Below are 44,744 nucleotides of genomic sequence, written 5' to 3' on the forward strand. Positions count from 1 at the left end.
CTCGCGCCGCGCTCGGCGTTGCCCCCCGGACGGCGCGCCCTGGCGGTGTCCTCATCGAGTCGTCGGCATGTGCCGACTCCTGAAGGCTGCCCCTCATGCCGAGAGTGGCAGTCTTCGTCTTCCACTCATGCCCCCTTCTGGCGCCTGTCTTTAGCTTGAGCCCGACGCTCAGGGGCAGAAGACGGCGGTGACTGCTGAGTAGAAGGCCGGGCGGGCATCCGGGATCGCCGGGTGGGCTGGGTCGTGCTTCTCGGAAATCTCCAGATCGAAGACATCGGCCACCAGGACCAGCTGGTGTGACGTGTCCGTGCTGGTCATCGACAGACTGTTGTAACCAGGGCCACCGCCGTCGGTCTCCCATACCTGGACATCCCCGGTATCGCAGGGAACCGTGACCTGCTGGACGCCCAGCGCGTAGTTCTTCCCGGGCGCAGTCGTCAGGAGCTCGCGCTGCTGAGCCGGCGGCAGCAGCCGGCCGCCGAACAGTGCCGTGTCGAAGCGGGCCAGATCAGCGACGGTGGAGACCATCGCGCCTGCGGTCCACTCGCCGGACGGATTGAACTCGGTGACATCGCGGTAGCTCAAGTCATAGCCACGCAGGAACGGCCTCGGCAGAGTCGGATCGTCGAGCGGGAACGACGTCTCGGTCAGCCCGAGCGGTTCGATGATGCGCCGGCGGATCTCCTGATCCGCCCGATGGTGCGTCACCCTCTCGATGATCATTCCGGCGAGCAGGTAATTGGTGTTGGAATAGTCCCAGCCCTGCCCGGGTGGGAACACAGGCGGATGCGCCATCGCGGCGGCGATCACCTCCTGCGGCGTCTCACCGCCCCGATCGGTGCCGATCTCGGGATCGTAGATGCCGCTGGTGTTGTTCAGCAGCTGCCGGACGGTGATCAGCCTTCCGTTGTTGCCGTTGCCCCGGACCATGCCGGGTAACCACTTCTCCACGCTGTCGTCGAGGCTGAGACGGCGCTCGGCGACGAGCTGCAGCAGCACGGTCGACACGAAGGACTTGGTGTTGCTGTAGATCCGCCAGTGGTCCTGCGGCCGGGCGATCCCTGCGGCCAGCTGCCATCGCTGCCTGTCCTGCCGGACGAGCGCGATCACCCCGGGATTGCCGGCGGCGACCGCATCGTCAAGGGCCTGGCGCACTGCCGCCCGCGGTGGCGGCTCGCTTGCATACGCGGTGCTGCCACCAGCCATCGACACGGTCAGTGCTGCGACGGCACAGACCGTCCTCTTCACTCTGCTGCTCGACATGTCTCTGTCGTCCTTCGGTCGGTGAATCTGTCCGTGCCGACTCTGCCGGGGCCGACGCGCGGATTCGACCAGGTGAACCCCCGTCTTTGACCCCGGGGACAACCCGGTGGTGAGACGGGGGACTACCGGCTGCCGCGCCGGCCGACGATCATCCATCCTGGATGCATGCCCGCCCACGCACGCGCACTCCGCCAATTGCTCTACGCCCTGGTCGGTGTCCCCCTCGGACTGGCCGGCCTGGCCTACACGGCGTATGTCGTCGCCGGTGGCGCTCTGCTGTCGCTCACCGTCGTCGGCCTGCCGTTGCTCAGCGCCGGTCTCCGCGGCGCCCGGCTCTTCGGCCAGTTGCATCGAGCGCTTGCCAGACGTCTCCTCGGCGTGACGACCACGGCACCACCTCCACCCGCACGTGCCGGTTCCGGTCTCACCGGCTGGGTCCGAGCGGGGCTGACGGACCGGGCCGCCTGGCGCGCGGTGGCCTATCTGGTTCTGAAGGCGCCGATCTCCGTGCTGTCCCTGGCGGTTGTCGTTGCCGGCTACGGATATGGCCTGGCTGCGTTGACCTATCCCGTCTGGTGGCGGCTGATCCCACGGCAGGCCGATGCCGTCGGCGTGCTCCGGGCCGGTTTGCCGTTGCCCGGTGACGTCTACCTGGACTCCTGGCCACGAGCGCTTCTGACAGCCGCGATCGGTGCCCTCCTGCTGCTGCTCGCACCGTTCGCCCTGCGAGCCGTGCTGACACTGGATCGCATGCTCGTCACCGACCTGCTCGACGCGCGCCGGCTGGATGAGCGGGTCCGCGAGCTCGAGGCCAGCCGGAATTTCGCAGTGCAGGAATCTGCCGCTGCCCTGCGGCGCATCGAGCGCGACTTGCACGACGGCGCTCAGGCCCGGCTGGTGGCTCTGGCGATGAACCTGGGCGCGGCCAAGGAGCACCTGGAGCAGAGTGACGCGGACCCGCAGGCACGTGAGCTGGTGGTCAGTGCGCACCGCGACGCCAAAGCAGCCCTGGTGGAGCTGCGTGACCTGGTTCGCGGCATCCACCCGCCGATTCTCGACAGCGGTCTGGACGCCGCATTGGCGACCCTGGCCGCTCGTAGTCCGGTGGCGGTCGATCTGACCGTCGCGATTGCCCGGCGACCGTCGCCGGCTGTCGAGACCATCGCCTACTTCTGCATCGCGGAGCTGCTGACCAACGTTGCCAAACACAGCGGAGCACCGCGCGCCGCGATCGGCGTCGAACAGGACGACGGACGGTTGCGGTTGCGAGTGACCGATCACGGCCGTGGCGGCGCCGAGGCACGGGGCGGCCTTGCCGGTCTCGCCGACCGGGTCCGTACCGTCGACGGGCGACTCGTCATCAGCAGTCCGGTCGGGGGTCCTACCGTGGTGACGGTGGAACTGCCGTGCGAGTCGTGATGCCCAACAGCCGTCGGTCCGGAGCCGCCGAGCGTGTCCCGGTTGCCGGAGTTCCGGCGACGCCGTTCGTCCACACCGTGGAGCTGCTGTGCGCGTCGTGATCGCCGAGGACGCGGCAGTGCTTCGCGACGGCCTGACCCACATCCTGACCAGCCGTGGACACTCCGTGCCCGCCGCGGTGCCCGACGCGACGCATTTGCTGGCCGCTGTCGCCGAGCACCGGCCCGAGGTGGTGATCGCCGACGTTCGTATGCCTCCGACCCGCACGGACGAGGGTCTGCGCGCGGCAATCGCCATCCGCCGTGACTTTCCGGAGATCGGAGTGCTCGTCTTCTCGCAGTACATCGAGACGCGGTATGCCGCCGACCTGCTGGCCGGCGGTGCGCAGAAGGTCGGGTATCTGCTGAAGGACCGGGTCGCCGACGTCAGCGACTTCATCGGCGCGCTGACTCGAGTGGCCGGGGGTGAGACCGTCCTCGACCCGGAAGTGGTCACTCAGATGTTCGCTGCCAGCCGCCAATCCGGGCACTTGGCCGGTCTGACACCTCGGGAACGTGAGGTGCTGGCGCTGATGGCCGAAGGCCGGTCGAACATCGCCATCGGTGAACAGTTGGTGCTCGCCTACAGTTCGGTCGAGAAGCACATCACCAGCATCTTCACCAAGCTGGGCTTGCCGTCTTCGTCCAACGATCATCGTCGGGTGCTCGCGGTCCTGCACTATCTGCAGCAATAGCGCAGGCCTGCCATCCCGTAAGGGCCGCATTGCTGCCGCAGCCCGCGTCGGCTCGGGCTCGCCGGGTGCGGAGCCGCGCCGGGCCGGGCGCCGGGCTGCGTAGCGCTGCGCTTGTGCCGGGCGTCGGGCTGGGGCGCGTCATGGCGGGTTGGGGGGCGCGCTGTGCCGGGTTGCGCTTGTGCCGGGCGTCGGGCTGGGGCGGGTCACGGCGGGTCGGGGGCGCGTCATGGCGGGTTGGGGGCGCGCTGTGCCGGGTTGCGCTTGTGCCGGGCGTCGGGCTGGGGCGGGTCACGGCGGGTCGGGGGCGCGCTGTGACGCGCGCCGGGCTGCGTCGCGTCACGGCGGGTCGCGGCGCGCTGTGCGGGGCTGCGCCGTGCCGGGCGTCGGGCTGGGGCGCGTCACAGCGGGTTGGGCGCTCTGTAGCCGGGCTGCGCTGGGCTGTATTGCGCTGCGCTGTGGCGTTTCAGGGCGACGGAGTGAGAAGTCAGGCATCTGGAATGTCTCGGTTCCGATAGTTACCGTCCGGTAACCAGAGCCGAGCCAACTCCACCGGAGGCCGGACATGCCCATTCGCCTGCGCTTTTTCGCTGCACTGGCGGCCGTGACGACTGCTGCGGCGGTCGGCGCTTCCGCACCGGCGCAAGCCGCCGTCACCATTCCTGCGTTCTACACGCCGCCTGCGACGCTGCCGGCGGCCGACGGAGCGCTGATCCGCAGCGAGCCGCTCCCGCTCGCCTTGTCGCTGCCCGGCATCACCGGCACGCTGCCGGGCACCGCCACCCGAATCATGTACAAGTCGACCGACTCCAACGGCGGACCGGTCGCGGTCACCGGCGCATACGTCGAACCGGCCGCCCCCTGGTCCGGCGGCGGCGCACGGCCGCTGGTCGTGCTGGCACCAGGCACGATGGGCCAGGGCGACCAGTGTTCGACCTCCCTGGCCCTGCAGCGCGGCCTGATCATCGGGACCGAGAACGATCAGCTGACGCTGTCGATCGGCTACGAGGTGCTGGCCATGTACCGGCTGCTCGCGAAGGGCATCGCCGTCGTCCAGACCGACTACGTGGGGCTCGGCACCACGGATCGCCTGCACACGTACGTGAATCGGGTCGACGAGGGCCATGCGGTGCTGGACGCCGCCCGGGCCGCCCGCGCCCTGACCGGCACGTCGATCACCGCGAGGTCATTGGTCGGCCTGTACGGCTACAGCCAGGGCGGCGGAGCGGTCGCGTCGGCGGCGGAGTTGCAGTCGACCTACGCCCCGGATGTCAAGGTCACCGCCACTTACTCGGGTGCACCTCCGGCGAACCTGGCTGCGGTGACGGCCGGCATCGACGGCAGCGAACTGGCGGGCGCACTCGGCTGGTCCATCAACGGGTTCGCCCAGTCGGAGCCCGGGCTGCAGTCGGTCCTCGATCGCTATCTCAGTGACAGCGGACGTGCCGTACTGAAGAAATTGTCCTTCATGTGTGTCGGCGACGCGATCTTGAACTATGCCGGTAAGAAGAGCGCGTCGTGGACGACGACCGGGCAGTCGGTCACCGACATCATCAAGGCCGAGCCGGAGCTGAAGTCGTTCATCGATGACCAGCTCATCGGGACCCGCAAGCCGGCCGGCATCGTCCGTGTCGCGACCGGTACCGGCGACAACCTGGTTCCGCACGGTCAGGCTCGCACGATGGCGGCGAACTGGTGTTCGCTGGGTGGCCGGGTCGTCTACGCGCCGGTGGTGCTGGTTCCGACGATCAGTCCGCTGATCAACCACTTCGGTCCGTTGTTGACCGATCAGGGCACCGCGGTCGACTGGCTCGACCGGCGTCTGGCCGGCGTCCCGGCCGTCTCCACCTGCGCGCTGCTGTCGCTGCAGCCGTGACCGGCACGCGTGGCGGGCCGCGGCAACGTCCCGCCACGCGTCCGCGCGCCGACCACCCGACGCTGTGGCCCGCCCGCACTTGAAAAGTAGAGCGGCCGTGCCCGGAGAAGCCCGGGGGAGGCCGGGCAAGTCGCGGCCGTGCCCGGAGAAGCCCGGGGGAGGCCGGGCAAGTCGCGGCCGTGCCCAGAGAAGCTGGGGAGACCGGGCAAGTCGCGGCCGAGCCCAAGGAAAGCCCGAGCAAGACCCAGGCGCGAGGCGCGGCCGCGACCGGAAACGATCAGCGACGCAGCGGCACGACCGTCGTCGTCACGATCTTCGTCTTGACGGCGTGCTCAGCCGGCACCGAACTCACGATCACCGCGCCTGAGGCGATCGCCGCGTCGTCCCCGATGACCACGTCCGGCTCGATGTAGATTCCGGTGCCGAACCGGATCCGGGACCCGATGGTCACCTTGCCCGAGGTGACGACCGACGGCCCGCTCGCGTTGTCCGAGCCGATCACACTGTGGTGGTCGAACGAGTTGTACGCCGAGAAGAAGTTGTTGTCCCCGACCTGGACCCCGGTCGCGATGTGGCAGAACGCGCACACGATGTTCCCCTGCCCGAGTGTCACATCGGTGGCGATCTTCGCTGTCGGGTCGATCGCGTTCGCCAGCGGCACGCCGGCGTCCGTGCACAGCGCCCGGAATCGAGCGCGGACGGCCGGCGACCGCCCGATCGCGATGATCGCCGCGTCGTAGGAGCCGTCCGCGAACAGCGAGCCCACGAGCGAGGAGCCGCCGACCACCGGCACCCCGTGCACCGACGCCCCCCATCGGGAGGAGTCGTCGTCCACGATCGCCACGGCCTGCTGCGTCTTGCTCCCGGCCAGGATGTCCAGCACCTGGGTGGCACCGAGCGCCGCCCCGATGATCAGGATCCGCTGCCGTCCGGGCGCCCCGGCCAGCGGCGAGGGGAGATTCTCCACCGGAGTGACAGCCACCGCAGCCTCGACGTCCTTGACCGTGATCAACCGGTCGAGGCCGAGAGTGGCCAGGTCGACGCCCAGTTCAGCGGCGCGCTCCCGGGCCTTGACCGTAGCCCGCGGGCCGTCCGGGGCAGGTGCGGCAGCGGCGGCCGAGGCCTGCTCGACCACGAAGGCGTCCCGGGCGGCGGGCGAGGCGAACAGGTGCGCGATCGGCTGCGACAGCGGAACCTCGGTTCCCTTGGCCGCCCCGTGCAGCAGCACCCCGGCCACGGGAGCGACCACCTCGAGGACCGCCTTGCTCGTCTCCACCTCGGCGAGCAGCTCGTCCTTCTCCACTTCGGCACCGTCCTCGGCGAACCACATCACGAGGATGCCGTGCTCGCTGTTGACGTCGTTGGTGGGAACCAGAACCGGATTCACTGCAGGTCTCCTAATTCAGGCAAAAAAACGATTTCGGCGTACGGCCGTAGCCGGTCCCACTGTTCAGCGAGCGGCCGCACGAATGGCCGCCTCGATCCGGGCACTGCCGACGAGAACGGCCGATTCCTTGGTCTTCGACGATGGGATGATGGTCGGCTCGCTGGCCACCACGCTGACGGGCCGGCGCAGTCGCCCGAACAGCTCGCGCGAGACGACGGACGCGGCCTCGGCGCCCCACGACCACCCGTCAGCACCCTCTTCGACGGTCACCAGCGACTCGGTCGCCGCCGCCGACGAGAGCACCGGTTCCCAGTCCATCGGCGCGATCTGCGCCGGCACCACCAGCTCGGCGAAGATCTCCTCTTCCATGGCCAGCCGCTCGACCACCTTGGCCGCCAGATGAGCCTGGTATCCATAGGCCAGCACGGTGACCGAGCATTCAGAGGCCGGCACCGCCGACAGCCGGACCGTCGGCAGCATGCCGGAGGAGGTGGCCGTCAGATCCCCGACCATCCCGTTCACCGGCAGGGTCAGGTGTTGTGGATAGAGCAGCTTGTGCTCGACGTAGAGCACCGGTTCGTCCCGCGACAGGAAGTCCGCGAACACCACGCGCGGGTCGTGGTAGAGCGACGCCGCCACGACCCGCAGATGCGGCACGCCGAGGAAGTGCTTCTCCAGGCTCTGGCTGTGCGTCGGCCCGTAACCCCGATGCCCCCCGGTCGCCGCGCGGATGATCACCGGGCAGGTGGCCTGACCGGCGTACATCGTCTGGTATTTGGTGATGTGGTTGACGACCTGGTCGAACATCAGCGTCAGGAAGTCGCCGAACATCACCTCGGCGATCGGGCGGTACCCGGCCAGCGCGAGCCCGGCCGACACCCCGGCGATCGCTCCTTCGCTGATCGGCGTGGTCCGCACCCGGGCCGGGAAGGCGGTCGACAGGCCGCGGGTCACTTTGAAGGCCCCGCCGTACGGATCGGCGATGTCCTCCCCGAGCAGAACGACTCGCTGGTCGTCGCTGAGCGCGCCCCGCAGCGTGTCCCCGAGCTCCTTCGCGAAGATCACGGCAGGGCCCTCGCCGTCGCCACGACCTCGCCCAGCGCGGTCTCCACCTCGTCGTCGATCCGCGCGAGGTCCGAAGGGGCCAGGCGCCGCCCGTGCACGACCAGTGGTTCCACCAGCCAGTGCGCGTCGATCTCGTCCTGCGGCCGCTCGTCGTCGCTCTTGGAGTGGTGACACAGCCGATACGTGTGGAGGAGAAGCACCCGGGGCCCGGATCCGGAGCGGACCGCGGCGATCTCCTCACCGGCCGCGGCACTGATCTCGGCGACGTCGGTGCCGGCCAGCTCGGTCACCGGAATACCGAACGCGGAGAAGCGTGAAGCGAAGGAACCCGCCATGTTCGCCGCGAGAGGCGTGCTCTGCGCCCACCGGTTGTCCTCGCAGACCACCAGCAGCGGCAGTTTCCACAGCGACGCCATGTTCAGCGTCTCGTAGACCACGCCTTCGCCGAGCGTCCCGTCGCCGATGAACACGACGCTGACCGCGTCGGTGCCGGAGAGCTGGTTGGCCAGGGCGATCCCGGCCGCGTTGGGCACGATGCCGCCCTGCACGCCGTTGGACTTGAAGCCGGGCGCGCAGATGTGCTGGCTGCCGCCGAGGCCGCGGCAGACGCCGGCCTCCTTGCCCATGATCTCGGCCATCAGCCCCAGCGCGTCACCGGAGTGGGCCAGGTAGTGGCCGTGGCAGCGGTGGTTGCTGAAGATGTGGTCGCCCTCGGTGAGGTGTTCGACGACGCCGACCGCGTCCGCCTCCTGCCCGATGCAGGCGTGCGTGGTCCCGTTCAACGCACCCTCTTCGAAGAGCTGGAGCAGCGTCTCCTCGAACCGGCGGATGAACCGCATTCGCCGGTATCGCCGGTGGTCGAGCGGTTCGCCGGTGACTCCTGTGAGCCGCTGGTCGGACCGCGCCGGCGCGAGCGCCGTCGTCATGAAGAGCCTCCCCGAGGGCGGTGATCCATCGCGCCCGACCCTACCGATGCTCAGGGTTCCGTTGGAGACACCTTCAGCCATCGTGGAGCCGACGGGGATCGTCGAATACGAGCCGAACGGCCGGTCTGCCCCACCCAACGGATGGCACCGGCCCGCGTGTGGCGCTGACTACAGTAGACGAGCCGACGACGACGTACCGTGACGAAGACCGGCCTGCCGGATAGCCGTCACAGCACTGCCGCAGGGGCCCTCCCGGTAGTAGCGTCCGTCCACTCCAGACTTCTCATCCGGGAGCGCACACAGACATGATTCCGCTCGTCGATCTGCAAGCCGCCCACGCCGAGGTCGCCGAGGAGGTCGACGCCGGCTTCAAGCGGGTGCTGGCCACCACCGGGTTCGTCGGCGGTCCCGAGGTCGCGGCGTTCGAGCGCGAGTTCGCCGAGTTCTCCGGCGCGGCGCACGTCGTCGGCGTCGCGAACGGCACCGACGCGGTCGAGCTGGCCCTGCGCGCGGCCGGCGTCGGCCCGGGTGACGAGGTCGTCGTCCCCGCGAACACGTTCGTCGGCACGGCCGAGCCGGTCGCCCGGATCGGTGCTCGCGTCGTCCTGGCCGATATCGATCCTGCGACCTACCTGGTCGACGTGGACAAGATGGTCGCCGCGGTCACCTCGAGGACGAAGGCTGTCGTCCCGGTCCACCTCTACGGTCAGATGGCCGACGCGGCAAAGCTGCGCGAGATCCTTCCCGCGGAAGTAAAGGTCGTCGAGGACGCCGCCCAGTCCCAGGGTGCGCTGCGGCACGGCCGCGGCGCGGGTGCTGACGGCATCGCCGCCACGAGCTTCTATCCGGGCAAGAACCTGGGTGCCTACGGTGACGCCGGCGCGGTGCTGACCCCCGATCACGATCAAGCGATTACGGTACGGACCCTGGGCAGCCACGGCGGTCTCCAGAAATACGTCCACGACCTGGTCGGCGTGAACTCGCGCCTCGACGCGCTCCAGGCGGTCGTGCTGCGGGCCAAGCTCGCCCGGCTCGGCACCTGGAACCAGCAGCGCCGCGCCGCCGCCGCCCGCTACCACGAGTTGCTCGCCGACGTGGAGGTCGTGCTCCCCGCCACTCTGGAGGGCAACGAGCACGTCTGGCACCTCTACGTCGTGCGCGTCCCGGGTGGACCGTCGCGCCGCGACGCGGTGCTGGCCAGGCTGCACGAGTCGGGTGTCGGCGCCGGCATCCACTACCCGTACCCTCTGCACCTGACGCCCGCCTTCGCCGACGAGAAGTACCCGGCCGGCAGTTTCCCCCTGGCGGAGCAGGTCGCCGGCGAGATCCTCTCGCTCCCGCTCTACCCGCAGATCACCGTGGACCAGCAGGAGCAGACCGCCGCCGCGCTGAAAGCGGCCCTGAGCAGCTAGGTAACACTGTGTACATCACCATCCGGGACCGGCCGGCCGGCAAGCAGGCCGGTCCCAAGGCGAGGGTGGCCACGACGGTCGTCCTGCTCGGCGTGGTCAGCCTGCTCACCGACATCTCGTCGGAGATGGTGACCGCGGTCCTGCCGCTCTACATGACCGCCGAGCTCGGTCTGAGCCTGCTCGCGTACGGCGTCGTCGACGGCCTCTACCAGGGTGTCAGTGCCCTGGTGCGGATCTTCGGCGGCTACCTGAACGACCGGACGAGCCGCCCCAAGTGGGTCGCCGTGTTCGGCTACGGCATCTCCGCCCTCAGCCGCGTCGCCCTGATCCCGGCGCACAGCTTCGCCGCGATCACCGGTGTGATCACCGCCGACCGCCTCGGCAAGGGTTTCCGCACCGCCCCGCGGGACGCGCTGATCGCCGACGCCTCCGAGCCGTCGATGCTGGGCCGGGCGTTCGGCGTGCACCGCACCCTGGACACGATCGGTGCCGCGCTCGGCCCGCTCGTCGCGTTCGGTCTGCTCCTGCTCGTTCCCGGTGGTTACTCGTCGGTGTTCGTGGCGTCGTTCGCGTTCGGGTTGCTTGGTGTCACCGTGCTGGTGCTGTTCGTGCCGGATCTCCGTACGTCGGGCGGGGGTCTGGCCGCGAAGCGGTTGGTCAAGGAACTGGCGAGTCCGCGACTGCGCAAGCCGCTGGTCGCGGCCGGGCTGCTCGGCCTGTTCACGGTCAGCGACGGCTTTCTCTATCTGTCGCTGCAGCACAGTGGCGATTTCGCGGCCCGCTGGTTCCCGCTGATGTACGTCGGCACCAACCTCGTCTATCTCACGCTCGCGATTCCGCTGGGCCGGCTCTCCGACCGGGTCGGCCGCGCGAAGGTGTTCCTCGGCGGGCATGCCGCGCTGCTGGTGACGTACCTGGTCGCGGGTGGTTCCAGCGGTGGCCTGATCGCGACACTGGTCGCGCTGGGCCTGCTCGGCGCCTACTACGCGGCGACCGACGGTGTGCTGCCGGCCCTGATCAGCAAGCGGGTCCCGGCCGCGGCGCGGGGCAGTGGCATCGCCGCCGCGCAGACCGTCGTGGTGCTCGCCCGCTTCGCTGTCTCGCTCGCCTTCGCCGGACTGTGGGAGACGATGGGGCCGCAGCACGCGCTCTACCTGGCCGCTGGTTTCCTTGTCGCCGGCATCGGAGTGTCCGGGTGGCTGCTGAAGGGCATCGACAAGTGAACCTGCGTTCCCGGCTGGCGGCGTTCGCCGTCGTGTTCGTGCTGGCGATCGGCGGCACGGTCTGGTCGATTCTGCACACCCGGGAGAAGCACGCCGACGAGGTCGCCGCCGCGCACCCCGTGCCGACGGCCGACCTGACCACGGTCACTGCCGAGCCGCACGTGGTGTTCCGCAGCACGGCGATCGGCAACGACTACGGCACGGTGGCGATGGTGCCGCTGACCGATCCTGACGGGCCACGCGCGTTCACGACAGTGGCCTGCGATCGCGTCTACGCCCACCGCGACGAGGCCGTGTGCATGTACTCGAAGCCGAGCCTGGTCACGACGTACACAGCAGAAGTTCTTGATCAGAACTGGGCGGTGCGCGCCGAGCTGCCGCTCAACGGTGTGCCGAGCCGCACCCGCCTCTCGCCGGACGGCAGCTGGGCCGCGACCACGACGTTCGTGTCCGGTCACGCCTACTCGTCGCCGGGCGACTTCTCCACCGAGACGCTGTTGACGCCCCTGGCCGGGGGAAAAAGCCTCAACCTGGAAACCGACTTCCAGCTGTACGTCGGTGGCAGGCGCACCACCGCCCAGAACCGCAACCTGTGGGGCGTCACGTTCGCCGGCGACGACGACCACTTCTACGCGACCGCCGCGTCGGGCGACAAGACGTGGCTCGTCCGTGGCAGCCTCCGCGAGCGGACACTGACGGCCCTGCGCGAGGACGCGGAATGCCCGTCGCTGTCACCCGACGGCACGCGGGTCGCGTTCAAGACGCGCAACGGGCAGCCCGAAGGCCAGTGGATGATCGCCGTCCACGACCTCGCCACCGGGAAGTCCACGCTGCTCACCGAGAAGCACAGCGTCGACGACCAGATCGAGTGGCTCGACGACCAGCGCGTCCTTTACGGCCTGCCCCGCTCCGGCGACGGCCCCTCGGCGAGCGACGTCTGGGTCGTCCCGGCCGACGGCACCGGATCTCCGTCGATCTTCATCCCCGACGCCTGGTCGCCGGCGGTCGTGCGCTGACGCGGTCTCCAGTGCTTGAGTGACATCGCCGGGCGCTCGATGAGATGCCACGACGGGATCGCGAGGGCGAACGTGCCGATGCTCGCGATCACGATGTAGGCGAACAGGCCCAGATCCGGCACGCCGAGCAGCGCCAGCAGCTGCTGCACCGGGAACGCGTAGATGTAGAAGCCGTAGGAGTAGTCGTGCCTCCGCCCGACCCGCTGGAACGGCTTCGGCAGCCGGACGGCCAGCCACAACGTCAGATACGCGAACGCCGGATAGCCGGCCACGTCGAAGCCGCCGAACTGCAGGCTCGCCGGCAGCACGATCGCGGCGACGATCGCGCCGAGGTCGTTGAGCACGATCCGCTTGCGGTACACCTCGAACAGCGCGCCGAGCAGGAAGACATAGGTCAGATACACCAGCGAGTACGTGTCCAGGCCGCCGATGCCGAGGAACGGGCCGTGGTCACCCTGCGGGCCGGGGATCTGCGGGGCCGTCACGAGATCGCGGACGATCAGCGCGAACAGCCCACCGGCCAGCACCGCGACGACCCAGCGGGCGCGCTTCAGGACACCGATCAGCGCGAGCCCGGCCACCATGAAGTAGCAGAGCACCTCGTACATCAGGCTCCACAGCGAGCCGTCGAAAACCGAGGTTCCGGTCATTTTCCCGTACGGCGTGTCCAGCAGAAGCCCCGAGATCCCGTACTGCCGGACGGCGATCGCGACGTTGTTCACCACATACCCGAACGGTCCACCCGGCTCGGCGAACACCCCGGTCAGGGTGCCCCGCTCGATCAGCGCGACGACCGGGGCGAAGACGAACGCCGTCACGATCAGACACACCCACAGCCCGGGCAGGATCCGCAGGCCGCGATGCCACAGGTAGCGGGGGAGCGACACCCGTCCGGCACTGCGCGTGATCAGGAACCCGGAGATCGTGAAGAACCCGAGGATGCCGATCTCGCCGAGCGCGGTCTGCCCGTGCGTGAGCCCGCCACCCGGATCCTCCCGCCCGTAACCCAGCGGCAGGGAATGGGAGACCAGCACGGCGAAGGCGAACAACAGGCGAAGAAAACCGAAACTGTTCTCCGGCCCGGAGAAGGCCGCGTCGACCGTCCGCCGCGTCCAGATTGGAGCCCGCATCCCAGGATTAGACCACGTCGCTCGAAGTCAATTCCACAGCGTCGGAAGAACGACTCGCCGGTACGGGAAATGCGGGCCGAATGTCGGATTCTCGTGACCGCTGCGGAGACTAAGGTTCCCACCATGATTGGAAATGAGCGGTGAGGTCGTTCCTCGCAGTTTCCGGGGAGCTCGCTCCGACCCCCACCGTCCTGGCGCACCTCGCCGGAACGCCGGCCGTGACCCGCACCCCGACCGGCTGGGTCGCGATGGGCGGCCCCGACGCGACCGACCGGGTCGACGACGGCTCGTTCACCGTGCGGCTCGGCAAGGCCGCCCGCACGCGCGGCGGTGACGTCTCCACCGAGGCCCTCGCGGTGCTGCTGCGCGACGGCGTCAAGGCCGACGGGTCGCTGCTGGCCGCACTGGTCCCGCCGTTCGGTGCCGCGCACAGCGACGGCGCCTCGGTCGTCGCCGCCACCGATTGGCTCGGATTCCAGCAGCTCTTCTGGTGGCAGGGGCCGGGCGTCGCCGCCGTCTCCACCAGCGCGCTCGCGCTGCACGCCCTGGCCGGGGCCGGGCTCGACCGGCAGGCCCTCGCCGTGCAGAGCCTCGTCGGCTGGCAGGTCGGGTTGCGAACCGTGTTCGCCGAGGTCAGCAAGGTCCCGGCCGGCAACCTCGCGGTGCTGGAAGCGGGCCGGGTCACCCTCCACCGCTACGTCGAGGAGTCCCTCGCCGTCGACGGCCGGCCGCCGTCCGTCGAGGAGGCCGCCACGGAGCAGGCCGCGCTGATGCGCGAGTTCCACGAGAACTACCTGCGCGACCACCCGCGGTCCGTGCTCCAGCTGACCGGCGGTCAGGACACCCGCGTGCTGCTCGCCGCGATCCCGCCCGGCCTGCGCCGCGACCTGCCGGCCCTCACGCTCGACGTGCACGGCGGCGCCGACTCCCGCTTCGCCACCCGCCTCGCCGGCCTGACCGGCATGAACCTGCAGGTCCACTGGATGGACGACGGCCCGGCGGTCACGCCCGCCGAAGCGTTCTCGCTTGCCCTGCGCGCGGCGCGGGAACTCGACTGCATGGCCAGCCCCCTCGCCCTGGCCCCGTTGCTGAGGGCCGAGGCCGCTCTGGAGCAGGGGCACCGGTTTTCCGGCCTCGGCGGCGAGACCTGTCGCGGGTTCTACTACTTCGGGCAGCCCGGCAACTCGGTGACCGGCCCGCGGCTGATCGAGAAGCTCGCGACCTGGCGCCTCTACGCCAACGAGGCCGTCACCCCGGACGCGCTCGCCCCCGACTTCGCCGCGTCCGCCCGCTCCTCCGCGCTGGCACTGATCGTCGAGTCCTTCGAGGGCTACCCGTCGGAGTGGCTGGCCGCGACCGACCACTTCTACCTCTACCAGCGGATGCAGCGCTGGTCAGGCGCCCACGGCTCGGTCGCCGCCGCGAACCGCCACTTCATCAACCCCATGTTCGACCGCCGCTTCATCCAGCTCGCGCACGCGGTCCCTCCGTCGGACAAACGCGGCGGCCTCCTGACCGGCCGCCTCATCTCCCTGCTCGACCCGGCGCTGGCCGCGGTCCCGCTGGACTCCGGCCTGATCCCGAACCGCCTCGGCAAGCCCGGCCTGGCCGCCCGCACCGCGGCGTACCGGGTGACAGCCCAGAAAGCCGCCCGCAAGATCCGCCAGAAACTGCGTGGCCAGGGCCGCCCCCAGCTCGGCGCGTCGGAGATGGCGTCGTTGGTGGTGGCTCACCTGCGAGCCGAACCCGCTGCGGCCGCCCCGTTGCGCGCGACCGGCCTGATCCGGGACCAGTGGCTGGACGACGTCCTGGCCGCCCGGACCAGCCCCGAGCCGGCCACGGTCGCCTTCCTCCTCAACGTTCTGGCCGCCGCGTCGTAGCCGGTCCCCGGTGCAGCCCCGCGTGAGTCGTCGGGGCCGCCGCCCCGCTGTTGGTCGCGGACGCGGCGCGCCTCGCCGGCTCCGCTGGTTCTCACCGTGGTCATGAGGCACGAATAACCACGGTGAGAACCAGATGGAAAGGGTGACTCGCGCTGCTTCTCGGCACCCGTTACGGCCTCGCGTGGGTCCTTTTGAGCGTGACCACCCACGGACGCCGCCCTTTCGGGATTTGCGTTCTGGGCCGCCCGCGGCCCTGCAAATTCCGGAAGGGTCCCCGCGGGAGCGACGATCCGGACCACAGCGGAGACAGGCAATAAAGAATTTCATGCGCCAATAGGCGGGACCGAATACGCGGCCCCGCCTATGAGCACTCTCAGGCGAGCTCGCGCAGGACGTCGACGATGTACTTCTGATCGCCTTCGGTCACCTTGTGGTGCAGCGGCAGGATCAGCGAGTCCCGCGTGATCCGTTCGGTGACCGGCAGCGGCCCGGGTGTCACGTCGGCGTAGGCGGGTTCCAGGTGCGCCGCCATGATGCCGCGCCGCGCCGAGACGCCACGTTTGGCCAGTTCAGCGAGGACGTCGTCGCGGCTGGTCCGGTATCCCGGGTTGATCAGGACCCAGAACGACTGGTAGTTGGTCTGGCCGTGAGCGGGGTCGCGCACCGGGACCAGGCCGTCGATGCCGGACAGCAGCGACTGATAGTTGGCCGCCAGTTCGCGACGCTGCGTGACCAGACCGGCGAGCCGGCCGAGCTGGACCAGCCCGACCGCGGCCTGGATGTCGGTCATCCGGTAGTTGTAGGCGGTTTCCAGGTACGCCTCGAGCACCGGCTGTGAGCTGGCATGGCGGTCGGCCGCGGACACGTTCATGCCGTGTTCGCGCAGCCGGCGCAGGCGTGTCGCCACCGAGGCGTCGTCGACGGTGACCATGCCGCCCTCACCGGTGGTGAGCACCTTGCGCGGGTGGAACGACCAGGCGGCGACGGCGGCGCCGGTGCCGGCCGGCTGACCATGAGCGGTCGAGCCGGCGGCGCAGGCGGCGTCTTCGACGAGGGCGACGTCCCAGTCCGCGGCGGCCTTGCGCAGCGCGACCGTGTCGAACGGCACGCCGCCCTGGTGGACGGCGATGATCGCGCGGGTTCGCGGGGTGCGGACCGCGTCGATCGTCTCGACGGTCAGGTTGCCGGTGGCGAGGTCGACGTCGGCGAAGATCGGTGTGGCGCCGACGTAGCGGACCGCGTTCGCGGTGGCGATGAACGACAGTGACGGGACGATGACCTCGTCGCCGGGCCGCAGGTCGAGCAGCACCAGCGACAGGTGCAGGCCGGTGGTGCAGGAGCTGACCGCGACACCGTGACCGGCGCCGACGGTTGCCGCGAACTCCTGCTCGAACTGCTTGACCCGCGGCCCCTGGGCGACCCAGCCGGAGCGGACGGCGTCCGCGGCGGCCTGGGCCTCCTCCTCCCCGAGCATGGGGATCATGACGGGGATCACTTCGAGGACCGCCACCACTCGACGAGACCCTCCAGGCCTTCGGTGAGGCCGATCTCGGCGCGGAAGCCGATCGTCTCGTAGGTGTGCTCGACCTCGGCGAGCCGGCGGGTGACGCCGTTGACCGCGCGCGCCGGGCCGTGCTCGGGTACCAGGTCGGACTTCATCGCCGCGGACAGCGCGGCGGCCAGCTCCTTGAGGCTGGTCTCCTCGCCGGACGCGATGTTGAACACGTCGTCGGTCACGTCGGCCTGAGCGGCCAGGATGTTGGCGCGCGCGATGTCGGCGACGTGCACGAAGTCCATGGTCTGCAGCCCGTCGCCGAGGATCAGCGGGGGAGTGCCGGCCTCGATGCGCTCCATCCAGCGGATCAGCACCTCGGTGTAGAGACCGAAGATGTCCATCCGCGGGCCGTACACGTTGAAGTACCGCAGCGCGACGTAGTCTAGGTCCTTCATGGCCTTGAAGCTGCGCAGCGTCGCCTCGTTGAACGCCTTGGCCGCACCGTAGAACGTGTCGTTGTTGTACGGGTGGTGGCGCTCGGTCGTCGGGAATTCCTCGGCCAGGCCGTAGACCGACGCCGACGACGACGCGATGACCTTCGTGACGCCCGCGTCGGCGGCCGCCTCGATCACGTTGAACGTGCCGTCGACGAGCACCTCGTTGGCCAGCCGCGGCTCCTCGGCGCACTGCGTGATCCGGATCGCGGCCAGGTGGAAGACCAGGTCCTTGCCGGCGGTCACGGAACGCACCAGGTCGACGTCGCGGATGTCGCCCTCGACGAGCGTGACCGGGCCGTTCTCGAACGCCCAGGCCAGGTTCTCCCGCCGGCCGCGGACGAAGTTGTCCAGGACGACGATCTCCGCGGCGCCGCCACGGACGAGTTCGTCGACAACGTGCGAGCCGATGGTGCCCGCACCGCCGGTGACCAGGGCGCGCGCGCCCTCGATCGATACTGCCGTCACGCCATGTGCCCTTCGTCGATCGTGATCATCGTGCCGCCCTCGGCGAGGCTACGGGACGCCGCCTGCAGCAGTCCCAGTACCCGCAGACCGGAGCGGCCGTCGGTGAGCGCGGGCGTCTTGGTGGTGATCGCCCGTGCGTACTCGTCGACCATGGTGCGCAGCGCCTCCCGCTCGGTGAGCGCCGGCGCGACCATGTCGCCGGAGCGGTACGAGATCAGGATGTCCCGGCGCTGCTCGTCGCCGAGCTCGTCCGGGGACGCCACGTCGACGCCCCGGTCGTAGATGGCCAGCCGCTGGCTGGGGTTCAGGTCGTCCCACACGAGCGTCCGCTTCGACCCGCCGAAGATCGCGGTGCGGATCTTCACCGGAGACAGCCAGTTCACGTGGATGTGCGCGATCGCGCCGTTGCTCAGCTGCAGCGTCAGGTACGCCACACAGGCCCGGCCGGCGCCGATCCCGTCCGCGCCGTGCGCCGCGACGGCCACCGGGGTGAGGCCGTCCGGCAGCACGAAGTCCAGGATCGACAGGTCGTGCGGCGCCAGATCCCACAGCACGTCGATGTCCTTCTGGACAAGACCGAGGTTGATCCGTACGGAGTCGAGGAAGTGCAGTTCGCCCAGCTCGCCCGCGTGCAGCAACTCGCGGATGCGCAGCACCGCCGGGGTGTAGCAGTAGGTGTGGTCGCACATCAGGGTCAGACCGCGCTCGTCGGCCTCCTCGACGAGCGCAAGCCCTTCCTCGTACGTCGCGGCCAGTGGCTTCTCGACGAGGACGTGCTTGCCGGCGCGCAGTGCGGCCAGCGCGACCTTGAGGTGGGTCCCGGCCGGGGTGGCGATCGCGACGGCCTGCACGGCGGGGTCGGCGAGCACCTCCTCGAGGTCGGCGGTGACCTGCACGGTGGAGTACCCGCCGAGGACACGGCGGGCCCGCTCGACGTCGAGGTCGCAGAGCCGGCGCAGCCGGAACTGCGTGCTGGCCTGGAAGTTGCGGACGAGGTTGGGGCCCCAGTACCCGGCCCCGATGACGGCGATCCCGATCGGCTCGGACGCGTTCAACAGACTTCCCGTTTCTCTGGTCGGGCATAGCAAACCCTTGGCAAGCTATCGATCCCCTTAGGAGTGACGCCAGATCCAGGTCGGAATCCCGCGCTCCCGGCGGCGAAAGCCGATCCGTTCGGCCGTTCCGGTTAGACCAACGGCCACAACAGAGGTACGCGTCGAGTTCCCGACAACCACAGCGGTGGCCGGCCGCTACCCTGTGCCGGACCTGACGTGAAGGGCTTTTCATGACCGACGTGACCGTGGCACCGACCGCCGATGTCGACCCCCGCGCCGAGATCGGTGCCGGCACCCGGGTCTGGCACCTCGCCCAGATTCGTGAGGGCGCTGTGCTCGGCAGCAACTGCAACATCGGACGAGGGGCGTACGTCGGCCCGGGCGTGACCATCGGCGACAACGTCAAGCTGCAGAACCACGCTCTGGTCTACGAACCGGCCGAGCTCGCCGACGGCGTGTTCATCGGACCGGCCGCCGTGCTCACCAACGACGAGTACCCACGCTCCGTCACCCCGGACGGCCGTCTCAAGGACGGCCACGACTGGACCGCGGTCGGCGTCACGATCGGCGAGGGCGCGGCGATCGGCGCGCGGGCGGTCTGCGTCGCCCCGGTCACCGTCGGCCGCTGGGCCCTGGTCGCGGCGGGCGCCGTGGTCACCACGGACGTGCCGGACTTCGCCCTGGTCGTGGGCGTGCCCGCGCGGCGCGTCGGCTGGGTCGGCAAGGCCGGCAAGCCCCTGACCCCGAAGGGCGACGGCGTCTGGGTCTGCCCGGAGACCGGCGCGTCCTACGTCGAGGCGGGGGACGCGCTCACCGAGGCGTGATCCCGCGGCCGGGCGCCCTGACCGCTGTCTGCTTCGCCCGGCGCGGGACCCGGAACTCGACCTCGGTGCCCTGGCCGGGACGGCTGTGAATCGTGGTGGTGCCGCCCAGATCGCTGATCCGGCCCCGCATCGACTGAGCCACCCCGAGACGGCCGGCCCGGGCGGCCTCGTCCAGCCGGGACTCCTCGAAACCGGCTCCGTCGTCGCGCACCGTGACGCGCACCGCGTTTCCTTCGTCCTCCAGGAGGATCCAGGCCCGCGCGGACGGACCGGCGTGCCGGCCCACGTTGTCCAGTGCCGCCCGCACCGCCGCGAGCACCTCGCCGGTCCGGTCCAGCTCGACCGGATCGACCGGCGTCGCCACCTCGACCACCGGGCCGGCGAGCCCGATCAGCGCGGCTCGCAGGTCCGTCCCGGCCGCGCCCGCGGAGCCGCCACTGAGCAGGTTGCGCAGGGCCGCCTCCTGCTCGGCGGCGAGTGCGGCCAGTCGTTCGCCGCCCTCGCGCTGCACCAGGGCGAGCACCTGCAGGACGCCGTCGTGGATCGGCCGGGCCAGCCGCTCCCGCTCGGCCGCCGCGGCCTCCCGGCGGATCAGCTCCGCCCGCCGGCGTTCGGCCCAGCGTTCGGTGATGTGGTGGGCGACGCCCAGCCCGGCGATCGCGGCCGCCGCCACCAGCAGCAGGTATCCCGCGGTCACCATGTGCGGGACCGGTTCGGCGGTGAAGCCGATCGGGGTGCGGCCGCGAACGAAGCTCACCTGGGTGGTGAACAGACCGGCCAGGACGAGAGTGCCGGCCAGCGGGCCGAGCGCGGCCGGCAACGCGCCGCGCGGGGCGAGGACCGGGGTGATCGCGCCGACGACCGCGACCGCCGCCCCGATCGTCAGCATCAGCAGGATCAGGGCGGGGAGGACCCGGTGCTGGGCGATCGCCTTCTCGGGGTGGCCGCCGGCCGCCTCGTAGGTGATGAAGAGGGCGGTCGCGGCACTCACCGTGAGCGCGGCCGCCGCCGCGACCCGCCACCGGCTCGCGGCGATCACCGCCCCGATCGCGGCTCCGGCGAGCGCACCGGTCCAGCGTGCCGCCGGTGACGGGAGCAGCGACGCGACCGAGAGCGCCAGCGGCGTCGAGACTCCGATCTGCACGGTTGCGGCGGTCGCGGCCCCGGCGAGCGACCATCGGCCGGTGACCGCGGCGAGACAGAGCCCGACAACCAGCACGACCGCGCCGACGATGGCGGTGCGAGCCAGGGGATAGCGGTCGAAGGTGCTGTCCCGCACGTCCAGCCACCCACCGAGCCGGCCGAAAGCGGTCAGCGCCGGAGGAGTGATCAGGAGTGACGCCGCCGCGGCCGCGACGATCAGGCGGACGCGCGCGGCCGTCCACGCCTCGGCCGGCTCCCGCACCCACAGTGCCGGGACGACGGTGATCAGCGGCAGGACGGCCGGCACCGGGGGGTGCGCTCCGGCCAGCAGCACCGCCGCCGCGCTCAGGCCGGTCAGTCCCGCGGCCGCGGCCCGGCCGCCCCGCCGGTGCAGGCTCTGGGCGGCGCCGAGGACCCCCACGAGCAGTAGTGGCATCGAAGCCAGCACCCCGCCGGCGATCAGCGCCACGGGCCAGCGGCGCGCCATGAGCAGTGCGAGCACGACAGCGAGGGTCCGGGTGATCCCACCGCCGGGCACGGTCGCCACGATCGACAGGCAGCCGCCGGCGCCGGCCAGGGCCACCCGCCACCGCGCCGATCGTTCGCTCATGTCGATCACCATCGTAGTGATCGAGTGGTGCGGCGCCTGAGTACGGATACTCAGGTCGTCAGGATCGCGACATGCCGTCAGTCACCCGCCGGTCCTCGGGCGGCGCCGGCCGTCGCGCCGTGGTCGAAAGGCCCGGATCATCGAGGCGACCGAGCGGCTCCTGGCCGGCGGCACGAGCAGGCAGCATTACTGTATGAAGTTGAGCAGCGTGGCTGTTCATCCACAGTCGGCGCGGGTGCTCACACGTCGGTGGACTCACCGGCCGGCAGGATCTCCAGCGGCAGCCCGGTCAGCCCCTTCTCGCCGAGCAGCATGCGGGCCGAGTTCTGCCCCAGCTCGCTGAGCATCAGCTCGTGCACCTGGATCATCCGGGCCGGGCGGACGGCCCGGACGAACTCGGCGGCCTCGCCGAGCTTGGTCCACGGGCCGCTGGTCGGCAACAGCAGCGTCTCGACCTCGGCCTCCGGCACCCGGTAGGAGTCGCCGGGGTGGAAGACCCGCCCCTCGACCAGGTAACCGACGTTGTCGACCAGCGGGATGTCCTCGTGGATGAGGGCGTGCCGCTCGCCGTGCACCTCGACCCGGAAGCCGGCCACCTCGAGGCGGTCACCGGCGCGCACGGCCACCACCCGGCCGTCGCGCTCGCCCAGCTTCTCCCGGATCGCGGCCGGCCCGTAGACGCGCAGCTCCGGACGCCGGTCCAGTTCCACGGCCAGGGCCGCGTCGTCGAAGTGGTCGAAGTGCTCGTGCGTCACCAGCACCGCGGTCGCCTCGGCGATCAGCTTGGCCGCGTCCGGGGTGAACGTGCCGGGGTCGACGAGCAGGGTGCCGTCGCCGCCGCCGGTGAACGCGACGCAGGCGTGGGTGTGCTTGGTCAACCGCATGGTCTTCTCCTCGTGCCATAGCCCAGATATACAGCTGAACTGTACAACAAAGCTGTTGAAAGAACAGCTTCGCTGTATTGTTGGCGGATGACTACGGGCGCCGAACCAGAGGAAGAACTCGCCGAGCGGCTGCGACTGTCGATCGGCCGTCTCGTGCGCGGTACGCGCACGGGCGCGGACACGCTGCCGCGCACCCGCTCCGAGGCACTGGGCCTGCTCCTGCGCGAGGGGCCACGGACCATCGCCCAGCTGGCCGGGCACCGGGGGGTCAAGCATCAGAGCATGAGCCGGACCGTCGCCGAGCTGGAGGCGCTCGGACTGGTCGAGCGGCAGCCCAGTCCCGACGACGGGCGTGCCTTCGTGATCACCCTCACCGAGGCCGGCGCCGCCGCGCTCGACGCCGATCGTCAGGCCCGGCGGCGCCTGCTGGCCACCGCCATCGCCGAGCGCCTGAGCCCCGCCGAGCGGGAGATGCTCGCCGTCCTGCCGACCCTGCTGGACCGACTTTCCGCCGCGATGGAGCAGTGAGAACGGCTGGGAAGTGGGCAATATAGACCGGGGAACGCGAGTGGATCAGCCGTACGGGCAAAGTTTGTTGGCCGTTCGGGTGGTTTCAGGTTCGTGCTGTTCGGAGAATGACGAGCCGCGAGTTCGCTGGATCATCGGCGGACGCGGGAGAGACTGAACCGGACAGGGAGTTGTTTGATGACCGTCATCGTTGACACCGCCGTCGAGACGGATGCTGCGACCAGCACGGATTCGGCCGGCGAGCTGATCACCGCGATGGCTGCGCTGCCCGTCGGTCACCCGTCGCGCTCGCAGCTTCGTGACCGCGCCATCGAGGCCTGGCTGCCGCTGGCCCGGCACCTGTCCAACCGCTACGCCAACCGGGGTGAGCCGCGCGACGACCTCTACCAGGTCGCCGTGATGGGGCTGATCAAGGCGGTCGACCGGTTCGAGGCCGATCGCGGCGTCGACTTCGCCGGGTTCGCGGTGCCCACCGTCATCGGTGAGCTGAAGCGGCACTTCCGTGACAAGACCTGGTCGGTGCGCGTGCCGCGGCGGCTGCAGGAGCTGCGCCTGGCGATCACCGCGGCCAACAACGCGCTCGCGCACGAGCTGGGCCGCTCGGCGACCGTGGCCGACATCGCCGCCCACCTCGGCATCAGCGAGGACGAGGTGATCGAGGGGCTGGAAGGTGCCCGTGCCTACAACTCGACCAGCCTCTCCACGCCGATCAGTGACAGCGGCACCGAGCTGGGCGAGACGCTCGGCGGCATGGACTCCGGCTTCGAGGAGGCCGAGCTGCGCGTCGCGCTGGGCCCGGCGATGGCGACCCTGGACGAGCGCGAGCAGAAGATCGTCAGCCTGCGCTTCTACGGCAACCTGACCCAGTCGCAGATCGCCGACCAGATCGGCATCTCGCAGATGCACGTCTCCCGGCTGCTGACCCGCGCCCTCGCCAAGCTCCGCAAGCAGCTCGGCGCCGCCGCCATCTGACGCGCCCCGTCTGCCGAAGCACCCCTGAGGCCCAGCCGGCACCCCGGCTGGGCCTCGGGCCGTCTCAACCCACTCGAACCACCCCTGACCGCCGGCCACGTGCCCTCCGGCCGACCCTCAGCGCCGCCTCGGCCCACCCGAAACACCACTGCGCGCCGGCCGCGCGGTCTCGGCCGGCTCTCCGGTGTGTCTCGGGGCGGTCGAAGCACCGCTGACGCCCCGCCGAAGCCGCGACTCGGCGCGGCCGGCGGGGGCCGGCTTGGCCCGTGGGGTCAGTTCGGGGGGGTTGTGAGTGGTGAGCAGGGCTGCGAACTCCTCGGCCGGCATGATGCGCAGGCCCAGCTCCTCGGCCTTCGTCGCCTTCGAGCCGGCGCCGTCGCCGACCACGACCAGGTCGGTGCGTTTCGAGACCGACCCGGAGGACTTGCCGCCGAGCCGCTCGACGGCCTCGTTGCCCTCGTTGCGGCTCAGGCCCGGGACGGAGCCGGTGACGACCACGGTCATCGGCGACCCGTCCTCCTTCTGCAGCGGCAGGCGCGGCCCGTCGGCCGCAGGGGGCGCGTCGGCGAACGGGGTCACGCCCGGCTCGACCATGTTGACGCCCCGCGCGACGAGTTTCTCGATCACCGGCGCCAGGTCGGCCAGCTCGGCCGCGATCGTCGCCGCGCGTTCCGGCCCGACCGCCTCGACCTGCTGCAACTGCTCGACGGTGGCGGCGCCCAGCGCCTCCATCGAGCCGAAGTGCCGGGCGAGCCGCCGTGACATGGACCGGCCGGTCATCCGCACGCCCAGGCCGGTCAGCACCCGGGAGAGCGGCTGCCGCTTGGAGCCCTCGATGTTCGCGACGAGTTTCGCCGCGGAGGTGCGGCCGAGTCGTTCCAGCTGTGACACCGCCTCGACGTCCAGGTCGTAGAGGTCGGCCGGGTCGGTGACCATCCCGGCCGCGACCAGGGCACGGATCACCTTGTCGCCGAGCCCTTCGATGTCCATCGAGTCGCGGGCCGCGAAGTAGGCGAGGGACTCGGTGGCGCCGCAGGCCCGGCCCTGGGTGCAGCGCCAGCGCTTCTGCGACCGGTCGATCTCGCCGCCGCAGCGCGGGCAGACCTCGGGCGCGGCGAACGGCTCCGAGCCCTCCGGGCGTTCCTCGAGCTTGGCGCCGGTGATCTCAGGGATGACCTCGCCGGCCCGGCGGACGAAGACCGTGTCGCCGACCCGCACGTCCCGCCGGACCAGGTCGCCGAAGTTGTGCAGGGTGGCCGAGGTGACCACCACGCCACCGACCTGGACGGGCTCGATCACGGCGACCGGGGTGATCACGCCGGTGCGCCCGACCTGCACCTCGATGCCGACGAGGCGGCTCGTGCGGGTGTCGGCGGGGAACTTATAGGCAATGGCCCAGCGCGGCGCCCGGCTGGACGACCCGGCCGCGTCCCGATCGGCGGGGGAGTCCGCCTTGATCACCACGCCGTCGATGTCGAAGCCGAGCTTGTCGCGCAGCGCCCCGAGGTTCGCGATCGCGCCGACCAGCTGGTCCGCGGTGGAGCAGACCGCCATGCCGGCCGCCGAGCCGCCGGTCGTGGAGACGCCCAGCTCGGCGATCGCCGCCATCGCGGCGCTGTGCGTGAGCCCTTCGCCGCCGGGCAGGTCGTGCACCGCGTAGGCAAGGAAGGACAGCGGCGCCACGTAGGCCCGGTCCTGCGCGCGCAGGGTGCCGGCGGCGGCGTTGCGCGGGTTGGCGAACGGCTGGCCGCCGTGGGCCGTGCGCAGCTCGTTGGCCTTGGCGAAGTCCTCGTCGGTCATGAAGACCTCGCCGCGGACCTCGACCGTCACCGGTCGTGCCAGCTCGCCGGGAAGACCGGCGACGGCCCGGGCCTGCGCGGTCACGTCCTCCCCGGCGCGGCCGTCGCCGCGGGTCGCGACCTGGACCAGCGCGCCGTCCACATAGCGCGCGGCGATGGCCATGCCGTCGATCTTCGGCTCGACCGTGTAACCGGCGGCCGGGCGGCCCAGCACCTTGTCGAGGCGGGCGGCCCAGGCCCGCAGCTCCTCCTCGTCGAACACGTTGGCCAGGCTGAGCATCGGGGTGCTGTGCTCGACGTCGCCGACCACACCGCCACCGGCCCCGACCACCTCGGCCGGGGAGCCGGCGACGGCCCACCCGGGCTGTGCCGCCTCGGTCGCGGTGACCCGGGCCAGCAGCGCGTCATACGTCGCGTCGTCCATGGCCAGGTCGGTGCCGGCGTAGTAGGACGACGCGGCCGCCCGCACCCGCTCGACCGCCGCACGATAGTCGTCGGCGGAGTCGAACGGCTGGGCGTGCGCCGCGTCGACGACGGGGGCGATCTCGGGCTCGGTCGGCATCGTGCACTCGTTTCGTCGCTGGTTGCGGTGTCAGTGACCTTGATACCGGAGGGGTCTGACAAAACGCGGGGGTGGCGCACGGCGTACGGAAAAGAAGTTTCTGATCCCGAGGGGTTTGAGCGAACGCTCAAGACTGCTACGTTTGAGCAGTCGCTCAACCCGGCGGGAGGGCCTGTGGCCAGGGTTTATGTGGAGACGATCATCGACGCGCCGATGGATCGGCTCTGGGCGGCGACCCAGGATCCGCGCCGGCACGCCCGGTGGGACGTCCGGTTCGGCCGCATCGATCCGGGTGACGGATCCTTCACCTACGCCACCTCGGTGCTGCCCGGGGTGGAGATCAGCGGCTACGGCGTGCCCAGCGGCGAGCGCCGCCGGCCCGACGGCAGCGGGGTCTCGGCACTACGGTTCGGCTCCGACGACCGGCGGTCACTGATCCGCGACGGCTCCGGATACTGGCGCTACGAGCCGACCCCGTCCGGGATCAAGTTTCTCACCGGGTATGCCTACCGCCCTCGCTGGGGACGCCCCGGCCGCGTGATCGACGTGGTGTTCGGGCCGCTCTTCGGCTGGGCCACCGCCTGGTCGTTCGACCGGTTGCGGCTCTGGCTCGAGCGCGGGGTCCCGCCCGAGCGCGCCCGGCGGCACGCCGTCGCCGAGTTCGTGCTGCGCGCGACGCTGGTCGTGGTCGCGATCGTCACCGGCTGGTGGCTCCTCGCCGTCCCGGCCGTCCTGCTGCCCCCGCATCCGCTGACGCCGGCCGCGCGCCGATGCCGTCGCCGCCCCCGGAAGGAAACCGCACGATGACCTCGGTGTTCCAGCAGGCGCTGGGCGACGACTTCGACCGGCTGCACCCCGAACTGCAGCGTCGCCTCGGCGTCGACGGCGAGCGCGACCAGGGCTGCGTGGGCATGGGCACGATGGACCGGGTGTGGCGCGGCGGGGCGTTCACCGCGCCGTTCCTGCACGCCGGGACGCTACGGCACATCCTGTTCCCGGAGACCGGCGCGAACATCCCGTTCACCATCGAGAACTATGCCTATCCGGACACGTACGGCCGTCCGACCCTCACCTTCGTCCGCACGTTCCAGGTCCGTCCGCACCGGCGCCGCCGCTTCGACGCCACCATGGTCTACCACCCCGGGCGGAACGTCGTCGTCGACTACCTGGGCACCACCCAGCATCTCGCCGTCGACCTCGACGTGAGCACCGACGGGCAGGGTGGCCTGCGGATCCGTAGTGGCGCCCAGGTGTTCCGCGGCGGGCTGCGCTGCCCCCGGCTGGTTCTCGGGGACGCCGAGGTGCGCGAGTCGTGGGACGATGCCGCGGGGTGCTTCCGGATCCGGGTGACGGTGACGAACCGGCGCTTCGGCCCGCTCTTCGGATATCACGGGACGTTCCGGGCCTCCTACGTACGGGCTGGATCTCCCGTGCCGGCCGCGGTCCTGCCCCTTCGGGAGAACCCGGCCTGACCTCACCCCTTGCGTGAGTCGTCGCCCGGGGCCTTGAACTGGATCGTCTTGTGCGTGCCGTCGCAGAACGGCTTGATCGCGGACTTGCCGCACCGGCACAACGCGATCGTGCCGCGGGACGGATCGATCGGCTCTCCGTCGGCGGTCCGGAGCTCGAAGTCGCCGCGCACGATGAGCGGGCCGTCCTCGTACGGAGTGATGATCGAAGTCATGCCGCAGGGATCCCCGTTTCGCGGCGGCGCAAACGGGAATCAGGCCGCCCATGAAGCTGCCCTCCCCGCGGGGATCACTGTCGGACACCTTGATCGGCGCCCTGGGCGGTGCGTCTCCGCTCGCACTCGCCGAACCGGACGACGACGAGGACCTCCAGCTGTCGCTGTTCATCTGTTACGAGCTGTCCTACCGGTCCTGGGACGGCGTCGACGACGCCTGGGAATGGAACCTCGACATGCTGCGCCTCCGCGCCGGCCTGGAGGAACGCTTCGCGGCCGGGCTCGGCCGGCCGGAACCCGCCGACCCGGAGACGGTCCCGGCCGCGCTCGCGGCGATCGTGGCCGCCGACGACGGGCCGTCGCTCTCCGGTTACCTGCGCGGACGCGCCACCCACGAGCAGTTCCGCGAGTTCGTCACCCACCGCTCGGTCTATCACCTGCGCGAGGCCGACCCGCACAGCTGGGCGATCCCCCGGCTGGGCGGGCGGGTCAAGGCCGCTCTGCTGGAGATCCAGATCGACGAGTACGGCGGTGGCGCCGTCCACAAGATGCACCAGGAGCTCTTCAAGCAGACCATGTCGTGGTTCGGGCTCGACCTGACCTACGGCGCTCACGTCGGCGTGGTGCCGGCGCCGGCGCTCGCGGTGAACAACCTGATGTCGTACTTCGGGCTGCACCGCGCCCGCCGCGGCGCGCTCCTCGGGCACCTCGCGGCGTACGAGATGACGTCCTCCCTGCCGAACCGCGCCTACGCGAACGGGTTGCGCCGGCTCGGCGGGGACGCCAGCGCGACCGCGTTCTACGACGAGCACGTCGAGGCCGACGCGGTCCACGAGCAGATCGCGGCGCACGACCTGTGCGGGGCGTTCGCCCGCGACGAGCCGGAACTGGCCGGTCAGGTGCTGTGGGGCGCGAAGTGCGCGCTGGAGATCGACAACGCGTGGGCGCGGTCGGTGCTGGACGCGTGGGCCTCGGGAGGGTCGTCGTTGCGGGTGTGACGTCTCGGTCGCCGTCGACGTGGTATCCGACAAGGTCGGGACCAGGACAAAGCTCCCGTACTCGACGCCGCCGCGCAGTTCCGGGAGGACGACGAACACACGGTCGCGCTGCCCGTGCAGCGGCTCGGGCGGGGCATCGGCCAGCGGACCGCCGAGGTGCTGCCCCGCGGCGCGTCCGAAGCCGGCGTGATCACCGCGAAGCAGCACGCCGGCGAGGCCGGGGAGTTGACGGCCGGCCCGGACATCAGCGCGGTGCCGATCATCACCCCGCGCTCGTCCCGGACAACCACGGTGAGGCCCGGCTAGGCGGCGAGGGTGCGGCCGAGGCGGCGGACGGCCACGGCGAGGCAGAGGGCGCCCATCGCTGCCAGGTAGCCGGCCGCGATCAGGATCCTCGGGGACAGGATGCCGAGCGCCGGGTTCCGCAGCAGCTCGATCGCCTGGTAGAGCGGTAGCCACTGCACCACGACCTGCACCGGGCGCGGGTACACCGACAGCGGGTAGAACGTCGTCGCGAACAGGAACATCGGCAGCATCACCAGCTGGATGTACTGCATGTCCTGCCAGTCCCGCAGGAACGTCACGACCACCACGCCCGCCGTCGCGAACGCGAACGCGATCAGGGCCGCGCCGGGGACGACCAGGATCGCCCACGGCGACTCGACCAGGCCGGACGTGGTGATCACGGCAAGGAACGCCAGGCTCACGAGCGTGCCGCGCAGCACCGCCCACGCGATCTCGCCCAGGGCCACGTCGCGTTCGGACAGCGGGGTGGCGAGCATCGACTCGTACGTGCGATCGGTCTTCAGTTTGCCGAACATCAGGAACGTCGTCTCGTTCATGGCGCCGTTCATCGCCGCGGTCGCCAGCAGCGCCGGTGCGACGAAAGCGGCGTAGCGCACCGGTGATCCGCCGGTCACGCCGGTGACCGTGCCGACCAGGACGCCGATGCCGACCCCGATGCTGAGCAGGTAGAGGATCGGCTCGAAGATCTCGGCGAGCAGCACGTACCAAGTGTGCTTGTAGATCATCAGGTTGCGTTCGACGAGGACGGCGGCGCTCATGCGGTGAGCCTCCGGGTGTAGGCGCGCCGCCCGGCCGGATAACCGATGACGATCAGTGCCAGCAGGACGAGCACGTGGACGACGATCGGGCCGGAACCGCGGCACAACTCGGTGCCGTGCCACAACGGGCTGATCCAGACGAGCGTCCGCAGCGGGCCGGGGAGTTGCTCGGCCGGGAAGAACGTGCCGGAGAACACGTACAAGGGCATGATCACGAAGCGGAACAGGGCGCTGAGTTTCGCGGGGCGATCGGTGCTCACGGCGTACGCCGAGATCGGGGTGGCGAATCCGAGGGCGGTGAGCACCGCGCCGGGCAGCGCGGCCGGCGACGCGGCCCGGAAGACGAGCAGAACCAGCAGGATCGCGGCCGAGTCGAGGGTCGCGCGGAACGCGGTGAACAGCAGGTGCCCGGTGAAGATGTCGGAGGGTTCCATCGGCGTCGTGACGGCGGCCCGGTAGTTGCCGCCGATGCGCGCGGACTGGAAGACCGGGCCGGAACCGTGGATGAAGCCCATCTGCATTGCCGACGCGGCGAGCAGACCCGGGCCGATGAATGCCAGGTAGGAGCCGCCGTGCAGGTAGGCGCTGTTCCGCTCGTCGACCAGTCTGCCCAGGCCGAAGCCGAGCGCGGTGACGAACAGCAGCGGATTCGCGATGCTGATCACGGCGGTGCCACGCCAGGTGCGGCGGTAACGATGCCACCAGTAGCCGAATTCGTGCACGGCTGGAAAGCCCGTCGTGGTCATTCGATCAGCGTCCGTCCGGTCAGGGTGAGGAACACGTCCTCCAGACCGGCGCGGCGGACCAGCGCGGTCAGCGGATCCAGCCCGCGCCGCCCGGCCTCCTCCAGCGCGGCCTCGCCGTCGGTGGTGTAACAGAGCAGCCGATCGGGCAGCACCTCGATCCGCTCGCCGATGCCCTGCGCCTTCTCGGCCGCCTGTTCGTGCTGGTCAAGGGCAAATCGCAACTCCAGGACCTCGCGGGTGACATACCGCTCGATCAGCTCCCGCGGTGAGCCGTGCGCGACGATCGTGCCGCCGTCCATCACGGCCAGCCGGTCGCACAGATGCTCCGCCTCGTCCATGTAGTGCGTGGTCAGGATCAGCGTGACGCCGTCCTGCTTGAGCCGGAACAGCCGCTCCCACAGCAGGTGGCGGGCCTGCGGGTCGAGCCCGGTCGTCGGCTCGTCGAGCAGCAGCAGGTCCGGCTCGTTGACCAGCGACCGCGCGATCGTCAGCCGGCGTCGCATGCCACCGGAGAGATCCTGGACGCGGCTGGTCCGTTTGTCGGTGAGCCGCGCGAACTCGAGCAGCCGGTCGGTCCGCTCTCGGATCAGGCCGCGCCGCAGCCCGAAATACCGCCCGTAGATCAGAATGTTCTCCTCGACGGTCAACTCGGTGTCGAGCGTGTCGTCCTGCGGCACCGACCCGAGCCGCGCCTTGATCGCCCGCCGGTCGCGCGCGGCGTCGTGGCCGAGAATGCTCAGCTCACCACCGCTGCGCGGCGACACGCATCCGATCATCCGCATCGTCGTCGACTTCCCGGCCCCGTTCGGCCCGAGAAATCCGAACGCCTCCCCGCGCCGCACGTCGAAGTCGATCCCGCCGACCGCGACGTGCTCCGGCGGCCCCACGTAGACCTTGGTCAATCCCCGTGCACTGACCAGCACCCCCGCGTCATCCACGACCGAACGCTACAAGTCACGAACTGTCGGGCGCAAGAAATAAACAAAGAACAGAAAAACCAAGACTTTCTCGTACGTCGACAAGTGGCCCCGAGGCCGGCCCAGCGGCGCCGGCTCGGAGGTGACACGCGTGGTCATGAGGAGATCATCGGTTCGCCATGTGTGAGTCAGGCCCGGATCCGCGCGCGTGCCTACGGTCGTAGCTCATGAGTGCGCTGCCCGAGTGGGCCGACCCCGCCGTACCGGAAAATGATCTTGATTCTCAGGGTCTCAGCCGTCGCGGCATCCTGAAGCGTGCCGGCCTGTTCGGTGCGGCCTTCGCCGCGACCACGGCAGTGCCCGCCACCGTGCCGGCCGCCGCCTCGAGTGCCACGAATCCTGACCCCGAGCTGGTCTACCTCGTCGGCGACCACCACGTGCACACGCAGTACAGCCACGACGCGAAGTACACCCTGTCGCAGGCGGCCCGTCGCGGCGCGCAGTTCGGTCTGGACTGGATGGTGCTCACCGAGCACAGCAACGTCGGTCACGGAAACCTCGGCGCGGCCCAGGAGCACGCCGACATCGTCACCGCCCGCGCCGAGAACCCGCGCCTGCTGATCTTCCAGGGCCTGGAGTGGTACATCCCCGGAGCTGAGCACGCGACCGTCTTCACGCCGCCCGGCGATCACGAGGCCGACGTGCTGCGCCAGTTCGAGCAGTCCTTCGACGGGAAGCTCCTCGCCCGGACCGAGGGCACCGCCGCGAACGAAGCCCTGGCCGTGGCCGCCCTCGAATGGCTCGCCGCGCAGAAGGCCTCCGGTTACCTCGACGACGCGCTGGTGCTGGCCAACCACCCGTCGCGGCTCGGCATCGACTCCCCGCACGAGATCCGCGCGTGGCGCGACGCCGCCCCCGGCATCATGATCGGGATGGAGGGTGCACCCGGCGCGCAGGGTGCGGCGCTGCCCGGCCTGCGCGGCGCGACCAGCATCCGCGGCGAGTACGAGAACAAGCCGTCCGCCCAGTCCCACCCCGGCTATCCGCTCGACGCCTACGTCACCTACGGCGGCTTCGACTGGATGACCGCCACGGTCGGCGGCCTGTGGGACGCGCTGCTCGCCGAGGGCCGGCTCTTCTCGATCACCACCAACTCGGACAACCACCGGACGGTGCACGACACGCTGCGCAACGGCGACTACCCGGCCGGCAGCGGTTTCGACAGCCTCGGCAAGGTGCCGGACCCGGTCGAGACCGGCGTGGAGCAGCCCGGCAGTGACTTCTGGCCGGGGCAGTTCTCCCGTACGCACGTGGGCGTGACCCGTTTCGGACACCGCGAGGTGATGGCAGGCCTGCGCGCCGGGCGTGTCTGGGTCGACCACGGCCAGCTCGCCGACGGCATCGACGTGCGGCTCTCCTCGGCCCACGGTCACTCCGCGACGCTGGGCGGGCGGCTGCGCGTGCGCCGCGGGGAGCGGATCACGCTGACCGTCACGGTCGACAGCGCGTCACGTCCCAACTATCACGGTGTCGTGCCGCGACTGGCTCATCTCGACGTGATCCGTGGCCTGGTCACCGGCCGCCCGCCGGTGGACCGGGACTCCTGGCGGGCGCCGGACACGCGCGTGGCCGAGACCGTGGACGTCTCCCGGCGCAGCGGCCGATACACGGTTCGCATCCCGCTGGGCAAGGTCACGGCTTCCGGATACGTCCGGGTCCGCGGCTCGGACGGGAAGCGGCACGGGGCCGGTCTGCTGGGTGCCGGGATCGACCCGCACGGGCCGATCGCTCACACGCCGGGCGACGGCGACCCGTGGCTGGACACCTGGCTCTACACGAACCCGATCTTCATAGACGCGGTGTGAGGGCGGCCGGGGCCGGCTTGCCCGCCACGGGAACGACGGTCAGTGACCGGCGGCCGGTGACTACGAGCGGCGGCTGCGCCGCAGAAGGGCGACCGCAGCCGCCAGCACCGCGGCCGTTCCGGCGATCAGGAAGAGCACGAGCGGCAGGCGGGACGGCTTGTTGCCGCTCGCCCGGGCCGGCGCCACGTCCGTCGACGGCGATGCCACCGGCGCCGGGGACGACGGCGCCGGGGACGACGCCGCAACGGGAGCGGGTGCGTCGGGCAGCGGATAGCGCATGAGCGAAGGCTTGGAGCCCTCGGAAACGGTCACCAGCGCCGTTCCGTCGGCCGTGTAGGCGACCGACTCACCCTGCGGCTCGTCCGGCAGCGCGACCTGCCGTGGCGTGCCCGAGGTCAGCGCTGCGACCACGTCACCGCCGGTCACGTCGTACTCGAAGGCATCGGCGTAGGTGCGCAGCACCACGCGCGACCCGTCCGGGCTGGTCGCCGCCCCGGTGACCAGCAGTCGACCGGCGAACGAGAACGGATTGCTGGTCGCGGTGATCGGAACCGAGACCGACCCGGCGGACTTCAGCGCCGTCGTCCCCCCGGACCTCAGCGGCCCGGCCGGCACATAGATGCCGGCCGACCCCGCGGTCTTCGTCACGATGATCGGCGACCCGTCCGGCGCGATGAGCAGCGCCTCCGCGTCGTGCGCCCCGTCGGGATAGGACAACCGCAGCAGCGACGGCTCCGACGCGCCGGGAGCGAGTTTCCACAGCGCGACGGTGTCCCGCGACGAGCCGTTGTCGCCGATGTCCGCGACCCAGAGAGTGCCGTCCTTGCCCAGTTGCAGATCCTCGGTGTCCCGCGGCCGGGACGGGTACGACACCGTGCGCTGGACCGCACACTTCTTCGACAGGTAGAAGATCTTCCGGTGCGAGGCCTGGTCGGCCCCGTCGTTCACCACCACGTAGCCGTCAGCGGTGGCGACGAGCCCGGACAACTCGTCCAGACGCTTGTCGTCGATCTTGCAGACCGGCCCGGCCGCCACCGCGGCCGCGAGCATCGGGGCGAGCAGCATGCCCCATTCGACCATGCCGGTGCCACCCCGGAGAACTCCGGCCGCCGGGGCGTGCTCAGAGAGGCTTGGTGCAGAGCACGTCCGGCACCGGGAGGTATCCCAGCTCCTGCCAGAACCGCAGCCCGGCCTCGTTGTGCGGCAGCACCAGCAGGTTGATCCGCGGGCACCCGATCGCCCGGAACCGCGCCTCCACCTCACGGACCAGCGCTGTCGCGATGCCCTGACGACGGTGCCCCGGGTCCACCGCCAGGCGGAAGATCCAGCCCCGGCGCCCGTCCCAGGTGCCGAGGATCGCCCCGGCGACGACGCCGTCCGGGGCGGAGACCAGGAACAGCTCCGGGTCGCGGGCCAGCTTCGTCTCCAGCTCGGCGCGCGGGAGGACGTCCGCCCCGGCCGCCACCCACACGGTGGCGACCGAGTCGTAGTCGTCCCAGGCGAAGGTCCGGATCATGTGCGGGGGAGGGCGTCGGCGAGCAACTGGACCAGGTGCACGCCCGAGACGTCGGCGAGGTCGTCGGCCTGGGTCCGGCACGAGAACCCGTCGGCGAGGAAGACGTCCCCCTCCTCGGCCTCGGACAGGGCGGGCAGGAGCTGCTGCTCGGCGACCGCGACCGACACCTCGTAGTGCCCGCGCTCCACCCCGAAGTTGCCGGCGAGCCCGCAGCACCCGCCGAGCCGCTTGACCGTCGCCCCGGTCTGCTTCAGCAGCTTGGCGTCGGCCTCCCAGCCCATCACGGCGTGGTGGTGGCAGTGCGGCTGGGCGATCACCCGTACGCCCGCGAGCGACGGCGGGGTCCAGCCGGGGGTGGCGGCGAGCAGTTCCGCCACGGTCCGGGTCGCGGCGGCGACCTCGCGGGCGGCCTCGTTGTCGACCAGCTCGACCGCGTCCTGACGCAGCACGCCGGTGCAGGACGGCTCCAGGCCGACGATCGGGATGCCCTTCTTGACCGCCTGGTGCAGCTCGTTCACGGTCGTGCCGAGGATGCGCCGCGCGGCGTCGAGCTGCCCGGTGCTGATCCAGGTCAGCCCGCAGCACGCCTTCCTGCTGGTCACCTGGGGCGCATAGCCGGCGTCCACCAGCAGGTCGACCGCGGCCTGTGCGATCGACGGCGCGAAGTGATCGGTGAAACTGTCCACGAACAGGATGACCGGCTTACCGGTCTTCACCGGCGTGAAGCCGGCTTTGAACGTCCGCGGGGCGAAAGTCGGGATCGACCGCCGCGAGTCCACACCGGCGAGCCACAGGGCCAGCCCTCGCACGCCGGGCAGGCTGGTCATCAGGTTCGCGAGGGCCGGCATCCTCGACGCCAGCCGGGACCACCGGGGCAACCACCCGAGCGAGTAGTGCGAGCGCGGCCGTGTCCGCCCCTTGAAGCTCTGGTGCAGCACCTCGGACTTGTACGCCGCCATGTCGATCCCGGTCGGGCAGTCCGAGGCGCATCCCTTGCAGGACAAACAAAGATCCAGAGCATCGTGTACGGCCTCCGAGCGCCAGTCCGGCGCCAGGTCCCCGTCGAGCATCTCCTGCAGGACGCGCGCCCGTCCGCGCGTCGAGTCCTTCTCGTTCTTGGTGGCCAGGAAGGAGGGACACATCACGCCGCCGAGCACGGTCGTGTCCGCGCGACACTTGCCCACCCCGGTGCACCGGTGCACCGCCTGGTTGAAGTCTCCGCCGTCGTGGTGATAGGCGAGAGCCAGTTCCGTCCGCACCGGCCGGGCCTGCGAGACCCGGATGTTGGCGTCGACCGGGTCCGGGTCGACGAGGTTGCCCGGGTTCAGCAGGTTCGACGGGTCGAACGTGTGCTTGATCTGCCGGAACAGGGTCATCGCGGCCGGCGAGTACATCCGGCTGAGCAGCTCGCTGCGCGCCCGCCCGTCCCCGTGCTCCCCGGAAAGTGACCCGCCGTAACTGACCACGAGATCGGCCGCGTCCTCCAGGAACGCCCGGAACTTGCCCGGCCCACCCGGCTTGTCCAGCGGAAAGTCCAGCCGCACGTGCACACAGCCGTCGCCCAGATGCCCGTACGGCATCATGCTCAGCCCGTGCCGCTCACCCAGCGCGTCGAAGTCGCGCAGGTACGCCCCGATCTTCGCCGGCGGCACCGCGGAATCCTCCCAGCCGGCGTGCGCCGGGAGCCCGCTCGGCGCGCGCCCGGCCAGCCCGGCCCCGTCCTCGCGGATCTTCCACAGCGGCGCGGCCTTCGCCGGGTCCTCGACGATCAGGTGGTCGATCGCCTGGGCGGCTTCGACGAGCTTCTCCGTGCGGGACCGGACGTCGTCCCGGTCGTCGCCGGCGATCTCGACCATCAGCCAGGCGGTGCCACCGGGCAGCGGGGGCACCGCGTCCGGCCCGCGGCGGCTGCGGACCACGTCGCAGATCCGGTGGTCGAGCCCCTCGCACGCGGTGGGCTTGAACTCCAGGATGGCCGGGATGACGTCACCGGCCGTGCCGAAGTCCGGGTAGCCGAGCACGACCAGCGTGCGGTACTTCGGATCGGCGACCAGACGCACCGTGGCCTCGGTGATCACGGCCAGGGTGCCCTCGCTGCCGACCAGGAACTCGGTGAGGTTGAACCCGTTCTCCGGCAGCAGGTGCTCCACCGCGTATCCCGAGACCTGCCGCCCGAAAGTCGCGAACTCGGTCCGCCCGACCGCGAGATTCGCCCCGACGAGGTCGCGCAGCTCGTCGACGATCTTCGACTCGATCAGGTTCTCGCCGTCGATCGTGAAGGCTTTCAGGTCAAGAACGTTATCGGACGTACGCCCGTAGCCCAGGGTCCGTGACCCGCAGGAGTTGTTGCCGATCATGCCGCCGATCGTGCAGCGGGTGTGCGTCGACGGGTCGGGCCCGAACCGCAGCCCGAACGGCCGCGCCGCCGCCTGCAGGGTCGCCTGGACGGTGCCGGCCTGGACCCGTGCCGTCCGCGCCTCCCCGTCGACCTCCAGCACCTTGTTCATGTGCCGGCTGAAGTCGAGGATCACGCCCGGGCCGATCGCGTTGCCGGCCACCGAGGTGCCCGCGCCCCGGGCCGTGATCGGAATTCCCAGCTCCCGGCAGACCGCCAGCGTCGCCAGCACGTCGTCGTCGTGCCGCGGCCGGACGATCGCCTGCGGCACCACCCGGTACAGCGAGGCGTCGCTGGCGTAGGCCGAACGGTGTGCCGTGTCGGTCAGCACGTCGGGCACCCCGGCGCGGGCCAGGCTCTGGACGAGGTCGGTCGAGACAGCAGCGGTCGTCACGTCGTTTCCAGAACAATCTCTCGGCGGTCAGTCCCAGCACATTACCGACATGCTGGTTCCGGCCGTCGGCGCCTTCCCGCTGCTCGGGACTACCTCACACTCCCGCCCGGCGCACCCGCCCGAGGAAGAGGGCGGCGAGCGGGGTGCGCCGGGCGGACCGGCCCCGCCGCCGGGCGGTCCGGCCTCCTCACCGGCGGCCCTCGTGGGCGTGCCGCTTCGGGCGGCCGCTCGTCCTGCGCGACGTGTCACTGCGTATCGAGGCCGGTGAGCGCGGGGGCGTGGTCGGGCGGACCGGCTACGGCAAGTCGGCCTTCGCCGGGTTGCCGGCCCGGCGACCGGCTCCCATTGCGTCCGGCCGGGCAATGATCCTATCCTCCTAGGATGCCTTAGGCGGTGTGCCGGCGGGCGCGGCGACGACACGAGCACGACCCCGGCCCCTACCGCGCGGGTGCCCGCTGACGTGCTGTGGGAGCATCGCGCCGTGCGTGACGAGCAACGACTGCGGACCCGGACGCCCGAGTCGAGAGCCTTCGCCGAGCGGGTCCAGGTCGCGATGAGTCTGTCGGCGCAGTTCAACGCCCTGGCCTTTGATGACCTCGGCGGCCGCCGGGCGGTGCTGACCGAGATCTTCGGTGGGACGGTTCCCGAGTCGTTGTCGATCCTGCCGCCGTTCCAGTGCGACTACGGGCTGGGGGCGTCGTTCGGGGAGCGCGTCTTCATCAATCAGGGCTGCTTCTTCCTGGACTTCGGCGGGATCACGATCGGTGACCGGGTGTTGATCGGTCCGCGGGTCACGTTGAGCACGGCCGGGCACCCGGTCGAGGTCGCCGAGCGGTTCGACTTCCTCACGTACGCGCCGATCGTGATCGAGGACGACGTCTGGATCGGTGCGGCGGCGACGATCACCCCGGGCGTCACGATCGGTCGCGGCTCGGTCGTAGGTGCGGGCGCGGTGATCGCGAAGGACGTACCGCCGATGACGGTGGTGACCGCCACCAGCCACATCGAACGGAAGCACCTGCCCCGCTGAGGTCGTCACCCTCCGTCCACGCGCCCCGATCCACCCCTGGCACCCGGCCGAGCGGCACCGGCCGGGCATCGGTGGTGCCTTGGGCCCGGTGAAACACCTCTGCCGCCCAGCGGGGGTGGTTCCGGCTTGTGGGGACAGATGACCGTCGCCGACCGCCGCGTCGTCAGCGACGCCGCGATGCGCCGCCAGCTGCGGCTCTCCTATCGGGACGCGATCAAAAACGGTCCGGCTCGCCGGCCGGCCCTACCTGCTGACCAGCCCGGAAGGTGCGCGCGGCAGCCTGGCCGGGGACGGGTGGAGGTCGCGGGGGGATGCTACGGGCGGGGGCTCGCGGCGTACCGGGAAACGGGGTTGATCCGGGGTGCGCGACGACCGGCGGCCCAGGGTTGATCAAATGGGGGGATGACCGACGAGGAGATTGCCGCGCGGATCCGGCAGGAGCGTCCCGGTGCGGTGACCACGGCCGTGATCGGTGGGCATGACGTGCTGATCGACACGGTCCGGCGGCCCGGTGGAGAGGTCACCACCGTTCATCGGGTGCGTGACGGGCGGGTGACCGTGCTGCGGGCCGGGGCCGGGTCGTTCCGTGAGGATGTCGCGCGGGTGCTGCTCGACGTGCCGCCGGTCGCGACCGGCACGATTCAGCCGGTTGCCGTCGAGCTGCCCGGTGTCCGGCTCGACCGCGCCCTGGTGCTGGGCCTCGACCCGGTGGCCGACAGCAGCGGCGGGCGGGGCGACGCCCGCGGCGGACCGGGCGAGAGCGGGAACGGACCGGAGGTGACTGTGGTGGCGGTGCATCGCAGTGAGATTCGGGTGGGGGAGAGTGAGAAGGAGTTTCACGGCGCGATCTCGTCGCACGGCACCGGCCTCGCTCACCGCCTCGACAACTGGGATCGGCATCCGGTCCCGCGCGCCGACGCCCGCCTGCTCGACGACTGGCCGGGCGGTGTGATGCGGCGTTCACAGCGGTTCCATCCGTGGCAGGCGGAGCGGATGCTGACCGCGGTCGCCCCGGACGGCCCGGCCGGCGTTCGGGTCGAGGTCCGCAGCATGGCCGGTCACACTCTCGTGCTGGAGCGCCGCTGGGACCGGGGGACCGGCACGCTGACGTTCCCGGACGGTGCGACGGTCCCGGTCGATCTGCCCCGGCGTGAGCTGTGGGCCCGGCTCGGCCCGCTGTTCCGGGGGGAGCCGGGCGAGCCGGTCACGGTTGTCGCGGGCACACCGGAGCCCGACGTGCTGGAGTTGCGTTATCAGACCGAGGACCGCGGCTGGGCGTCGCTGCCGCGGATGGAGTCGGTCGGCGACTGTGTGGCGCGGCTGGACCGGCAGATCCGCCGTACCCCCGGAAGCTGGGCTGTCTTCACGTCCCGCTCGGATGCGGTGATCCAGGTGGAGTGCACCGACGACGGCGACCTGTGGCTGGAGACGCCGGACCCGGCGACGAAGCAGTCGCGGGGCCGGGTCGTGACCGTCGCCGAGGCGGCCGGGCTGCTGGAGATCCTGGCCCGGGAGGATCGCAGCGCCGTCGACGAGCTGCCGGGGGCGCAGACCGTGGACTGGGACTGATGTTGACCATCGTCACTAGCATCGCGGCATGTCGGACAGGCGGAAGGCCACGCGGCGCGTCATGGCGCTGATCCTCGTGGCGATCGTCGCGCTGGGCGTCGTGGCGATCAAGGATCACTTCGACGAGGGGCTGAGCCCGATCCTGTACGACCGGGCCGCGAAGTCCCTGCCGGTGGTGCAGGCGCTGGCCCGGGAGCACGTCACGTTCCTGCGCGCCGGGGACGGATGCCAGGTGTACGCCGACGATCGGGAGAAGCGGGCGAGTCAGCTGTCGTCGACCTGCACCCGCGAGGCCGGGTATCAGCTGTTCGACGACGCGTCGCGGGCGCACTTCGCGCAGCTGCGGGCCGCGTTGAAGGATCTGCCGTACGACGTGGACCAGGTCACGATCACCTACGGGGCCGGCGGCACGCTGGACGAGGCGCAGCTGGCGATCGACACGGTCAATCCGTACCGGCTGGACTCGATCATCTACCACCCCGGGTACACCCTGCCGCAGGCCAAACCGGGTGAGCTGGAGTTCCAGCGCATCGACGCCGACTGGTACTACATGTGGGAGGACTGGAACTGACCGGGCGTCCCGGGTGACGTGACGCCCGGCCCACCCGGATCAGTCGACGCAGAACTCGTTGCCCTCGATGTCGAGCATCGGGATGCAGGACTCGTTCACCCCGTCGGCGATCAACTCCTGCACCACGACCGCACCGAGCGCGACCAGCCGGGCCGCCTCCGCGCGCAGGGCGGCCAGGCGCTCGTCGCCGACGAGGCCGGTGCCGACGCGCACGTCCAGGTGCACCCGGTTCTTGACGACCTTGCCCTCCGGCACCCGCTGGAAGAACAGCCGCGGGCCGACACCGGTCGGGTCCTTGGCCGCGAACCATTCGCCGCGTTTCTCGGCCGGCAGCGAGGTCTCGTAGTCGGCCCACGTCGCGAAGCCGGCCGGCGGCGGGGGCACCTCGTAGCCCAGCACCTCGCACCAGAAACGGGCGACCCGTTCGGGATCCTTGCAGTCGAACGTGACCTGGAACTGTTTGACCGATGCCATCCGCTCACCATAGGGGACCGTCAGTACGTGTGCGGGTCCAGCACACGGCGGACGCGGTGCCGGCGCTGCAACGCCCGCACGACCGGATGCCCGGGACCGACCCGTTCGGCGAGCCGGTCGACGACCGCGACGTGGTCGCCCTTCTCGGCGATGGCCAGGTTGGCCCCGCTGACGTACGTGTCCGGGTGGTTGTCCCCGAGCGCCACCGCGAGTCGTTGCACCACGTCGGCCAGCACGTCATGCCCGGCGTCGCGCTGACCGTTCTCGATCAGCAGCAGGGCCAGGTTGTTGTCGGCCGCCATCGTCGACGGGTGCGCCGGCCCGAGCGTGTCGCGCAGCACGCCGGCACTGGTCCGGGCCAGGGGCAGGGCGTGCTCGTGGACGTAGCAGTAGTCGCACTTCAGGTCGCACCGGCTGGCGACCTTCAGCACGAACTGGCTGATGCTGGACGTGGGAGGAGAAGAGCGCCGAGTCGATGCGCCCGTGGTCGCGGGCGTCCCGGACCTCGGCCCGGGCGACCTCGGCCGCCGCAACGGATCGATGCTGCCCAGTGGTGTCCGGCGCAGGTCCTCCAGCGGCGGACGGCGTGTGCTCCGGTCCTCGATGAGATCCACGTGCTGCCCCAGTGACTCGGCGACGACAGCCCGACAAGAGACAGAAGTCGACGCGTTGTCACCGCCGGAACTTTGTCAGACCCTCTCGTTAGGATCGCGGCATGACGGCCGAGATGCTTGCTGAGCTGCGGCCCGAGCTGGTCGGGTACTGCTACCGGATGCTCGGGTCGGCGTTCGAGGCCGACGACGCGGCCCAGGAGACGATCATCCGCGCGTGGCGGCGGGAGGCGAGCTTCGAGGGCCGCTCCTCCTATCGCACCTGGGTCTACCGGATCGCCACCAACGTCTGCCTGGACCTGATCCGCGACCGGGGCCGGCGGGCCGTGCCGATGGACCTCGGGCCGGCCTCGGTGGTCGACACGTTCTCGCCGGCCGAGCCGGCCGAGCAACTGTGGCTGACCCCGCTGCCGACCGACCCCGGTGACGTCGTCGCCGACCGCGAGACGATCCGGCTGGCGTTCGTCGCCGCGCTGCAGCACCTCCCGGCCCGGCAGCGAGCCGTCCTGATCCTGCGCGACGTGCTGGCCTGGCAGGCGGCCGAGGTCGCCTCGCTGCTGGAGGCGAGCACGGGCGCGGTCAACGCGATGCTGCTGCGGGCCCGGGCGACCCTGGCCGCGCACGAGGGCGCCTCCGGGCCGCAGCTCAGCGACGACGAGCAGGCGCTGGTCACGCGCTATGCCGAAGCCTTCGAACGCTACGACGTGGACACTCTGGTCACACTCCTGCACGAGGACGCGGTCCAGTCCATGCCGCCGATCGCCGCGTGGATCCGGGGCGCCGCCGAGATCGGCCGCTTCTGCATCGGGCCGGGCGCTAAATGCCGCGACTCTCGACTGATTCCGATCACCGGTAACGGCATGCCCGGCCACGCGCACTACCGGCGTGACGGCGACCGGTGGACGGCCTGGTCGATCCAGCTGATCGACGTGCGCGGCGACCGCATCGCCGGCCTGCACAACTTCCTCGACACGCGACTGTTCGAGGTTTTCGGGCTGCCGGCCGTCTACTCCGGGCCGGCCCGTTCGTCAGAGGGTCATGACTAATCTTCCGGAAATCGTGTCCCGCGATGAGTGGATCATCGCCTCGAATTCAACTACCGCGGGCCCGGCGAACCGCGCGCGGCCGGCATGGACTGGCTGCTCGACCCCGCGAACCAGCCGATGGAACAACCCGGCATGAGCTGCTTCCTGCGCGCGGACGACGCGGTGTCCCACACGTACTCGACGTTCGCCCGTGGCACCGAGCAGTTCGGCGGGTCGTACGGCTTCCTCGACATGACGGCGCTGGGCCGACAGGAGGACTGGAGGAGCCGAAGGGCCGCTCGAACGTCTCCCGTGGCGCCATCCCCACCTTCGACTGATCCCTGTTCCACGGCGCGCCCCGGCCCCGGGCCGGCACTCGCGCTGCATCCGAGCCCGGGCAACACCCCTTACCCTCAGCCGAGTCGGCGGGGCTGGCGGGGCTGGTGCTCAGCGTTGCTTCCGTCGCTCGGTGGCACCGCTGAGTGCCGGCTGAGCTAGCGGGGCTGGCGCCCGGCGTTGTATTCGCCGGTCGGAAGCACCTCTCAGCCTGCCGTTCAACCAGTTCGGCGGGGCTTGGTGCCCTTCTCGTGGTGGGCCCGTCGTTGGTGTGCCCGGCCGGTGACCAGGATGAGTCCAACGTCGTGGCGAGCGGCGGACTGCCGGTTGCGGGCGGCCGGGGCCCGGACGGCTGGGTGTGGACACATACGCTGGCGGAGGGCTGGTCGCACGCAGGTTCCGAAACCCCCGCCGCACCCGGGCCGGGGTGAGCCGCTCCGGCGCCATCGGGCGTTCCCACGGCCGGTGTAGGTCCTGGGCGAGGGGCCGGGCCAAGCGCAGGCCCAGCCGACAATGGACTTGTGCGGTACTGCCTTGCTGCCGCCGTCCTGCGGCCTGGTCGAAGGGCTCGCTCCCGAGCGATCTGACGCCTCGGTCGGCGCGGCCAGGATCCGGGTGGTCGGGTAGGGCGGACGAGACCGCAGTGCCGCCGCGCGTGCTGAACAGGTGCGGATTGAGGCAGCCCGGGCGGCGGATAGAGCACCCCTGCACACCGATCGCGATATGCTCGCCCGGCCCCCGGCGGGGAACCGTACCTTACCGTCACGAGGGCTCGGCGGTGGTGGTGCCCTCCAGCAGCTCTTGCGCGGCCTCCTTCGTGATGATCAGGCTGATCGGACGGGTCGCGCAGTTGACCAGAATGCCTACGCAGCCGGGATCCACCACGGCCATCTGCAACAGAACCTGGCCGGATATACCGGCATTGCACTGCGAGCCGGGCGTTCGCGACGCGATCTCCGGATCGGCAAAGGTGAGGATCCGCAATTGTCCGTCGCCGTAGCTCGTGCGCCCAGCGCCGAGCTCACCGACCGAGAGCAGTCCCGGCCCGTCGTCCGGCGTGGTGCTGACGCCAACAATGCCCACCACGGAGTCAGCAAACAACCTCAGGAACCGACCGTAGCTTTCCGGGCTGCCCGCGTCCGCGTGCTCCGCCATGACGTCCGACAAGGGGGTAGCGATCACCCGCAGACAGTATCCCGCTCACTGCTCGCTGGACCGGACCCCCTGAGCGAGGGCGTCCTCAACTGCCGCTGATCTCGCTCTCGCGAGCGCGGCGACAAGGCCGACGGCTAAGTGTGATATCCGGGGACGTTGGTCGAGGAAGTGTGACCACTCGATCTGAGGATTGTTGATCCATCTCGCGAACAGGTGAAGGCCTCCAGCAGTGC

The 44,744-nt window shown here is 70.7% G+C and carries 40 protein-coding genes and 1 pseudogene; 19 read left to right on the forward strand and 22 right to left on the reverse strand.

Features of this window, described 5'->3' with window-relative positions; translation table 11 throughout:
• Positions 1–168 precede the first annotated feature (168 nt).
• Positions 169–1,440: a serine hydrolase domain-containing protein gene (locus ACH442_RS38470; RefSeq protein ID WP_396343042.1), complete on the reverse strand. Its 1,272-nt coding sequence runs from the start codon at positions 1,438–1,440 to the stop codon at positions 169–171.
• On the opposite strand from ACH442_RS38470, the gene ACH442_RS38475 reads away from it, so the two are divergent.
• From ACH442_RS38475 to ACH442_RS38485, 3 genes are all read left to right on the forward strand, one after another.
• Positions 1,429–2,682 (forward strand): sensor histidine kinase, encoded by a 1,254-nt coding sequence (locus ACH442_RS38475; protein ID WP_396343043.1) that lies wholly within the window; start codon positions 1,429–1,431, stop codon positions 2,680–2,682. The two genes, ACH442_RS38470 and ACH442_RS38475, sit on opposite strands and share 12 nt — an antisense overlap.
• A gap of 88 nt (positions 2,683–2,770) precedes the next feature.
• On the forward strand, positions 2,771–3,415 hold the full coding sequence (locus ACH442_RS38480) for a LuxR C-terminal-related transcriptional regulator (protein WP_396343044.1): 645 nt from the start codon (positions 2,771–2,773) through the stop codon (positions 3,413–3,415).
• A gap of 601 nt (positions 3,416–4,016) precedes the next feature.
• On the forward strand, positions 4,017–5,288 hold the full coding sequence (locus ACH442_RS38485) for a lipase family protein (protein WP_396343045.1): 1,272 nt from the start codon (positions 4,017–4,019) through the stop codon (positions 5,286–5,288).
• Between the two features lie 277 nt (positions 5,289–5,565).
• On the opposite strand, the gene ACH442_RS38490 is transcribed toward ACH442_RS38485, so the two are convergent.
• The 3 genes from ACH442_RS38490 to ACH442_RS38500 form a co-directional block, all read right to left on the reverse strand.
• A complete protein-coding gene (locus ACH442_RS38490; protein ID WP_396343046.1) occupies positions 5,566–6,675 on the reverse strand; it encodes a biotin/lipoyl-containing protein in 1,110 nt (369 codons plus the stop codon).
• A gap of 63 nt (positions 6,676–6,738) precedes the next feature.
• Positions 6,739–7,740, reverse strand: coding sequence for an alpha-ketoacid dehydrogenase subunit beta (locus ACH442_RS38495; protein WP_396343047.1), 1,002 nt, complete (start codon positions 7,738–7,740; stop codon positions 6,739–6,741).
• Complete coding sequence (locus ACH442_RS38500; protein WP_396343048.1) at positions 7,737–8,666, reverse strand: thiamine pyrophosphate-dependent dehydrogenase E1 component subunit alpha; 930 nt, start codon at positions 8,664–8,666, stop codon at positions 7,737–7,739. The genes ACH442_RS38495 and ACH442_RS38500 overlap by 4 nt, the downstream gene beginning before the upstream one ends.
• A 305-nt stretch (positions 8,667–8,971) precedes the next feature.
• Between ACH442_RS38500 and ACH442_RS38505 the strand changes: the two genes are divergently transcribed.
• Both ACH442_RS38505 and ACH442_RS38510 read left to right on the forward strand, forming a co-directional pair.
• Positions 8,972–10,078: a DegT/DnrJ/EryC1/StrS family aminotransferase gene (locus ACH442_RS38505; protein ID WP_396343049.1), complete on the forward strand. Its 1,107-nt coding sequence runs from the start codon at positions 8,972–8,974 to the stop codon at positions 10,076–10,078.
• An 8-nt stretch (positions 10,079–10,086) separates the two neighbouring features.
• Positions 10,087–11,301 (forward strand): MFS transporter, encoded by a 1,215-nt coding sequence (locus tag ACH442_RS38510; RefSeq protein WP_396343050.1) that lies wholly within the window; start codon positions 10,087–10,089, stop codon positions 11,299–11,301.
• 892 nt (positions 11,302–12,193) lie between these two features.
• Here the strand turns inward: ACH442_RS38510 and ACH442_RS38515 are convergent.
• Entirely contained in the window at positions 12,194–13,447 is a 1,254-nt protein-coding gene (locus ACH442_RS38515) for an acyltransferase family protein (protein ID WP_396343051.1), read from the reverse strand.
• Between the two features lie 140 nt (positions 13,448–13,587).
• On the opposite strand from ACH442_RS38515, the gene ACH442_RS38520 reads away from it, so the two are divergent.
• Complete coding sequence (locus ACH442_RS38520) at positions 13,588–15,327, forward strand: hypothetical protein (protein ID WP_396343052.1); 1,740 nt, start codon at positions 13,588–13,590, stop codon at positions 15,325–15,327.
• 373 nt (positions 15,328–15,700) lie between these two features.
• Here the strand turns inward: ACH442_RS38520 and ACH442_RS38525 are convergent, their stop codons facing one another.
• From ACH442_RS38525 to ACH442_RS38535, 3 genes are read right to left on the reverse strand one after another with little or no spacing between them, the layout of a single operon-like run.
• The gene (locus tag ACH442_RS38525; RefSeq protein WP_396343053.1) at positions 15,701–16,810 is read right to left on the reverse strand and encodes a DegT/DnrJ/EryC1/StrS family aminotransferase; all 1,110 of its coding nucleotides are present in this window, start codon (positions 16,808–16,810) and stop codon (positions 15,701–15,703) included.
• 8 nt (positions 16,811–16,818) lie between these two features.
• Positions 16,819–17,784 carry an NAD-dependent epimerase/dehydratase family protein gene (locus ACH442_RS38530; RefSeq protein WP_396343054.1) on the reverse strand — a complete coding sequence of 322 codons (966 nt, stop codon included), beginning with the start codon at positions 17,782–17,784 and terminating at the stop codon, positions 16,819–16,821.
• Entirely contained in the window at positions 17,781–18,839 is a 1,059-nt protein-coding gene (locus ACH442_RS38535) for a Gfo/Idh/MocA family protein (RefSeq protein ID WP_396343055.1), read from the reverse strand. The genes ACH442_RS38530 and ACH442_RS38535 overlap by 4 nt, the downstream gene beginning before the upstream one ends.
• A 230-nt stretch (positions 18,840–19,069) precedes the next feature.
• Between ACH442_RS38535 and ACH442_RS38540 the strand changes: the two genes are divergently transcribed.
• The gene (locus tag ACH442_RS38540) at positions 19,070–19,663 is read left to right on the forward strand and encodes a DapH/DapD/GlmU-related protein (RefSeq protein ID WP_396343056.1); all 594 of its coding nucleotides are present in this window, start codon (positions 19,070–19,072) and stop codon (positions 19,661–19,663) included.
• Here the strand turns inward: ACH442_RS38540 and ACH442_RS38545 are convergent.
• The gene (locus tag ACH442_RS38545; RefSeq protein WP_396343057.1) at positions 19,650–21,416 is read right to left on the reverse strand and encodes a sensor histidine kinase; all 1,767 of its coding nucleotides are present in this window, start codon (positions 21,414–21,416) and stop codon (positions 19,650–19,652) included. The genes ACH442_RS38540 and ACH442_RS38545 overlap by 14 nt on opposite strands.
• Before the next feature lie 239 nt (positions 21,417–21,655).
• Positions 21,656–22,300, reverse strand: a complete 645-nt coding sequence (locus tag ACH442_RS38550) for an MBL fold metallo-hydrolase (protein WP_396343058.1) — start codon at positions 22,298–22,300, stop codon at positions 21,656–21,658.
• 87 nt (positions 22,301–22,387) lie between these two features.
• Between ACH442_RS38550 and ACH442_RS38555 the strand changes: the two genes are divergently transcribed.
• Together ACH442_RS38555 and ACH442_RS38560 are read left to right on the forward strand one after the other, a co-directional pair.
• Positions 22,388–22,828: a MarR family winged helix-turn-helix transcriptional regulator gene (locus tag ACH442_RS38555; protein ID WP_396343059.1), complete on the forward strand. Its 441-nt coding sequence runs from the start codon at positions 22,388–22,390 to the stop codon at positions 22,826–22,828.
• A gap of 177 nt (positions 22,829–23,005) precedes the next feature.
• Entirely contained in the window at positions 23,006–23,800 is a 795-nt protein-coding gene (locus tag ACH442_RS38560) for an RNA polymerase sigma factor SigF (RefSeq protein ID WP_396343060.1), read from the forward strand.
• Positions 23,801–23,917: 117 nt separating this feature from the next.
• Here ACH442_RS38560 and ligA read toward each other — a convergent pair whose 3' ends face one another.
• Complete coding sequence (ligA, locus tag ACH442_RS38565; protein ID WP_396343061.1) at positions 23,918–26,161, reverse strand: NAD-dependent DNA ligase LigA; 2,244 nt, start codon at positions 26,159–26,161, stop codon at positions 23,918–23,920.
• 174 nt (positions 26,162–26,335) lie between these two features.
• Here ligA and ACH442_RS38570 point away from each other — a divergent pair, with 174 nt between their 5' ends.
• Together ACH442_RS38570 and ACH442_RS38575 are read left to right on the forward strand one after the other, a co-directional pair.
• Positions 26,336–26,968: a hypothetical protein gene (locus tag ACH442_RS38570; RefSeq protein WP_396343062.1), complete on the forward strand. Its 633-nt coding sequence runs from the start codon at positions 26,336–26,338 to the stop codon at positions 26,966–26,968.
• A complete protein-coding gene (locus ACH442_RS38575; RefSeq protein WP_396343063.1) occupies positions 26,965–27,633 on the forward strand; it encodes a DUF4166 domain-containing protein in 669 nt (222 codons plus the stop codon). Before ACH442_RS38570 ends, ACH442_RS38575 begins: the two co-directional genes overlap by 4 nt.
• Before the next feature lie 2 nt (positions 27,634–27,635).
• On the opposite strand, the gene ACH442_RS38580 is transcribed toward ACH442_RS38575, so the two are convergent.
• Positions 27,636–27,845, reverse strand: coding sequence for a CDGSH iron-sulfur domain-containing protein (locus tag ACH442_RS38580; protein ID WP_396343064.1), 210 nt, complete (start codon positions 27,843–27,845; stop codon positions 27,636–27,638).
• Positions 27,846–27,895: 50 nt separating this feature from the next.
• On the opposite strand from ACH442_RS38580, the gene ACH442_RS38585 reads away from it, so the two are divergent.
• Both ACH442_RS38585 and ACH442_RS38590 read left to right on the forward strand, forming a co-directional pair.
• Positions 27,896–28,843 (forward strand): iron-containing redox enzyme family protein, encoded by a 948-nt coding sequence (locus tag ACH442_RS38585; protein WP_396343065.1) that lies wholly within the window; start codon positions 27,896–27,898, stop codon positions 28,841–28,843.
• Between the two features lie 114 nt (positions 28,844–28,957).
• A complete protein-coding gene (locus tag ACH442_RS38590) occupies positions 28,958–29,149 on the forward strand; it encodes a hypothetical protein (RefSeq protein ID WP_396343066.1) in 192 nt (63 codons plus the stop codon).
• Here ACH442_RS38590 and ACH442_RS38595 read toward each other — a convergent pair.
• Genes ACH442_RS38595 through ACH442_RS38605 form a run of 3 tightly spaced genes read right to left on the reverse strand, consistent with a single transcriptional unit; the run spans position 29,146 to position 31,591 of the window.
• Positions 29,146–29,907, reverse strand: coding sequence for an ABC transporter permease (locus ACH442_RS38595; RefSeq protein ID WP_396343067.1), 762 nt, complete (start codon positions 29,905–29,907; stop codon positions 29,146–29,148). The two genes, ACH442_RS38590 and ACH442_RS38595, sit on opposite strands and share 4 nt — an antisense overlap.
• A complete protein-coding gene (locus ACH442_RS38600; protein ID WP_396343068.1) occupies positions 29,904–30,653 on the reverse strand; it encodes an ABC transporter permease in 750 nt (249 codons plus the stop codon). Before ACH442_RS38600 ends, ACH442_RS38595 begins: the two co-directional genes overlap by 4 nt.
• Positions 30,650–31,591 carry an ABC transporter ATP-binding protein gene (locus ACH442_RS38605; protein WP_396343069.1) on the reverse strand — a complete coding sequence of 314 codons (942 nt, stop codon included), beginning with the start codon at positions 31,589–31,591 and terminating at the stop codon, positions 30,650–30,652. The genes ACH442_RS38600 and ACH442_RS38605 overlap by 4 nt, the downstream gene beginning before the upstream one ends.
• Before the next feature lie 206 nt (positions 31,592–31,797).
• On the opposite strand from ACH442_RS38605, the gene ACH442_RS38610 reads away from it, so the two are divergent.
• Entirely contained in the window at positions 31,798–33,435 is a 1,638-nt protein-coding gene (locus ACH442_RS38610; protein ID WP_396343070.1) for a PHP domain-containing protein, read from the forward strand.
• 60 nt (positions 33,436–33,495) lie between these two features.
• On the opposite strand, the gene ACH442_RS38615 is transcribed toward ACH442_RS38610, so the two are convergent.
• From ACH442_RS38615 to ACH442_RS38625, 3 genes are read right to left on the reverse strand one after another with little or no spacing between them, the layout of a single operon-like run.
• Positions 33,496–34,515 (reverse strand): hypothetical protein, encoded by a 1,020-nt coding sequence (locus ACH442_RS38615; RefSeq protein WP_396343071.1) that lies wholly within the window; start codon positions 34,513–34,515, stop codon positions 33,496–33,498.
• 40 nt (positions 34,516–34,555) lie between these two features.
• Positions 34,556–34,951, reverse strand: a complete 396-nt coding sequence (locus ACH442_RS38620) for a GNAT family N-acetyltransferase (protein ID WP_396343072.1) — start codon at positions 34,949–34,951, stop codon at positions 34,556–34,558.
• Positions 34,948–37,740, reverse strand: a complete 2,793-nt coding sequence (locus ACH442_RS38625; protein ID WP_396343073.1) for an FAD-binding and (Fe-S)-binding domain-containing protein — start codon at positions 37,738–37,740, stop codon at positions 34,948–34,950. Before ACH442_RS38625 ends, ACH442_RS38620 begins: the two co-directional genes overlap by 4 nt.
• A gap of 481 nt (positions 37,741–38,221) precedes the next feature.
• Here ACH442_RS38625 and ACH442_RS38630 point away from each other — a divergent pair, with 481 nt between their 5' ends.
• The 3 genes from ACH442_RS38630 (at position 38,222) to ACH442_RS38640 (ending at position 40,910) form a co-directional block, all read left to right on the forward strand.
• Positions 38,222–38,770, forward strand: a complete 549-nt coding sequence (locus ACH442_RS38630; RefSeq protein WP_396343074.1) for a sugar O-acetyltransferase — start codon at positions 38,222–38,224, stop codon at positions 38,768–38,770.
• Between the two features lie 402 nt (positions 38,771–39,172).
• Entirely contained in the window at positions 39,173–40,339 is a 1,167-nt protein-coding gene (locus tag ACH442_RS38635; protein WP_396343075.1) for a hypothetical protein, read from the forward strand.
• 28 nt (positions 40,340–40,367) lie between these two features.
• Complete coding sequence (locus ACH442_RS38640) at positions 40,368–40,910, forward strand: hypothetical protein (protein ID WP_396343076.1); 543 nt, start codon at positions 40,368–40,370, stop codon at positions 40,908–40,910.
• 39 nt (positions 40,911–40,949) lie between these two features.
• Here ACH442_RS38640 and ACH442_RS38645 read toward each other — a convergent pair whose 3' ends face one another.
• Positions 40,950–41,384, reverse strand: a complete 435-nt coding sequence (locus tag ACH442_RS38645) for a VOC family protein (RefSeq protein ID WP_396343077.1) — start codon at positions 41,382–41,384, stop codon at positions 40,950–40,952.
• 20 nt (positions 41,385–41,404) lie between these two features.
• Positions 41,405–41,815, reverse strand: a complete 411-nt coding sequence (locus ACH442_RS38650) for a hypothetical protein (RefSeq protein ID WP_396343078.1) — start codon at positions 41,813–41,815, stop codon at positions 41,405–41,407.
• A 284-nt stretch (positions 41,816–42,099) separates the two neighbouring features.
• Here ACH442_RS38650 and ACH442_RS38655 point away from each other — a divergent pair, with 284 nt between their 5' ends.
• Positions 42,100–43,041 carry a sigma-70 family RNA polymerase sigma factor gene (locus ACH442_RS38655; RefSeq protein WP_396343079.1) on the forward strand — a complete coding sequence of 314 codons (942 nt, stop codon included), beginning with the start codon at positions 42,100–42,102 and terminating at the stop codon, positions 43,039–43,041.
• A gap of 132 nt (positions 43,042–43,173) precedes the next feature.
• Positions 43,174–43,518: a DUF899 family protein gene (locus ACH442_RS38660; RefSeq protein WP_396343084.1), complete on the forward strand. Its 345-nt coding sequence runs from the start codon at positions 43,174–43,176 to the stop codon at positions 43,516–43,518.
• 56 nt (positions 43,519–43,574) lie between these two features.
• Here the strand turns inward: ACH442_RS38660 and ACH442_RS38665 are convergent.
• Both ACH442_RS38665 and ACH442_RS38670 read right to left on the reverse strand, forming a co-directional pair.
• Positions 43,575–43,857 (reverse strand): annotated as a pseudogene (locus ACH442_RS38665) (transposase); the annotation flags it as partial.
• 261 nt (positions 43,858–44,118) lie between these two features.
• The gene (locus ACH442_RS38670) at positions 44,119–44,538 is read right to left on the reverse strand and encodes a hypothetical protein (RefSeq protein ID WP_396343080.1); all 420 of its coding nucleotides are present in this window, start codon (positions 44,536–44,538) and stop codon (positions 44,119–44,121) included.
• Positions 44,539–44,744 lie beyond the last annotated feature (206 nt).

It is taken from the genome of Actinoplanes sp. NPDC020271, assembly GCF_044388125.1.
Taxonomy (GTDB): Bacteria; Actinomycetota; Actinomycetes; order Mycobacteriales; family Micromonosporaceae; genus Actinoplanes.

What these genes read in the sequence shown, in the direction of transcription:
- ACH442_RS38475 (WP_396343043.1), top strand. Translation starts at nt 1,429, where the DNA reads ATGCCCGCCCACGCACGCGCACTCCGCCAATTGCTCTACGCCCTGGTC.
- ACH442_RS38610 (WP_396343070.1), top strand. Translation starts at nt 31,798, where the DNA reads ATGAGTGCGCTGCCCGAGTGGGCCGACCCCGCCGTACCGGAAAATGAT.
- ACH442_RS38635 (WP_396343075.1), top strand. Translation starts at nt 39,173, where the DNA reads ATGACCGACGAGGAGATTGCCGCGCGGATCCGGCAGGAGCGTCCCGGT.
- ACH442_RS38555 (WP_396343059.1), top strand. Translation starts at nt 22,388, where the DNA reads ATGACTACGGGCGCCGAACCAGAGGAAGAACTCGCCGAGCGGCTGCGA.
- ACH442_RS38550 (WP_396343058.1), bottom strand. Translation starts at nt 22,300, where the DNA reads ATGCGGTTGACCAAGCACACCCACGCCTGCGTCGCGTTCACCGGCGGC.
- ACH442_RS38655 (WP_396343079.1), top strand. Translation starts at nt 42,100, where the DNA reads ATGACGGCCGAGATGCTTGCTGAGCTGCGGCCCGAGCTGGTCGGGTAC.
- ACH442_RS38595 (WP_396343067.1), bottom strand. Translation starts at nt 29,907, where the DNA reads ATGAGCGCCGCCGTCCTCGTCGAACGCAACCTGATGATCTACAAGCAC.
- ACH442_RS38585 (WP_396343065.1), top strand. Translation starts at nt 27,896, where the DNA reads ATGAAGCTGCCCTCCCCGCGGGGATCACTGTCGGACACCTTGATCGGC.
- ACH442_RS38560 (WP_396343060.1), top strand. Translation starts at nt 23,006, where the DNA reads ATGACCGTCATCGTTGACACCGCCGTCGAGACGGATGCTGCGACCAGC.
- ACH442_RS38660 (WP_396343084.1), top strand. Translation starts at nt 43,174, where the DNA reads ATGAGCTGCTTCCTGCGCGCGGACGACGCGGTGTCCCACACGTACTCG.
- ACH442_RS38505 (WP_396343049.1), top strand. Translation starts at nt 8,972, where the DNA reads ATGATTCCGCTCGTCGATCTGCAAGCCGCCCACGCCGAGGTCGCCGAG.
- ACH442_RS38600 (WP_396343068.1), bottom strand. Translation starts at nt 30,653, where the DNA reads ATGACCACGACGGGCTTTCCAGCCGTGCACGAATTCGGCTACTGGTGG.
- ACH442_RS38640 (WP_396343076.1), top strand. Translation starts at nt 40,368, where the DNA reads ATGTCGGACAGGCGGAAGGCCACGCGGCGCGTCATGGCGCTGATCCTC.
- ligA (WP_396343061.1), bottom strand. Translation starts at nt 26,161, where the DNA reads ATGCCGACCGAGCCCGAGATCGCCCCCGTCGTCGACGCGGCGCACGCC.
- ACH442_RS38515 (WP_396343051.1), bottom strand. Translation starts at nt 13,447, where the DNA reads ATGCGGGCTCCAATCTGGACGCGGCGGACGGTCGACGCGGCCTTCTCC.
- ACH442_RS38620 (WP_396343072.1), bottom strand. Translation starts at nt 34,951, where the DNA reads ATGATCCGGACCTTCGCCTGGGACGACTACGACTCGGTCGCCACCGTG.
- ACH442_RS38580 (WP_396343064.1), bottom strand. Translation starts at nt 27,845, where the DNA reads ATGACTTCGATCATCACTCCGTACGAGGACGGCCCGCTCATCGTGCGC.
- ACH442_RS38500 (WP_396343048.1), bottom strand. Translation starts at nt 8,666, where the DNA reads ATGACGACGGCGCTCGCGCCGGCGCGGTCCGACCAGCGGCTCACAGGA.
- ACH442_RS38540 (WP_396343056.1), top strand. Translation starts at nt 19,070, where the DNA reads ATGACCGACGTGACCGTGGCACCGACCGCCGATGTCGACCCCCGCGCC.
- ACH442_RS38545 (WP_396343057.1), bottom strand. Translation starts at nt 21,416, where the DNA reads ATGAGCGAACGATCGGCGCGGTGGCGGGTGGCCCTGGCCGGCGCCGGC.
- ACH442_RS38575 (WP_396343063.1), top strand. Translation starts at nt 26,965, where the DNA reads ATGACCTCGGTGTTCCAGCAGGCGCTGGGCGACGACTTCGACCGGCTG.
- ACH442_RS38525 (WP_396343053.1), bottom strand. Translation starts at nt 16,810, where the DNA reads ATGATCCCCATGCTCGGGGAGGAGGAGGCCCAGGCCGCCGCGGACGCC.
- ACH442_RS38615 (WP_396343071.1), bottom strand. Translation starts at nt 34,515, where the DNA reads ATGGTCGAATGGGGCATGCTGCTCGCCCCGATGCTCGCGGCCGCGGTG.
- ACH442_RS38645 (WP_396343077.1), bottom strand. Translation starts at nt 41,384, where the DNA reads ATGGCATCGGTCAAACAGTTCCAGGTCACGTTCGACTGCAAGGATCCC.